General features: G+C 35.0%; 59 protein-coding genes and 3 pseudogenes (1 of these 62 running past the window's edge). 18 read left to right on the forward strand and 44 right to left on the reverse strand.

Going from position 1 to position 57671, the window contains the following annotated elements; genetic code table 11:
- Positions 1 to 164: transposase (locus EC501_RS02165; RefSeq protein WP_148037789.1), on the forward strand; the 164-nt coding region annotated here is incomplete at its 5' end.
- A 112-nt stretch (positions 165 to 276) separates the two neighbouring features.
- Here EC501_RS02165 and EC501_RS02170 read toward each other — a convergent pair.
- Entirely contained in the window at positions 277 to 1911 is a 1635-nt protein-coding gene (locus tag EC501_RS02170; protein ID WP_421930380.1) for a Na/Pi cotransporter family protein, read from the reverse strand.
- Between the two features lie 297 nt (positions 1912 to 2208).
- Here EC501_RS02170 and EC501_RS02175 point away from each other — a divergent pair, with 297 nt between their 5' ends.
- From EC501_RS02175 to EC501_RS02185, 3 genes are all read left to right on the forward strand, one after another.
- Complete coding sequence (locus EC501_RS02175) at positions 2209 to 4401, forward strand: DNA topoisomerase III (protein ID WP_122970656.1); 2193 nt, start codon at positions 2209 to 2211, stop codon at positions 4399 to 4401.
- Positions 4402 to 5211: 810 nt separating this feature from the next.
- Positions 5212 to 6141, forward strand: coding sequence for a hypothetical protein (locus tag EC501_RS02180; protein WP_122970657.1), 930 nt, complete (start codon positions 5212 to 5214; stop codon positions 6139 to 6141).
- 21 nt (positions 6142 to 6162) lie between these two features.
- Positions 6163 to 6678, forward strand: a complete 516-nt coding sequence (locus EC501_RS02185) for a hypothetical protein (protein WP_122970658.1) — start codon at positions 6163 to 6165, stop codon at positions 6676 to 6678.
- 222 nt (positions 6679 to 6900) lie between these two features.
- Here the strand turns inward: EC501_RS02185 and EC501_RS02190 are convergent, their stop codons facing one another.
- Entirely contained in the window at positions 6901 to 7236 is a 336-nt protein-coding gene (locus EC501_RS02190) for a hypothetical protein (protein WP_122970659.1), read from the reverse strand.
- 115 nt (positions 7237 to 7351) lie between these two features.
- Between EC501_RS02190 and EC501_RS02195 the strand changes: the two are divergent.
- Positions 7352 to 7983 (forward strand): annotated as a pseudogene (locus EC501_RS02195) (LysE family transporter).
- A 5-nt stretch (positions 7984 to 7988) separates the two neighbouring features.
- On the opposite strand, the gene EC501_RS02200 reads toward EC501_RS02195, so the two are convergent.
- From EC501_RS02200 to EC501_RS02265, 14 genes and pseudogenes are all read right to left on the reverse strand, one after another.
- The gene (locus EC501_RS02200; RefSeq protein ID WP_421930381.1) at positions 7989 to 9350 is read right to left on the reverse strand and encodes an amino acid permease; all 1362 of its coding nucleotides are present in this window, start codon (positions 9348 to 9350) and stop codon (positions 7989 to 7991) included.
- A 234-nt stretch (positions 9351 to 9584) separates the two neighbouring features.
- Complete coding sequence (locus EC501_RS02205) at positions 9585 to 9806, reverse strand: hypothetical protein (protein ID WP_241559255.1); 222 nt, start codon at positions 9804 to 9806, stop codon at positions 9585 to 9587.
- Between the two features lie 217 nt (positions 9807 to 10023).
- On the reverse strand, positions 10024 to 10512 hold the full coding sequence (locus EC501_RS02210; RefSeq protein WP_122970660.1) for a GNAT family N-acetyltransferase: 489 nt from the start codon (positions 10510 to 10512) through the stop codon (positions 10024 to 10026).
- 84 nt (positions 10513 to 10596) lie between these two features.
- Positions 10597 to 10812, reverse strand: coding sequence for a hypothetical protein (locus EC501_RS02215; RefSeq protein ID WP_122970661.1), 216 nt, complete (start codon positions 10810 to 10812; stop codon positions 10597 to 10599).
- A gap of 12 nt (positions 10813 to 10824) precedes the next feature.
- Positions 10825 to 12192, reverse strand: a complete 1368-nt coding sequence (locus tag EC501_RS02220; RefSeq protein WP_122970662.1) for an NAD(P)-binding domain-containing protein — start codon at positions 12190 to 12192, stop codon at positions 10825 to 10827.
- 72 nt (positions 12193 to 12264) lie between these two features.
- Positions 12265 to 12711, reverse strand: a complete 447-nt coding sequence (locus tag EC501_RS02225) for a MarR family winged helix-turn-helix transcriptional regulator (protein ID WP_122970663.1) — start codon at positions 12709 to 12711, stop codon at positions 12265 to 12267.
- 193 nt (positions 12712 to 12904) lie between these two features.
- On the reverse strand, positions 12905 to 13327 hold the full coding sequence (gene arsC / locus EC501_RS02230; RefSeq protein ID WP_122970664.1) for an arsenate reductase (thioredoxin): 423 nt from the start codon (positions 13325 to 13327) through the stop codon (positions 12905 to 12907).
- Between the two features lie 12 nt (positions 13328 to 13339).
- Positions 13340 to 14635: an arsenic transporter gene (locus tag EC501_RS02235; protein WP_122970665.1), complete on the reverse strand. Its 1296-nt coding sequence runs from the start codon at positions 14633 to 14635 to the stop codon at positions 13340 to 13342.
- A gap of 150 nt (positions 14636 to 14785) precedes the next feature.
- Positions 14786 to 15982, reverse strand: a complete 1197-nt coding sequence (locus EC501_RS02240; RefSeq protein ID WP_122970666.1) for an aminotransferase-like domain-containing protein — start codon at positions 15980 to 15982, stop codon at positions 14786 to 14788.
- Positions 15983 to 16274: 292 nt separating this feature from the next.
- Positions 16275 to 16877, reverse strand: coding sequence for a YdhK family protein (locus EC501_RS02245; RefSeq protein ID WP_122970667.1), 603 nt, complete (start codon positions 16875 to 16877; stop codon positions 16275 to 16277).
- Positions 16878 to 16997: 120 nt separating this feature from the next.
- Entirely contained in the window at positions 16998 to 19208 is a 2211-nt protein-coding gene (locus tag EC501_RS02250) for a heavy metal translocating P-type ATPase (RefSeq protein ID WP_338322879.1), read from the reverse strand.
- An 87-nt stretch (positions 19209 to 19295) separates the two neighbouring features.
- A pseudogene (copZ, locus tag EC501_RS02255) lies at positions 19296 to 19501 on the reverse strand (copper chaperone CopZ).
- Between the two features lie 52 nt (positions 19502 to 19553).
- Complete coding sequence (locus EC501_RS02260) at positions 19554 to 19853, reverse strand: metal-sensing transcriptional repressor (protein ID WP_122970787.1); 300 nt, start codon at positions 19851 to 19853, stop codon at positions 19554 to 19556.
- A 61-nt stretch (positions 19854 to 19914) separates the two neighbouring features.
- Complete coding sequence (locus EC501_RS02265) at positions 19915 to 20661, reverse strand: GTP cyclohydrolase II (RefSeq protein WP_122970668.1); 747 nt, start codon at positions 20659 to 20661, stop codon at positions 19915 to 19917.
- A gap of 366 nt (positions 20662 to 21027) precedes the next feature.
- On the opposite strand from EC501_RS02265, the gene EC501_RS02270 reads away from it, so the two are divergent.
- Positions 21028 to 21843 (forward strand): ZIP family metal transporter, encoded by an 816-nt coding sequence (locus EC501_RS02270; protein ID WP_122970669.1) that lies wholly within the window; start codon positions 21028 to 21030, stop codon positions 21841 to 21843.
- Positions 21844 to 21891: 48 nt separating this feature from the next.
- On the opposite strand, the gene EC501_RS02275 is transcribed toward EC501_RS02270, so the two are convergent.
- From EC501_RS02275 to EC501_RS02285, 3 genes are all read right to left on the reverse strand, one after another.
- On the reverse strand, positions 21892 to 26742 hold the full coding sequence (locus EC501_RS02275; RefSeq protein WP_122970670.1) for a 5'-nucleotidase C-terminal domain-containing protein: 4851 nt from the start codon (positions 26740 to 26742) through the stop codon (positions 21892 to 21894).
- Between the two features lie 474 nt (positions 26743 to 27216).
- On the reverse strand, positions 27217 to 27486 hold the full coding sequence (locus tag EC501_RS02280) for a DUF1292 domain-containing protein (protein WP_122970671.1): 270 nt from the start codon (positions 27484 to 27486) through the stop codon (positions 27217 to 27219).
- An 87-nt stretch (positions 27487 to 27573) separates the two neighbouring features.
- The gene (locus EC501_RS02285) at positions 27574 to 29028 is read right to left on the reverse strand and encodes a protein adenylyltransferase SelO (protein ID WP_122970672.1); all 1455 of its coding nucleotides are present in this window, start codon (positions 29026 to 29028) and stop codon (positions 27574 to 27576) included.
- Between the two features lie 401 nt (positions 29029 to 29429).
- Between EC501_RS02285 and EC501_RS02290 the strand changes: the two genes are divergently transcribed.
- Positions 29430 to 30821, forward strand: coding sequence for an MATE family efflux transporter (locus tag EC501_RS02290; RefSeq protein WP_122970673.1), 1392 nt, complete (start codon positions 29430 to 29432; stop codon positions 30819 to 30821).
- Positions 30822 to 30905: 84 nt separating this feature from the next.
- On the opposite strand, the gene EC501_RS02295 is transcribed toward EC501_RS02290, so the two are convergent.
- The 3 genes from EC501_RS02295 to EC501_RS02305 all read right to left on the reverse strand — a co-directional run bounded on the left by EC501_RS02295 (position 30906) and on the right by EC501_RS02305 (position 34310).
- Positions 30906 to 31460: an NADPH-dependent FMN reductase gene (locus EC501_RS02295; RefSeq protein WP_122970674.1), complete on the reverse strand. Its 555-nt coding sequence runs from the start codon at positions 31458 to 31460 to the stop codon at positions 30906 to 30908.
- Positions 31461 to 31549: 89 nt separating this feature from the next.
- Positions 31550 to 33388: a cation:proton antiporter gene (locus EC501_RS02300; protein ID WP_122970788.1), complete on the reverse strand. Its 1839-nt coding sequence runs from the start codon at positions 33386 to 33388 to the stop codon at positions 31550 to 31552.
- A gap of 88 nt (positions 33389 to 33476) precedes the next feature.
- Positions 33477 to 34310: an NAD-dependent epimerase/dehydratase family protein gene (locus EC501_RS02305; protein WP_241559256.1), complete on the reverse strand. Its 834-nt coding sequence runs from the start codon at positions 34308 to 34310 to the stop codon at positions 33477 to 33479.
- 125 nt (positions 34311 to 34435) lie between these two features.
- Here EC501_RS02305 and EC501_RS02310 point away from each other — a divergent pair, with 125 nt between their 5' ends.
- The 5 genes from EC501_RS02310 (at position 34436) to EC501_RS02330 (ending at position 38722) form a co-directional block, all read left to right on the forward strand.
- A complete protein-coding gene (locus EC501_RS02310; protein ID WP_122970675.1) occupies positions 34436 to 35485 on the forward strand; it encodes a PseG/SpsG family protein in 1050 nt (349 codons plus the stop codon).
- An 80-nt stretch (positions 35486 to 35565) separates the two neighbouring features.
- Positions 35566 to 35811: an SE1832 family protein gene (locus tag EC501_RS02315; RefSeq protein ID WP_122970676.1), complete on the forward strand. Its 246-nt coding sequence runs from the start codon at positions 35566 to 35568 to the stop codon at positions 35809 to 35811.
- A 66-nt stretch (positions 35812 to 35877) separates the two neighbouring features.
- The gene (locus EC501_RS02320; protein WP_122970677.1) at positions 35878 to 37440 is read left to right on the forward strand and encodes an ABC-F family ATP-binding cassette domain-containing protein; all 1563 of its coding nucleotides are present in this window, start codon (positions 35878 to 35880) and stop codon (positions 37438 to 37440) included.
- A 339-nt stretch (positions 37441 to 37779) separates the two neighbouring features.
- Positions 37780 to 38184 carry a transcriptional regulator Spx gene (gene spx / locus EC501_RS02325; protein ID WP_122970678.1) on the forward strand — a complete coding sequence of 135 codons (405 nt, stop codon included), beginning with the start codon at positions 37780 to 37782 and terminating at the stop codon, positions 38182 to 38184.
- Between the two features lie 79 nt (positions 38185 to 38263).
- Positions 38264 to 38722 (forward strand): MarR family winged helix-turn-helix transcriptional regulator, encoded by a 459-nt coding sequence (locus EC501_RS02330; protein ID WP_122970679.1) that lies wholly within the window; start codon positions 38264 to 38266, stop codon positions 38720 to 38722.
- Positions 38723 to 38842: 120 nt separating this feature from the next.
- Here the strand turns inward: EC501_RS02330 and EC501_RS02335 are convergent, their stop codons facing one another.
- Positions 38843 to 39388, reverse strand: a complete 546-nt coding sequence (locus EC501_RS02335) for an RNA polymerase sigma factor (RefSeq protein ID WP_122970680.1) — start codon at positions 39386 to 39388, stop codon at positions 38843 to 38845.
- A 276-nt stretch (positions 39389 to 39664) separates the two neighbouring features.
- Here EC501_RS02335 and EC501_RS02340 point away from each other — a divergent pair, with 276 nt between their 5' ends.
- Complete coding sequence (locus tag EC501_RS02340; protein WP_122970681.1) at positions 39665 to 41047, forward strand: dipeptidase; 1383 nt, start codon at positions 39665 to 39667, stop codon at positions 41045 to 41047.
- 214 nt (positions 41048 to 41261) lie between these two features.
- The gene (locus EC501_RS02345) at positions 41262 to 41513 is read left to right on the forward strand and encodes a DUF3953 domain-containing protein (protein WP_122970682.1); all 252 of its coding nucleotides are present in this window, start codon (positions 41262 to 41264) and stop codon (positions 41511 to 41513) included.
- Positions 41514 to 42175: 662 nt separating this feature from the next.
- Here EC501_RS02345 and cyoE read toward each other — a convergent pair.
- Positions 42176 to 43060, reverse strand: coding sequence for a heme o synthase (cyoE, locus tag EC501_RS02350; protein WP_122970683.1), 885 nt, complete (start codon positions 43058 to 43060; stop codon positions 42176 to 42178).
- Between the two features lie 212 nt (positions 43061 to 43272).
- Here cyoE and EC501_RS02355 point away from each other — a divergent pair, with 212 nt between their 5' ends.
- A complete protein-coding gene (locus tag EC501_RS02355) occupies positions 43273 to 43659 on the forward strand; it encodes a hypothetical protein (protein WP_122970684.1) in 387 nt (128 codons plus the stop codon).
- 16 nt (positions 43660 to 43675) lie between these two features.
- Here the strand turns inward: EC501_RS02355 and EC501_RS02360 are convergent, their stop codons facing one another.
- The 7 genes from EC501_RS02360 to EC501_RS02390 form a co-directional block, all read right to left on the reverse strand.
- A complete protein-coding gene (locus EC501_RS02360) occupies positions 43676 to 44761 on the reverse strand; it encodes an AbrB family transcriptional regulator (protein WP_241559258.1) in 1086 nt (361 codons plus the stop codon).
- 146 nt (positions 44762 to 44907) lie between these two features.
- On the reverse strand, positions 44908 to 45288 hold the full coding sequence (locus EC501_RS02365; RefSeq protein ID WP_122970685.1) for a VOC family protein: 381 nt from the start codon (positions 45286 to 45288) through the stop codon (positions 44908 to 44910).
- 114 nt (positions 45289 to 45402) lie between these two features.
- Positions 45403 to 46254: an aminoglycoside 6-adenylyltransferase gene (locus EC501_RS02370; RefSeq protein ID WP_122970686.1), complete on the reverse strand. Its 852-nt coding sequence runs from the start codon at positions 46252 to 46254 to the stop codon at positions 45403 to 45405.
- A 13-nt stretch (positions 46255 to 46267) separates the two neighbouring features.
- Positions 46268 to 46738, reverse strand: coding sequence for a GNAT family N-acetyltransferase (locus tag EC501_RS02375; RefSeq protein ID WP_122970687.1), 471 nt, complete (start codon positions 46736 to 46738; stop codon positions 46268 to 46270).
- Positions 46739 to 46804: 66 nt separating this feature from the next.
- Positions 46805 to 47299, reverse strand: a complete 495-nt coding sequence (locus tag EC501_RS02380) for a GNAT family N-acetyltransferase (RefSeq protein WP_122970688.1) — start codon at positions 47297 to 47299, stop codon at positions 46805 to 46807.
- 20 nt (positions 47300 to 47319) lie between these two features.
- Positions 47320 to 47700: a VOC family protein gene (locus EC501_RS02385; protein ID WP_174232633.1), complete on the reverse strand. Its 381-nt coding sequence runs from the start codon at positions 47698 to 47700 to the stop codon at positions 47320 to 47322.
- A 27-nt stretch (positions 47701 to 47727) separates the two neighbouring features.
- Complete coding sequence (locus tag EC501_RS02390) at positions 47728 to 48072, reverse strand: VOC family protein (protein WP_122970689.1); 345 nt, start codon at positions 48070 to 48072, stop codon at positions 47728 to 47730.
- 180 nt (positions 48073 to 48252) lie between these two features.
- Here EC501_RS02390 and EC501_RS02395 point away from each other — a divergent pair, with 180 nt between their 5' ends.
- Together EC501_RS02395 and EC501_RS18340 are read left to right on the forward strand one after the other, a co-directional pair.
- Entirely contained in the window at positions 48253 to 48468 is a 216-nt protein-coding gene (locus EC501_RS02395; RefSeq protein ID WP_241559259.1) for a hypothetical protein, read from the forward strand.
- Between the two features lie 19 nt (positions 48469 to 48487).
- A complete protein-coding gene (locus tag EC501_RS18340) occupies positions 48488 to 48625 on the forward strand; it encodes a hypothetical protein (RefSeq protein WP_158599658.1) in 138 nt (45 codons plus the stop codon).
- A gap of 99 nt (positions 48626 to 48724) precedes the next feature.
- On the opposite strand, the gene EC501_RS02400 is transcribed toward EC501_RS18340, so the two are convergent.
- The 7 genes from EC501_RS02400 to EC501_RS02430 form a co-directional block, all read right to left on the reverse strand.
- Positions 48725 to 49453, reverse strand: coding sequence for an AAA family ATPase (locus tag EC501_RS02400; RefSeq protein WP_122970690.1), 729 nt, complete (start codon positions 49451 to 49453; stop codon positions 48725 to 48727).
- 13 nt (positions 49454 to 49466) lie between these two features.
- Positions 49467 to 49808: a DUF3147 family protein gene (locus tag EC501_RS02405; RefSeq protein WP_174232637.1), complete on the reverse strand. Its 342-nt coding sequence runs from the start codon at positions 49806 to 49808 to the stop codon at positions 49467 to 49469.
- Positions 49805 to 50197, reverse strand: a complete 393-nt coding sequence (locus tag EC501_RS02410; RefSeq protein WP_122970692.1) for a MarR family winged helix-turn-helix transcriptional regulator — start codon at positions 50195 to 50197, stop codon at positions 49805 to 49807. The genes EC501_RS02405 and EC501_RS02410 overlap by 4 nt, the downstream gene beginning before the upstream one ends.
- Positions 50184 to 50444 (reverse strand): hypothetical protein, encoded by a 261-nt coding sequence (locus tag EC501_RS02415; RefSeq protein ID WP_122970693.1) that lies wholly within the window; start codon positions 50442 to 50444, stop codon positions 50184 to 50186. Before EC501_RS02415 ends, EC501_RS02410 begins: the two co-directional genes overlap by 14 nt.
- A gap of 70 nt (positions 50445 to 50514) precedes the next feature.
- On the reverse strand, positions 50515 to 51162 hold the full coding sequence (locus tag EC501_RS02420; protein WP_122970694.1) for a GNAT family N-acetyltransferase: 648 nt from the start codon (positions 51160 to 51162) through the stop codon (positions 50515 to 50517).
- Between the two features lie 7 nt (positions 51163 to 51169).
- Entirely contained in the window at positions 51170 to 51385 is a 216-nt protein-coding gene (locus EC501_RS02425) for a hypothetical protein (RefSeq protein WP_122970695.1), read from the reverse strand.
- 113 nt (positions 51386 to 51498) lie between these two features.
- Entirely contained in the window at positions 51499 to 52371 is an 873-nt protein-coding gene (locus EC501_RS02430; protein WP_122970696.1) for a YitT family protein, read from the reverse strand.
- Positions 52372 to 52704: 333 nt separating this feature from the next.
- Between EC501_RS02430 and EC501_RS02435 the strand changes: the two are divergent.
- Positions 52705 to 53717 (forward strand): annotated as a pseudogene (locus EC501_RS02435) (DUF2332 domain-containing protein).
- Between the two features lie 33 nt (positions 53718 to 53750).
- Here EC501_RS02435 and EC501_RS02440 read toward each other — a convergent pair.
- The 6 genes from EC501_RS02440 to EC501_RS02465 form a co-directional block, all read right to left on the reverse strand.
- The gene (locus EC501_RS02440; protein ID WP_122970697.1) at positions 53751 to 54080 is read right to left on the reverse strand and encodes an antibiotic biosynthesis monooxygenase family protein; all 330 of its coding nucleotides are present in this window, start codon (positions 54078 to 54080) and stop codon (positions 53751 to 53753) included.
- A 124-nt stretch (positions 54081 to 54204) separates the two neighbouring features.
- Positions 54205 to 54699 carry a DinB family protein gene (locus EC501_RS02445; RefSeq protein WP_122970698.1) on the reverse strand — a complete coding sequence of 165 codons (495 nt, stop codon included), beginning with the start codon at positions 54697 to 54699 and terminating at the stop codon, positions 54205 to 54207.
- 76 nt (positions 54700 to 54775) lie between these two features.
- Positions 54776 to 55456: an ABC transporter permease gene (locus tag EC501_RS02450; RefSeq protein ID WP_122970699.1), complete on the reverse strand. Its 681-nt coding sequence runs from the start codon at positions 55454 to 55456 to the stop codon at positions 54776 to 54778.
- Entirely contained in the window at positions 55449 to 56372 is a 924-nt protein-coding gene (locus tag EC501_RS02455; RefSeq protein ID WP_122970700.1) for an ABC transporter ATP-binding protein, read from the reverse strand. The genes EC501_RS02450 and EC501_RS02455 overlap by 8 nt, the downstream gene beginning before the upstream one ends.
- 144 nt (positions 56373 to 56516) lie before the next feature.
- Positions 56517 to 57452: a sensor histidine kinase gene (locus tag EC501_RS02460; protein ID WP_122970701.1), complete on the reverse strand. Its 936-nt coding sequence runs from the start codon at positions 57450 to 57452 to the stop codon at positions 56517 to 56519.
- 2 nt (positions 57453 to 57454) lie between these two features.
- On the reverse strand, positions 57455 to 57671 hold the final stretch of the coding sequence (locus EC501_RS02465; protein ID WP_122970702.1) for a response regulator transcription factor. 479 nt of this gene lie beyond the right edge of the window; the window shows 217 of its 696 coding nt (coding positions 480-696); its start codon lies beyond the right edge, outside the window; it ends in the stop codon at positions 57455 to 57457.

Genomic DNA, 57671 nt, shown 5'->3' on the forward strand with positions numbered 1-57671 from the left:
CCATTTATCGAAGACGCAAAATCGATGTGGAACCAGTTTTTGGATTCTTGAAGGCTAATTTGCGTTTCACTCGATTTTCTGTACGAGGAAAATCGAAGGTAGAAAACGAAATGGGCCTCGCGTTAATGGCTGTGAATTTAAGAAAATTCACGGCCATTAACTAAAGAAAAAAAGAATTTACACACCAAAATAGAGAAAGGTGAATTTGAGTTTCCTCAAATTCACCTTTCTCACTATTTGAAGCTAGTTATGTCCCAGCCTCTTTTTTATTCGAAACTACATCATATGATGATTATCTTCTAAAATCGTTTCAGCAATATTAACGGCATGATCACCAACACGTTCTAAGTTACTTACAATATCGGCGTAAATAATACCTGCTGAAGCGGAACATTCGCCTCGATTTAATCGATGGATATGGCGTTTACGTAACACCCGTTCTAATTCATCGATACGATCTTCTTTACTTATTACTTCTCTTGCAAATTCTTTACTTTGTTTATCTAAAGCTAATACCGATAAACTTACCGTATCTAATACGAGCTCAAACATTTCTTTTAACTCTTGATTTGCATCATCACTAAACTTCACACGATTCATTTCTCTAGTTTGAATAAGTTCCACAATGTTTTCAAAATGATCCCCTACTCGCTCAATATCCCGAATATTTTCAAGTAATGAATGGTGTACCTTCGAGTCATGTTCAGAAAGGGATTCTTTAGATAACTCTACGAGATAATCAGTCGTAATTCGATCTAAATTATTAATAGCCTCTTCTAGTTGAACCGTCATTCCAACATGCTTTGTATCACTTGTGAACAAGAAATCCATTGACTCTTGAAGACCTTTTACGGCAAATTCACCCATCCGCACAACCTCTTCCTTTGCTTGTCCTAAAGCAATAGATGGAGATTGTTCAATTAATGATTTATCTAAATGTTTTGGTGCATACTCTACTGTCTTGTCCTCACCAGGAACAAGTTTTGTCACAATATATGCTAGCACACCAACGAATGGAAGTTGAATGATTGTATTAATCACGTTAAATGTACCGTGAGCAAAGGCAATTTGCATTTTATCTTCAAGTTCTAAAACGCCTGAAATCCATTCAACATAATTTGTAAATAACGGTAAGATCAATAGGAATATGATTGTACCAATTAAGTTGAAAATTACATGGGAAGCTGCAGCACGTCGAGCTACAATTGAAGCACCAAGAGCAGCTAAGACAGCAGTAATCGTTGTCCCTATATTATCCCCAAACAATACTGGAAGTGCACCTTGTAAAGGAATCAACCCTTCTGCATATAATCCTTGTAAAATACCTACTGTTGCCGATGAAGATTGAACAACGACTGTAAACAATGTCCCAGCGAGTACACCTAAAATTGGGTGATCACTAAAGCTTACTGTTAAATCAATAAAAGCATCCCAGTCTCGCAACGGTTTCATACCATCGCCCATCATTTCTAAACCGATGAAAAGTCCTGCAAATCCGAATAAAATTTGGCCGATATTTTGAACTGAATTCTTTTTAAAGAAGAATAATAGTACCGCACCAAGTGCCATGATTGGGTAAGAATAAGCACCAACGTCAAACCCGATAATAAAGGCTGTTACAGTCGTACCAATGTTGGCACCCATAATAACCCCAATAGCTTGACGTAAAGTCATAAATCCAGCACTAACTAATCCAACAGTAATAACTGTTGTCCCTGAACTTGATTGGATTAAGACTGTTACAACAATCCCGACTAACACACCCATTAATGGATTCGTCGTAAATCTATCTAATATATCACGAAGACGGTCCCCTGCTGCTTTTTGGAGACCATCCCCCATATACTTAATTGCAAATAAGAATAAACCTAAACCGCCTAAAAATTGGAAAATCATTGTCTGCCAATCCATCTTTTTTGTTTCACCCTTTCGATGTTGTCGACACTATTATTCATTATTCTCACATGTGATGTAAACGTTATTACAAAACTGCAATATAAAATTTACAATAGCTTTACAATTCGTTTGTTTTTTTGACACCTGCACAACATTTAACTTTTATAATTAATAGTTTATTGAAATTTTCGAACAATTAATTTAACAATAGGTTGATGAACTTCCACATTTTCTTCCGTCCGCTTTATCAACTGAAAGTATATTAAACCTATGCTATATTTAAACTTATGGAATGTAGAAAGGATGTTTGTCATGGCAAAAAGCTTAGTGCTAGCTGAAAAACCATCTGTAGCGCGCGACATAGCTCGAGTTTTAAAATGTAATAAAAAAGGAAACGGTTATTTAGAAGGGGAAAAATATATTGTAACTTGGGCATTAGGTCATTTAGTCACTCTTGCTGACCCTGAAAGTTATGACCTGAAATATAAAACGTGGAATTTAGAAGATTTACCAATGTTACCAGAACGGTTAAAACTAACAGTTATTAAGCAATCTGGTAAACAATTTAACGCCGTCAAATCCCAATTGTTACGTGGTGACGTAACGGAAATTATTATTGCCACCGACGCAGGTCGTGAAGGTGAACTTGTTGCCCGATGGATTATTGACAAAGCAAAAGTTCGAAAACCTATTAAACGTTTATGGATTTCATCAGTAACAGATAAAGCAATTCAAGAAGGTTTTAGAAACTTAAAACCTGGGAAAGCCTACGAAAACTTATATGCTTCTGCCGTCGCTCGTTCCGAAGCAGATTGGTATATCGGGTTAAATGCAACAAGAGCTTTAACTACTCGTTTTAACGCCCAATTAAATTGTGGTCGAGTTCAAACACCGACCGTTGCGATTATTGCGAAAAGAGAAGAGGAAATTAAAAACTTCAAACCACAAACTTATTATGGAATTGAAGCACAGACAACAGAAAACTTAAAATTAACATGGCAAGATGCCCAAGGAAATACCCGAAGTTTTAATAAAGAAAAAATGGATGCTATTGTTAAGAAACTAGGTAAACAAAATGCTATCGTTACGAGCATTGATCGAAAAGCAAAAAAGACATTTGCACCTGGCCTTTATGACTTAACAGAACTTCAACGGGATGCCAATAAAATATTTGGTTATTCCGCAAAAGAAACATTAAATATTATGCAAAAATTGTATGAGCAGCATAAAGTTTTAACATATCCTCGTACAGACTCTCGTTATCTTTCCAGCGATATTGTAGCAACATTGCCCGAGAGACTGAAAGCTTGTGGTATTGGTGAATATCGTCAACTGACAAATAAAGTATTATCCAAACCAATTAAAGCGAACAAATCCTTTGTTGATGATAGTAAAGTAAGCGATCACCATGCCATCATTCCAACAGAAGGATATGTGAATTTCTCTAATTTTAATGATAAAGAACGTAAAATATACGATTTAGTTGTAAAACGTTTCTTAGCTGTCCTATTCCCTGCTTTTGAATATGAACAATTAACCTTAAGCGCTAAAATTGGGGATGAAACTTTCATTGCCCGGGGAAAAACAATTTTATCGAGCGGTTGGAAAGAAGTTTATGAAAACCGGTTCGATGATGAAGAAACAGCAGATGAAGTGAAAGAGCAAATTTTGCCACGAATAGAAAAAGGGCAAACCTTAACGACTCAATTAATTGCTCAAACTTCAGGTCAAACAAAACCGCCTGCTCGATTCACTGAAGCAACACTACTGTCCGCTATGGAAAACCCTGTGAAATATATGGACACTCAAAACAAACAATTAGCTGAAACGTTAAAATCTACAGGTGGATTAGGGACCGTTGCAACTCGAGCAGACATCATCGATAAATTATTTAATTCTTTCTTAATCGAAAAACGTGGCGGTAAAGAGATTTATATCACATCCAAAGGTCGCCAGCTTTTAGATTTAGTACCAGAAGATTTGAAGTCCCCTACTTTAACAGCTGAATGGGAACAAAAATTGGACAAAATCGCCCACGGTAAATTGAAAAAAGAAGTCTTCATTTCTGAAATGAAAAATTATACAAAAGAAATTGTTTCAGTAATTAAATCAAGCGATAAAAAATATAAACATGATAACATTTCCACAAAGTCTTGTCCTGATTGTGGAAAACCGATGTTAGAAGTAAACGGCAAAAAAGGAAAAATGCTCGTTTGCCAAGATCGGGAATGCGGCCATCGCAAAAACGTATCCCGTGTGACCAATGCTCGTTGTCCTCAATGTAAGAAAAAGTTAGAGTTACGCGGTGAAGGAGATGGCCAAATATTCGTATGTAAATGTGGCTATCGTGAAAAATTATCGACTTTTGAAGCAAGACGTAAAAAAGAAGGCGGAGGAAAAGTGGATAAACGAAGTGTACAAAAGTACTTGAAACAGCAAGAAAAAGAGGCAGAACCTTTAAATAATCCTTTTGCAGATTTATTAAAAGGAATAAAAATTGATTAAGTCTAATGATTTAAGCACCTTAATTATTGAATACTTTCAATAATTAAGGTGCTTTATTTAAATCAAATGAATTATTTTATCTTCACTAAAATTTCTTCAAATTCTTTTTGATCCATTTCTTTAAATAATCTTCCGACTTTACCACTCAGTGAAGAAATAAAATCATTCGTTGGAGGCATGTTACATGTAAAAATTGGGCTTTTAAGGAGTTAAATTGCTTACAAGATTGCTTAATAACCATTAATTTAAATGGTCAGGTAACAGGGTAAATCTTCTATATTCCACGTTTTTAGATCGTAACTTTCTGGATCTACCAGGATATCCTAGTGACCAACAATATATCGATTTCCATATAAATAGTCGTAACCTTTATTATTGTATTTTAGTACATCTAAATACCGTGAGCTACCGAAGGTTTCTCAGCTAATACCAGGCTTTTCGCCATAACTTTTAGAACATATGAATAGGAATTTTCATTTCTTTGTTGTAATAATAGAAATTCGTTTTAATTTAATTTCACGCTTTAATTGTTTATTTTGATATTTCTTTAAACTCTTAAAGAAGGTAACCTATCTTGCATAAAAAGTTAACCATTATTTTATTACTATATTTTTTATTAATATTAACTACAACACAATATCTCAACAGTGTTTCTAATACATATATAATTTATTAGAAGTTAAATAAAGAGGAGATTGCCTACAACTCATTAATTGTATATATTTGTATAAAGAGTATATATAAACCAATTATACTCTGTAAAATATAATATAAAAAGGAGTGTTATAATGTGCAACAATTATTAAAAGAATGATTTGGTTTACACTAATACTTTTGATTTTAAATGCAGTTCTAGTACCACTTAGTACAGTTGCTCAAGCCTTAGATGCAGAATCAGATAAAATAATTTTAGAAAATGAAAAATCCGAAAATTCAAGCTCATTGTCATCAGATGACCTTAATATTTTCCCATCGACTATAATAAAAGAGACTGAAAATGAAAAAATATACAGACTTTCTATCGGTCATGAAGAATATGAATATCATGAAAAGTATTCTATAGAAAATAATATAAAACTAATAAAAACAACTAGCTACTTAGTAAATACTGAAGGCGAAAAAGAATTTATAGATTACTTCGAAAGACAAGAAGAATTAGAACTACACTCTCCTATTACTTTAGAAGATAACTTTGTACCCGATGAAGCAATTAGAAAAGATGAATACCAAATAATGTGTGGCCCACCTTGTGGATATATTGCAGTAATAGCAGTAAGAGCGTTGGTAAGTGGAACATACCGTTATTATTTGAAGAGAACTGCAACCTCAGCTACCCTGGCAACAGTTACTTCACAACCCGTTAGCAGAGTAGCACCTGTAATCGCAAATTACTCTCCTCGTGTCTTTTCTGCTGGTGGTAGGTCTTATAAAATTACCAAACAAGATATGCAGCACTTCCTTCAAAGACATCATATGAATTACTGGAATGCTGGAATAAGAGCTCCACAAAATGGACAAACGTTTTTTGTAAAAAATATGAGTACTAGGACACTTGATCACATTGCAAGTCAAGCAGTTCAAAGAAATGCAACTGCTATTAGCACTGCAAGAAGTAAAGGTTGGAGTTTCACAAATCAAATAACTTACACTTATAATGGTATAACATATAGAGTAGGTGTAGATTTAGTTAATAATAGAGTTACTCAATTGTATCCATTAACTACCTATATTGCTCCTTAAATGAAGCGGAGGGTTAATTCTATGAAAGTAGAAACATTTATATTAGTCCCAAATATTGAAGTGAAAGTTCCATTAACACCTAAAGATTTTGAAAAGAAGTTTATAAACATTGAGGATAAAGATAGGTATCAGGAAATTGAACGCATTATTAAAAATAGCAAAGATGAGTATTATTACGGTTTTATTAGAATTCTTCATAATGATTTGATCATCTTTGGTGAGGAGTTTTTAGACTACCTTCCGATTTATTGGATGGTTTTTACAGACATAATCCATACTTATTTAATGGAGGAATTTGTCGAGACTATTCTACCAGGTTATGAAATAAAACTATCTTTCAAAAAAATGAATAATGATGTAATAAATATTAAATTAGGGGACGAGATGTTTAAATTGCCAAATAATGAGTTCCTAATCAACTTATTAAAGGGAGGGAAAATTTTCTTCTATAATCATATGAAAATAACTGGTAGTAACACATATAGCAATATTATAATGAAAATAAATTCTATGTTAAACTTATTACTGGGGAAATAAGAAAATTTAGGGTCTATAATACAACTTTTTATAAAGATTTTCTAACAATAAAAAATAGAAGAACATATAAATAACGCGTTGGCAGAAGCTTTAAAAGGACTAAAATTAGATTAACTATATATGAAAACCATACTTACATCTTTTTTACGCTGTAAGTATGGCTTTTTATCATTTAATAATATTCCATTACTCGAAAAATAATGGGACAATATTAAAATATTCTTATTTCTCTTCTTTACTCGAAATCTTTTTATTAATCCCCCGGAACATTTGAGTATACATCGTTCCTTGAACAACATGTTCTAAGAAAAAATCACCAATTAACTTTAAATACTCATCATCATCGTACATTTTACGATTTTGAATTTCCATTTCCCCTAACCCCTCGTATGTTGCAAGTAGTGCATACTTATAATCTTGACCAGTAATAGGAATGAACACTTCAACAGTATGATCATAATGTTCATTTCGGTATTTTTTAATGTTTTGTAAGTTTTCGATGGCCTCTTTAAATTTTCCTTGGTTAATTTCAAAGGTCTGATATACATAAACGGGCATTAGTTCTACTCCTTAAAAATATTTAGATTGTGAAGATTTAATAATCTGTCCTATTACGTTCAAAGAATGAATAGGATGGTAAAAACCATCTATCTGTTACTAAAGGAGTTATAAAATGAGTATATTTTTTGGATACGTTTTTCTAGGGATATCACTTGCTGCCCCTATCGGTCCCGTAAACGCAGCACAATTAACGAAAGGTATATATGGTGGCTTTGGACATGCATGGCTAGTCGGATTAGGTGCCATGTTAGCGGATGCTATCTATATGCTTATTGTTTATTTAGGGGTGTTTCATTTTCTTGAAACACCATTTATGCAAACATTATTATGGTCATTTGGTTGTTTTGTTCTTATTTATACAGGCGTTGATAGTATTGTGAATGCTGGAAAAGAAGTAAAAATGAAAAACGTAAAGGGAAATTCATTAAAAAAATCATTTTTTTACGGTTTTTTATTATCCATCACGAATCCATTATCTATATGCTGTTCTGGCTAGGTATTTTTGGTTCTGTTCTTGCAAAAACCGTTTCAACTTACGATATAGACCATATTATTTTATATAGCTTAGCTATTTTTGTCGGATTATTCATCTGGGATATTACGATGGCTTTTATTGCTAGTAGCTTCAGAAAAATTTTAACAACAAAATTATTAGGTGCTATTTCAATCATATCAGGACTATCACTCATTGGATTTGGCGTGTATTTTGGTGTACAAGCCTTTAAATTACTATTTCTCTCATGACAAAGTTAAACCCCTCGAGGTAATTCGTTTTTTTTCTTCTTCCCTTTTCGCATAAATAGTATGACAATCAAGACCAATGCAACGAAGAGTATACTCACGAAAAAACCCATGCGATTCGTTTTATCAAAAATAGTGCCGCTTACTGCAAGTAATATTAGTAACATCGCTGAAATTCGCTTTATATGGTCAAAGGTTGTTGCTTTGATTAGTTTAGGGAATGATACAAGAATAAAAAACCAATTATAAATGAGCATTAATCCAGCTGCTGTTGTAATATACTCATATACTTTGTCTGGTACGAGTCTAGAAATAACAATCGAAATGACTAAAATGGAAATCGTTAATGCTAATGCGAAAGGTGGCACTTTAAGTTTCCCTTTTTTTGAAAAAAGTTTCGGTGCATCTCCTTCTTCAGCCATCGTAACAAGCATACTAGTGACCGCAAATAAAGAAGCAGCCATTGTAGAAAAACCTGCAATAATAATTCCTGCATTAAATACATGAGGGAAAAAATTTAAATTGTAATCCGCTAGAGCAATAACAAAGGGACTTTCTTCGGCATTAAACTGATCAAATGCAACTAAAGTTGAAGCCAAAATGATAGAAATTATATAAATGGACAATAACATGATTAACATGACTGTCGTCGATTTGATTACTTCTTTCTTTTGTTCGAGCCTTACTGATAAAATCCCCATGATTTCAATACCACCAAAAGCATAAAAACCAAAAATTAAGGATGACCATAAACCAGTTAATCCATTGGCAAATAATTCATCTGGAGTGTTCGGAACATTAAAGTCACGAATACTACCACCGAAAAAACCAAATAGCAAAAGAATGGCGAGTATGATAAACATAAATATTGCGGCCACTTTCATGACGGCAAATAAGTTTTCGGTTCGTTCAAAGCCTTTTGTTCCAATCAATACGACAATGATTCCAAGGGCAGCATAGATCGATGCTAAAATCCATAACGGAACATTCGGAAACCAGAAGCGAGTTAAAATCGAAAGGGCTGTCAATTGACTACCGGAAATAAGCATTTCTGAAAACCAATATACCCATCCACTACTGAATCCAGCCCAACGTCCAAAAGCCTTTTTAGCATATGATCGAAACGAACCTTTTTGCGGATCCTGAACAAACATTTTTCCAAGTAACTCCGAAACAATCATTGCTGTTAGCCCAGCGAGTATAAATGAAATCACAATGGAAGGGCCAGTTTTTGATATACCAATACCTGATCCGAGAAAATAACCTGTTCCAATTGTACAACCAACGCCAATTAAGGAAAGTTGCCACCATTTCAGCTTACGTTCACTATTTTTTTCATTTTTTCCTCCTACACGTGCTGGTATTTCCACCAAAACTACCTCCCCTGAATTCCTATTTATTATTGGCGTCGGAATGAAGTTTATTCATCCAAAGAGAAGCGTAAATATCGGAAAATCTCTATTACATTCTGTTTCATCCTTATAGGAAGATACTTACAGCTTTCTGAAGAAAGAAACTTGTACTTAAAAAAACCCGAACAAGGACACTTCAATTCGTAAGTGTTCCCTATTCAGGGTTTTTCATTTTTTCACTAAAATAATTCCTTAACGATTTTCACGGTTGTTTTTATTTTGATCAAGGTCACGGTTTAAGTTTAAATCCTCTGCAAACTCTTCACGATTGTTTGCATCTTGGTTGCGATTGAAATTTAAATCTTCAGCAAACTCTTCACGGTTATTTTCGTTTTGATTACGGCTAAAATTTAAATCTTCTGCGAATTCTTCACGGTTGTTTTGGTCTTGTCGACGGTTGTTATTTTTATCCACTATTTTTTCACCTCCATCCGTACTATTTTGAGTATTATCAATCTTTTTATACATAAAAAGAATATAGGACTCTCACCTTTCCGTCGTTCTCAAAAATAAAAAGCACCCTTAATTAAGAGTGCATGAAACAGTCGTTAACATTTCAATCTATCCAAGGTAGATACCCAAGATTAGGTTACAAATAAAAATTTAGTAACATGGCTTCCTACTAACTATGTTAAATTTTATTACTTCTTCTTTCTAAAAAGACAACGTCCCTCCAAACCCCATTTAACTTCCCGATTTTTTCACGTATTCCAACAACTCGAAAACCTGCTTTTTCGTGTAAATGAAGGCTGGCCTTATTTTCGGGGAAGATTGATGTTTGCAATGTCCAATAACCTAATTTTTCACTTTCTTCTATTAGTTTATTTAGCAACATTGTACCTATTCCTTTTCCTTTCGCAGTTGGTGCTATATAAATACTGTCCTCACCAATCCCGGCGTAGCAGGAACGATTTGATACTTGACTTAAACTAACCCAACCTAAGCATTCGTTACCTTCTACCGCAACAAATCGACATGTTGGGTGATGGGTGCTATCCCATTTTTCATAACTAGGTGCAGTTACCTCAAAGGTTGCATTTCCCGTTGCAATTCCTGCTAAATAAATGTTCTTTACATCTTCCCAATCCTCTTTCACCATCGTTCTAATTTCAACAGCCATTTTCATTCCTCCTTTTTTTTAAATAACTCAACTCTAAAGCATCTGAGTTGAGTTATCCTTAAAAAATCTATTTTTTGACTCACTTTATGTCATAGTTCTTTTTACTTCTGAAAATTCCTGAACTGCTTTTACAAAGTTAGAATAAGTGTAGGTTCCAAAAGAATAGATATTCCCTTTAAAAAAATGGTCCAACATATAATCTTCCGCCTGATTTAATGAACAATTATGGGCATTCATCACAAGGTTTATATAAGCCAAGAAATACTCTTTTGGCAAGTTACCACCGTGATTAACAGTCATTTTTATTCCCCCTTAGTTACAGCAACAATTTGAAGTATCAGAAACTAAGTTAATACTACAAACTCCCGTTTCAGGCAATTCAAGCTCTACCCTTTTCGAAGCCTCTATGTCCCCCGAAAGATAAGAAACAATAGAACGGATTTGTTCATAACCTGTCGCCATTAAAAATGTAGGGGCACGTCCGTAACTTTTCATCCCAACTATATAAAAATTTTTTTCAGGTTGTCTTAATATTTCTTCACCATGCGGCCGTACTGTACCACAACTATGAAGGTTTGGATCTATTAATGGGGATAATGCCTCTACACTTTCAGTTGCTGCATCTACACTTAATCTAATTTCCCGTAGGAAGGAGAAGTCTGGACGGCTACCTGTGTTCGTAATAATTTCATCGATTCCGGATAACGTGAATTCATTCCCTTCATATTCTCCGATTAAATCAATACCATTTTCATTTGAATTTAATTGGCGGATTGTAAAAGGTGTTAACACTTTAACAAAACCCCCATCAACTAATTGGTGAATACGACTACCTAGTTCCCCTCTTCCTTTAAGTGCATCTTTTTCTTCTCCTCCGTATGCATCCTCTACTCTTTTCTTTCTCATAATCCAGGAAATTTCCACATTATCTCCAAGTAGAGAAAGCTCTAGAATTGTATTAATTGCGGAATGACCACCACCAACAACTGCCACCCTTTTTCCTTCGTATCTTTCTCTATGGCTTCCTTTAATATCAGGAATGCCATAATATATTTGTTCATTCAGTTTTCGCTCTTCCGATGTCCAAATATTATCTGCATTAACTGGGTTAGGTTGTGACCATGTTCCCGTTGCATCAATTACAGCCCTCGCTTCAATTCTTTTAGTAATCCCTTGCTGTTCGACATAGATCATAAAGGATGATTCTTCCCGTGCTAGATTTTTCATTTTATCTAGCCCCTTTTTGCTAATCGACACAACTTTTGAATGTAAGTGAAGATTTTTTTCAATTGCTGGAAGTTTTGCTAATGGTTCTAAATAATTTTCTACTAACTCCTTACCAATTGGAAGAACATCTTTAGGGGGCTCATTCCACCCACTATTCTTTAACAATTTTTTTGCAACTTTATCAATGTTATATTGCCAAGGGGAAAATAGGCGTACATGACCCCATTCCAATACATGATGACCAACTCCTGAACCCGCCTCTAGCAGTATAAAGTTTTGGCCACGATCCACTAAATGAGCAGCAGCTGCCAAACCAATCGGACCAGCACCGATAATAGCTATAGGTAATTGATCCATACGATCGTTTGAGTGTTTATCCGTTTCCGAATGAACGTATTGACTTGGTGAACTACAGCAATTCGTTATAATGCCTAAGTCTCTTTCATTTTTCATCATTAAACCTCCTAATTATTTTACTTGTATTTTGCAAGTATTAATTAAATATAAAAGCAAGATTTCTCTTGCTTAATATAATGGTTTACAGCAAACTGTGGATTTTGACATCGCTTCATTTAATAATTTTAGCGAACGTATAACAGTCTCTCTTTCAAATTCATTCATATGTGAAAATACTTCGTCTAAATAAGCATTCATTGATTGGTCAATACTTGTTGCAACGAATTTCCCTTGCACAGTTAAACTCAAAATGGATACTCGTTTATCTTGTGATGAAGGAGTTTTTTTAACTAGTTCCATATTTACTAATGTTTGGATTTGTCTACTAAATGTCGTAATATCCATTGCTAACGATTCGGCAATTTGCTGCATAGATGGTTCAACATGTTTGTCAATTTCATAAAGGATATGACTTTGAACGATTGATATATCAAAGTTGCCTACAGAACAGCAATTTTTATCCAATAAACCGAATCTTCTCGTTAGTAAATGGAAAATATCACGTTTGTTTTCCATCATCTCACCTCTTAATTTATTTATACACTAATTATTTGCAAAATACAACTATTTTTCTGAATTTTTTTATTCCATTTTAGTTTTATGTAAAACCATCTACGTATCTTGCTAATATTCGTCTAACCAATGAATAGCTTCCAAATTAAAAAAAGCTACCATAATGGTAGCTTCTTAAAACGGAAATAATCCTTCATTATTCACCTGTTTCTTTGAACTTTCTTATTCTTGCTCCAATATCATCTCGAACCCGCTCGAACACTTTCCACTTTTCCTCTTCCGTACCTTGTGCTTTCGCTGGATCATCAAAGCCCCAATGTTCACGTTTTACAGATGGTGGTGTAACAGGACATTTATCTGCTGCATCACCACATAAAGTAACTACTAAATCAGCATTATTTAATGTTTCCAAATCGATAATATCGGATGTTTGGTTTGAAATATCAATTCCAATTTCTTTCATTGCTTTAATTGCATTTGGATTTACTCCATGAGCTTCAATCCCAGCACTTTTTACTTCCCATTCATCTGATGATAAAATTTGTTTTGCCCATCCTTCAGCCATTTGACTTCGACATGAGTTTCCCGTACATAAGAAATAGAGTGTTTTTTTTGCCACAGTGATTCTCCTTTATAAAATAAGCAAAGTTAAAAATAAACCTAATAACGTAATAAATAATATTGGTATTGTAAGTATAATCCCTGTTTTTAAATAAGTTCCCCAAGAGATTTTAACTCCCTTTTGGGATAAAACGTGTAACCAAACTAACGTTGCGAGAGAACCAATTGGTGTAATTTTTGGACCTAAATCAGAACCAATTACATTCGCATAGATAAGAGCTTCTCTTATAATCCCACTAGTATTCGTTTCTGCAATGGCTAACGCATCAATCATAACAGTTGGCATATTGTTCATCACAGACGACAAAATTGCTGCGATGAAGCCCATAGCAATTGTAGCTACAAATAAACCTTGTTGTGCAAAGGTTTCAATAACACTAGCTAATGACCCTGTTAACCAAGCATTCCCTAAACCATATACAACAACATACATTCCTATGGAAAAAAAGACGATATTCCATGGTGCCCCTTTTACAACAGCAGTTGTATTCACGACTGAACTTCTTCTAGCCATTAATAAGAAAAATATTGCAATGACACCAGCAATGATTGAAACTGGCGTACCAATAAATTCACTTGTAAAGTAACCAATTAATAATAACGCAAGTACATACCATGACAAATGAAACATTTTATGGTCTTTAATTGCCTCATTTGGATTTCTTAATTTAGAAATGTCATAATTCCTTGGAATACTTTTTCTAAAGTAAATTAGTAATACTGAAATTGTTGCAACTAAAGAGAAGATGTTTGGAATAATCATTCTCGAAGCATATTCAACAAATCCGATACTAAAGAAATCGGCCGACACAATGTTAACTAAATTACTTACAATGAACGGTAGTGATGTTGTATCTGCAATAAATCCACTTGCCATAATGAATGGGAAAATCATTTTTTCTTGAAAATTTAAATTTCGAACCATCGCTAAAACAATAGGTGTTAAGATTAAAGCCGCTCCATCGTTTGCAAATAATGCTGCGACAATAGCGCCTAAAATACTAACATAAACGAACATTTTTATCCCATTACCTTTTGCAGCTCTAGCCATATGTAAAGCAGCCCATTCAAATAACCCAATTTCATCTAAAATCAATGAGATCAAAATAATCGCTACAAAAGATAAAGTGGCATTCCAAGTAATCCCTATAACTTCACTAACGTCTTCAAAATTAACTACACCTACTAATAATGCAAGTATTGCTCCGCCACAAGCGGTCCAACCGATATTTAAACTTTTCGGCTGCCAAATAACAAATATTAATGTTACTAAAAAAATAATTGTTGCCAAAACAGATGTTAACAATCCATGTTCCTCCTACACCATTGACGCTCATATATAATCGTATGATTATATAATAATTCACTTATATAACGAATACAATCCCATCAACTTTATTTACACTTATAAAAGGTAGAAAACGCCATAAACGTTTCTACCTTTTAGATTGTACCATTATACAGTTTGTTTTTCAGACGATAAAGAATATAGAATGTTCCCTAATCGTTTAATTCCCTCTTCGATTATTTCCGGAGAAGTGTTTGTATAATTTAAACGGAATGTGTTGACGTTCGATTTATTTGTATAAAATGGATCTCCTGGTACGAAGGCTACTTTTTCTTCCATCGCTTTATAAAATAAGTCCAAAGAAGATGTTCCTTCCGGAAGCGTCACCCAAATAAACATGCCCCCATCTGGTTTTGTATAGTTCACATAAGTAGGGAAATATTTTGCTATTGCATTTAACATCGTTTCGGCTTGAGTTTTGTACAGTTGAACGATTTTTTCTATATGGGATCGTAAATCATTGTTTACTAAATATTTGTGAATAATCATTTGGGAAAAAATGTTCGTGTGCAAATCCGTTGCTTGTTTAGCTGTATTCACATGATTCATAAGTTCTTTATTTTTCGTTGCCATATAGCCGATTCGCATCCCTGGTGTGACAATTTTAGAGAAGGAACCTAACAATACTGAATTCTCTAAACGTCCAGCACCAATGTAAGGTATTTTTTCACCACTCCAACGCAATTCACCATAAGGATCATCTTCAATTAAAACAACATCATATTTTTTTATCACTTCATAAATAGCTTCCCGATTATCTTTCGTATATGTAATACCTGTTGGGTTATGAAAATTTGGTACAAGATAAATAAATTTAATATGCTGATTATGCTTTAACGTATTCTCCAATTGTTCTACATTTAGCCCATCTTCTTTTAACTGAACAGAATAAAAACTTGGTTCAGCTAAAGTAAAGGCTTGAATAGCTCCTAAATAACCAGGCTCTTCCATAACAATTCCTTCTCCTTTATTTACAAGAACTTGCGAAATAAGTTGTAATGCTTGTTGAGAACCGGTTGTAATAAGAATATCTTCAGGATTGAAATTTAAGCCATAGTCCTTTTTATATTTATCAGCAATATATTGGCGTAATGGTAAATAACCTTCTGTAGTAGAATATTGGAATAATTTCGCTCCATTTTCTTCAATGGCACAATGAATCGATTTTTGTAAATCTTCAATCGGAAACGAGATAGGATTTGGTAATCCTCCTGCAAAGGAAATGACATCTGGTGCATCTGTCACCTTTAAAATATTTCGAATAAACGATGATGGCGTATTTAAAATTTTTTCGGAGTACTTCATTTTATTTCCCTCTTTTGTTTGATAGTCGCTGATTATGAATTAATCAGTGTTATCCGATTTTATCAGACTATTCTAAAAATTTCAAAGAGTAATTGTAAAAATTCATTTGAAACATGGAATTTGCACATTGCCATTAACATGAATTTGCTGGAATACTCTTATTTTATTCAATATTAAGTTAACATTATTCTAACTTTTGCTTTTATAAAACAAGTTTCAAGTTACCCTTCTTATGTTACTTTCGAAATAAAAAAAATACCCAATTAAAGAAGCACTTTAATTGGGCACCCGATTATTGCTCTGGGGCTAATTCACTTTCTTTTAACCAATAATGATCTGTTACAGTTTCTCCTAATGAGTTCGTATAATCAACCACATAAACAGTTGTCTCTTCAACAGTATCAATGACGCCTTGCGCACCTAACATACCCTCTAAATGGTCTGCGTTAATAATTACATCAGCCCCTTGATCTAACGTTCCTTCGTCAACCGGGTCCAATTCCCCTTCTACAAACCATTTATGATTTTCCTCATAAGGATCACCGTTCGTAGGTGTGTAAGAAACGGAATAAACCGTCGTATCATAGGCAGCCTTTATCGTTGCTACTGCCCCTTCCATTCCATCTGTATGACTTGCGTTTACAATGGCTGTACTACCAACTGGATACTTAGGATTTTCTGCTTCTTTTAACCCTTCTGGTACTTGCCCATTATGCTCAGTATGTTCACCATGTCCGCCATCTGCTTCTGGCTGTTTATCCATTCCTTCTTGATTATTCGTAACATTCGTACCCGTTTCCGTCGTATCTCCATTATTCGTATCATTTACTCCGCAAGCTGCCAATGAAAGGGCTGCAACAATTGTCATGATGCTAGTTAATAATTTATGACCCATTCTAATCCTCCTAATATTCTCTTTCTATATTAAGGATTGAACTTTGAACTCGTTTCTATTCATGAAAATAACTACATATTATAATGTTTAAAAAATGGAGACATTTCTTCTATGAAACGATTATTTACTTATTTCAACTTTTTGTAACAATAGTGCATTAAAAACAACGGATACAGAACTAAAGGCCATTGCAGCTCCTGCTAACCATGGAGCAAGGAAACCCGCAGCTGCAATTGGAATACCTAGAGTATTATAACCAAAAGTCCAAAATAAGTTTTGTTTTATATTTCTCATCGTTTTATGACTCATAATGATCGCATCAGCAATACTATTCAAATCACCACGAATTAACGTAATATCTGCGGTTTCCATCGCAACATCCGTACCTGTACCAATGGCCATTCCAATATTAGCAACAGCTAACGCTGGTGCATCGTTAATACCATCTCCTACCATGGCAACCTTTTTTCCCATCCCTTGTAATTTCTTTATTTGTGCAGTTTTTTCTTCAGGGAGCACTTCTGCAATAATTCGAGTGATTCCCACTTGTCTTGCAATTGCCTGAGCTGTCCGCTCATTATCCCCTGTCATCATAATGACATCCATTTTCATTTTATGAAGTCGTTCAATAGCTTTTTTAGAACTCTCTTTTACTGTATCTGCAACAGCTACTAATCCTGCAAATTGTCCATCAATACTCGCTAATATAACGGTTTTCCCCTCTGATTCAAGTCGTTCCATTAAAGAAACAACAGCAAAACTATCAATATTGTATTGCTCTATTAGTTTACGTGTACCAACAACTACTTCTTTTTGATTTACGATTCCTTTTACTCCGTATCCTGGAATAGCTTCAAATTCACGAACATCTCTCATTTCAATTCTTCGTTTACTAATTCCTTGTACAATAGCTTGGGCAAGGGGATGCTCAGATTTCCTTTCGATCGAACCGAGAAAAGAAAGAAACAATCTTTCACTCATCCCCTCTACGACAAAAACATCTGTAAGTTCTGGCTTCCCGTTTGTAATTGTCCCTGTTTTATCTATAACTATTGTGTCTATTTGATAGGTTTGTTCAAGATGTTCTCCACCTTTAAATAAAATCCCTAACTCGGCTGCACGCCCAGAACCAGCCATTATTGAAGTTGGGGTTGCAAGTCCTAAAGCACATGGACATGCAATTACAAGTACAGCTATTAAAGCTTCTAATGCTGGAGCAAATTCTCCAGGCGTTATAAAGACAAGCCAAGTTAAATAAGTAACGATCGCAATCCCAATCACGATTGGAACAAAAATTCCCGAAATCTTATCAGCTAAACGCTGTATAGGTGCTTTAGATCCTTGGGCATCTTCTACTACTTTAATAATTTGGGATAAAGCTGTATCTCTTCCTACCTTTGTTGCTTTCATTTTAATAAAACCATTTTTATTTATAGTAGAACCATATACCGTTGAACCGATTGTTTTATCGATTGGAAGACTTTCCCCTGTTAACATCGATTCATCGACCGCCGTATTCCCTTCTAGAATTTCACCATCTACTGGGATTTTTTCTCCGGGTTTAACGAGCATAATGTCCCCAATGGCAACTTCCTCTAGCGGAATCTCTTTTTCCATATCCTTTCGTAGAACAAGGGCAGTTTTTGCTTGTAACTTCATCAACTTTTTAATCGCTTCAGAGGAGCGACCTTTTGCTTTCGCTTCAAGTAATTTCCCGAGCAAAATTAAAGTAATTAGTACCGCGCTTGTTTCAAAATAAAGTTGGGAATGATAACTAGTTCCTTTTGATATCGTTTGAAAAACGCTATATAAATACGCAGCGGATGTACCCATTGCAACAAGAACATCCATATTAGCACTTTGATTTTTTAAAGCTTTAAATGCACTAACATAAAACTGCCAGCCAATAATAAATTGTACCGGTGTTGCTATTACCATTTGAACCCATGGATCATTTAAAAAGTCCGGTATATAAAGAAAAGACGTAAATGTGAAGTGACCAACCATTGTCCATAAAAGCGGAATGGAAAGAACAGTCGAAACGATGAACTTTACTTTTAGTTTTTCAATCGCCTGTTGTCGAAAATCGACTCCCCCTCGTTCATTGTCTTTTACATGGGCACCATAACCTAACTGCTCCACACGACGAATAATATCCGTAACCGACACTTCAGATGGATTAAATTGTACCGTTGCATTTTCCAAGGCTAAATTTACGTTGGCTAACGAGATTCCTTTAAATTTTTGAAGGCCCCTCTCAATTCTCGTTGCACAGGCTGCACAGGTCATGCCAGTAATGTGCAAACTTGTTTCCCTTTGTTCATTTGTCAATTTTCTTTCACCTACTTCCCAATACCTTTACAGGGTATATAATTGATATGAAAGAGAGTGCTTTAATAGAGCACTCTTGAAAAACTTCTATTCAACATCATAACCTTGATCATCAATCGTTTCTTTAATTTGAGTAAGGGTTACTTGTTGTTCATTATAAGCTACATCAACTTTTCCCTGTTCTAAATTAACTTTTCTTCATGAACACCATCTAAAGCACCAACACTTCCTTCAACGGCTTTCACGCAATGTCCACATGACATCCCTTTAACGTTTAAAGTTACGTTCTCCATTTGCATCACTCCTTATGTTTTAATAGCTCTCTTAATACTATATAGGGGTATATTATTTCCTCATTAACTTTTGAATCGTCACTAACAACTCGTCCAAAACTTCTTCATCCCCAACAGCTAAACGATCTACAACACATCCCTTTAAATGACCTTGTAATAGAACTTTCGCTACACTGTTTAACGCTGATTGTGTGGCAGCTAATTGCGTGATAATGTCGTCACAATAGACATCCCGATCAACCATCCCTTTTATTCCACGAATTTGCCCTTCAATTCGGTTAAGGCGGTTCGTTAAATCCTTTTTCACGCTTTCTGGATGATGACTTTTTCTGCAATGGGATGACTCGCTCATGTCTTCCTTCACGTTTTCCAGTTTGGTCAACTCCTCTTCTTCAATAGGTAAACTAAATCCTTTAATCGTTACAACACGCCCCATCCTCGTTTAAATGACCAGAGCGATTAATTTTCGTTTGTAAATAATTTTTATTATATTCAGAAACGTCACCCCATAATGGCCTTCTAGCATTAACGGATAAACCTGATTGTTTCAGAGCTTCTAATTTTTTCGGATTATTTGTAATAAGTGTGACAGGCTTGGAACGAAGCGCTTTTAACACTTGAATCGCATCGTCATAATTTCTTGAATCATTAACAAAGCCCAATGCATAGTTAGCATCTACTGTGTCATAGCCATTTTCTTGTAGAAGGTAAGCCATTGCTTTACTAAATAAACCAATGCCTCTTCCTTCATGATTGGCTAAATAAAATAATGCTCCTGTTCCATGATCTACAATAATTTTCATGGATTGTTTCAGTTGATAACCACAATCGCACCTTTTACTTCCAAAAATATCGCCTGTATGACAGATGGAATGCATTCTTATTATCGCATCATCCTCATCAGTAAAATTTCCATAAACGAGAACACTCGATTGCTGCATTTCAGCTAAATTAATCGAAGATAGTTTTTCAACAATTTTTTCAATATCTTGATATACTTCATCACAATTTAACCAACAATACCATTGGAAAGTAACCGTTTCATCATATAAGTTCACAGGTAATTTTATCGGACCAACTAAATATATCGCGCCCTTTTCCGTCTGAATAAGTTTAATTTTATCCTTTAAAATTGAAATAACTTGTTGATCTAAATTCATAGAACCGCCTCCTAAAGTTAGTTTGCAACTTACCAAGTTTTTTATGTTAGGAATACCATCGTAACGTTGCTCTTTTTATAACTTCTATTTTGGAGACGAAAAGAAAAAGGTTTCTTTATATCACTTTATTAACCAGCAACATAAAAAATACATCGATCATTCACTTTTCATCAAAAGCAAACTTCTATTGAAAAATCTTTTAAGTACAAAATATAAACTACTATTAGGAGTATTTTATAAAGATGATTCTCTTTTTCGAACAATGATGATGATAATCTTGGCATTCATCCATTGATTTCCTCATTTTATAAGCTTAAAATTTGCTATAAGAAGATTTTGGTAAGGGATACATAAGGGGGTGTTTCAATGATCGACTTTATCCTAACACTAAAACCAATTTATCAAGTAATACTCGCTACATTGTTTACTTGGGGAATGACAGCATTAGGTGCTGCACTCGTTTTTACAACAAAAAATTTCAATCAACGTTTTTTAGATAGTATGTTAGGCTTTGCCGGCGGTGTTATGATTGCTGCAAGCTTTTGGTCTTTACTATCCCCTGCGTTAGAAATGGCAGAGGGGGGACGTTTTCCTTCATGGCTCTCTGTAGCAATTGGTTTTTTACTTGGTGGTGCTTTTCTTTTTGCCATTGATAAACTGTTGCCCCACCTTCATCCGAATGCAGCAATTGAAACAGCTGAGGGTATACAACCAAAACGAAGAAAGCGAAGTACTTTGTTAGTCCTTGCCATCACATTGCATAACATACCGGAAGGATTAGCTATTGGTGTTTCTTTTGGAGCTGCTTCCCTTGGTTCCCCTTCCGCTTCAGTTGCTGGAGCCCTTGCTTTAGCAATCGGGATTGGTATCCAAAACATACCTGAAGGTGCTGCAGTTTCAATGCCCCTTCTACGGGACGGATTATCCAAAAAGAAAAGTTTTCTTTTTGGTCAATTTTCAGGGATGGTAGAACCTATTTCTGCCATTATTGGATTTCTGGCAGTTGCTTTTATTGAACCATTATTACCCTTCGCATTAGCCTTTGCAGCTGGTGCAATGATTTTTGTTGTCGTAGAGGAAGTTATTCCAAGCTCACAAGAAGAAGGAAACAAAGACTTAGCTGTCTTGTCATTAATGATTGGATTTACCATTATGATGATTTTAGATGTGGCATTAGGTTAAATTGAATATAGAAAAAGGAGATGCTCTTAGCTGAGCATCTCCTTTTCATTATTTAAAATCAATTTGTGTTAACACTGGATCATGGTCACTTGCACGACCTGATTCTTCAGTAAAGTCGGAATTAACGTGTAAAATATCAAGTACTGCTTTCTCAACTAGATTGCTAGATACGAAAATGTGATCTAGTGCTTGAGAATTTCCTTGGTACGTATACGTATAACGATCCGCTTCATCTAATGAATAAATCATATTCACCATTGATTCATTGTCCCCTTCTAATGTTTGAAGGGCAGGCGTCCATTGGAAATCATTAAAGTCTCCCAATGCTACAATATTTGCTTCTGGATTTTGTGATTGAATCGATTCTACAAAGTTTCGAATAATAGAAGCTATCTGAATCCGTTGTTGTTCACTGCCTAGTACAGGCGGTTGGATTGAACCAAATAAAGGTGAGTCACCTGACTTTGAATTCCAATGATTTGCAATGACAATAACTTGTTCATCATTAAATGTAAACTGTGCAGCTAAAGGTTTTCTACTATTAGAAAAGGCATCATTTGTAGGATCAATACGTCCTGGATTTAATGTTAACGCCCCATTAACATATTCCGTCCCCGTAGTTGCGTTACCAACGGCTTGTGCTTCAGTTAACGATACTCGTTCAGGATTATAAAGGAAACCGACACGAATGTTACCACCAGGTGCTCCACCATCTTGATTATACTCTGGATCAATATTGACATATTCATATTGAGGACCACCTTCAGCAGCGATGGCATTAATCAATGTTTGATAACTTTGATCCGCAGCTGAACTTCCTGAATCAGTTTGACCATCATTATCTTGCATCTCTGTAACTCCAACAATATCAGGTGAATTTAATTTGTCCGCAATGGCTACAGCAATTTTCTTCACTTTTTCTGAATCAGATTGGGCAGAGAAGTTTTCCAAATTATAAGATGCGATTGTTAACTTTTCGTCGGATGCTGTAATAGCAGTTGTATCTGGTGCCTTTCCACCATCGACTATTTTACTTTGAACATCTGTATTATCTACATAGACTTTATAGTTGGAATAACCATAGTTTACAATACCAGTGATAGGTCCATTAACTTGATCGCCTGTATTAATATCGCCACCATTTGTTACTTCCTTTTCACCGTTAAATAACTTCAGTTGAATTCGTTCAGGATTCGTATCCGTTTCACCTAATAATAGACCACCGTTCGTTGTAGTAGCTTCAATTGAGTCAAATACAGTTATAATTTCACCGTACTCTTCTGGAGAAACAACACGCAAGCTACTTTCTGTGCCTTCACCAATTTGAACGCGCATTCCTTCTAGGCTTTCCCAGAAATCAATCGCATCGCTCGTTGGGTCAAAGGATGTTAATTCATCATCATCAATCGATTCAGAAGGAATCATAGATGGTGTAATAACAACTGGATCTGGTAATTCTACATTACTTTTCACAACTGTAATCGAACCGTTTCTCGCATTAATTTCCGTTACAGTTAAATCTGTATCCGCATCATCATATCCGTCTAAACGGTATTCATCTACAGTACCAGTAACACTTACTAGATCTCCCACTTTGAATGAGTATGAAGATGAAGCATTACCTGCATAGACAACAATTCCTTCTGAAGTACTAGAATCATTATCTTCTGTCCCCTTTGCAGATTGCATATAGAAGTATTGGCTACCATCTAACTCAAACAAAGAAGTAATTACCCCTTGAACCCCGTCTACAACACTACCGTCAAAGGAAGATGTGTGATCAGCCCCTTGAATTTGGCTAATCGTTGGTGATTCATCATATACTTCATAGGATATACTAAAGATATCACTATCCGTTAAACCTTCTTTTATAGCAATCGCTTTAATAGTTGTTGGTTCATTGATGACAATTGGTTCTGAATATACAGCACTATCCTTTGTTGGTTCTGAACCGTCCAATGTGTAATGAATTGTTGCACCTTCTGTTATAGTTGAAAGCTCAATTGCAGTTCCTACAGGAATTAATGTGGAACTAATAGAAGGTTTAATTCCCTGTACTTTTGTTGCATCTTCAATCACATCCGCTAAACCACGCGGTATAATTTGATACGTGCTATTATATTGTTGAATAATCCCAGTAAGAGAATCATAGGTTTTCCCTACTTCTAATCCTAAGGAACCATTTTCATCACGTACAACAAAGTTATTCCCTTCAGAATCGTTTGCTGCATAATTTCCTGAACCATTATTAGCCGTAACCGTTACTTGTTGTACAGTTGCTAATTTGGACTCATTCTCTTCATTAATCCCCGCACCTGTTATGTCAATAGGAGAAAATTCATTTCCAGTAGAGACTCTTTCGACTAAAGAAGGACTTTGAAGTTGCAAAAGCCCTCTATAGTCCGCTAGTTCTCCAGATAATACGACTTCATCTCCAACTTCTACTGAATCTGCTAAACCATATACAGCAATAGCAGCAGTTTCATCTTGAATATGGATCGTATTTTTTAATTTCCCCGTTACAATTCCTTGTACTTGTACCTCTCCAGTCCCTTGTTCGCGAGCTTGGGCAATGGTAATTGTTTCCCCCTCTCCTGGCTCTTCAACAATGTAAGGATGTTGGCCAAGATTTTCAAAGGAGTCTTTCCCTAAATTCGTCCATTCCGTCTCAAATGTAAAAGCATCAGTCGGGATGGCATCTCCAGTCGTTACATCCGCATTTCGTACGAGAGTTACATCTTTTGCAAAATCACTACTTGATCCAATTTGTCCAATGGAATCGACTATTTCATCATTCTTTTTTAAAACTAAAGGATCATTTCCATTAAAATTAATCACCGTCGAATTTTCTATTTGACCGACTGATTTAATTTCATCCGTTGCTTGGCCATGATATAAAACAATCGCTTCTCCAGCTTCTAAAGTGCCATGTAATTCCATAGATTTAACGCTCTCAGGAGCACCATTTGTATAAATCTCTAATGTGTACTCGGAAAGATCGATGACGGAACTAGAAGCGTTATACAATTCAATCGCTTTATTATAACTACTTCCTTCAATATATTGGGAGATCATTAAATCTCCCCTAGAAACCTCCTTTGATACATCAACTATCCTTCCTTCAGTAGATGTTGGAATACTTTCTACACTTACTAAATAATCACGGAAGTTTTCCCAATCGGATAAACCTAAATCGGTCACACGTCCTTCAGCATATGCTGTTGCGAATACGTCGTAACCATCTCCACCTTTAGCAGTGAAAGCATTTGTTGCAACTGTATATGTTTCATCATCTTGAATTTCTACAAAATTACCTTCTGCATCCTTGTAATAGATGGCAACTACCCGTTCTCCAACTGGTTTTGTTGAATCAAATTCAACTTTCCCACCAGCTACATGTAAAAATCCACCGTTTTCAGCTGGGTATTCTTTAAAACTAATTTCAAAGGCAGCTTTTAACTCGGCACCTGTAACCGTCATCGTTGCCAATGTATTTCCAAAAGGTAAAACGGTAATCACTTCTCCAACGGTTACTGGTCCAGCATCAATAGCTGAACGGATACCGCCACCATTTTGAAAGGCTAATACAACATTTTCGTTATACTGTTTCGCTTTTTCAAGCATACCGTTCGTAATTAAATTACCAAGAATCGTTTCACTATTTCTGACGCTGACCCCTTCCGTATTTCCACTATCTGTGATGCGAGGATTTGTAAGGGGTTCATTTAATGTTACGCCAATTTCTTCATTCGTAATTTCAGCTATTCTATCCGAATAAGGAGCTAATAGCTCTTTTGCTTCTGGATCTTCTTCAAAAGAATTCACTTCTAGCAGTTGGCCACCATACTCTGTAATAACACCTTGTTTGTCAAAAGTAAGATTTAATTGGCCTAAAAATTCACTATACTGATAAGCTTGTACAATTACTGTTGGTTCCTTTTCTTCTCCATCTAAATCTTCAACAACTAAAGTAGGTTCATCTAATTGTGTATGACTATGACCACCTACAATAACATCAATTCCTTCAACTGCACTTGCTAAAACTAAATCATTATCGATTTCAGCATTATCGTCGTATCCAATATGAGTTAAGGCAACAATTTTGTCTACACCCATTTTTTCGAAAGCTTTTACTGCTTTTTCTGCTTCTTTAATATAGTTTTCAAAAGCGATACTGCCAGGACTTGAAATGGCAGCCGTTTCTTCCGTCGTTAAACCGAAAATCCCAACTTTTTCGCCTTTAATTTTCTTTACAATTCCTTGATAGATTTTCCCGTCCTTCGGTTTGCTTGAAACTAAATCAGAGAATAGTCCGTCAAACTTATTATCTTGTGAGAAGTCAACATTAGCACTTACAAATGGGAATTTTGCCCCTTCAATAAAATCAACTAGTGCTTGATGACCTTCCGGCGAAGAACCTAAATCAAATTCATGATTACCAAAAGTCATTGCATCATAACCCATTAAATTTAAAAACGTTAAATCGGCTTGCCCTTGAAACTCATTAAAAAATAGAGTGCCACTAAATACATCTCCAGCATTTAAAAGAAGTGTATTTTTGTTTTCTGCTCTCACTGTTTCAACAGCTGTAACTAACTTTGGAACATTGTCTAAATGGGCATGGGAATCATTCGTATGCATTATCGTTAATTCAAAATCTTTTTTCCCTTTTCCCTTATCTTTGTCTTTCCCTTTTCCGTTCCCTTTACCATTCTCTTTTTTATCCACACTTTGTTTCGCTGGGTGTTGATATTGAGCTACTTTTTCAGATTGATTACTTTTCCCTTCCGATTCCGCTGCCAACACAGTTGGTGTAACGGATCCAATTGTTGAAGCTACAAGCGTCGTTGCCAGTGTTGCTTTGAAGAAACGATCCCTACTTTTTTTAGAAAAATGCATTCATTTGCCCTCCATTATTTGTTTAATGTGCTATTGGTAAATCATGTAGTAAATTAGTAATTGTAAAATTTCATACGAATAAAGTAGACTTTATATTACCTACATTATTAGAAAAATAATTCGAAAGAAATAGATTATTTGTAAAATAATCGTAAATAATTATAAAAAAAATCGTTTCCACGTAAATTTAACGAATCATAAATATTATTTTTCAGACTTTTTTGATTTATTTAATAAATTTTTGCCCCGAATATAATTTAAACTGTTGAAACATCGCATATATAGGTATTATTAACTAAAAATAGTCTTAATAAGGATGTAAACACACTCCTATATCTTTAGTATGGTTCATGAAAAACCAACTATGTTTGTTAAGAAATTTTTCATTTCTTTCCTTAGATATCGTTCATTCTAAAAAAAATAGCAAAACGCCCCTAAATCTTAGGCGCGTTTTGCTTCTTTCCAATTTTTAAACTACTCTTCTTCTTCCATTATTTCATCAAAGGCAGATGATACTTTATCGAATTCCTCATCACTTTCAATGGCACTAAAATCTCCTTCTTCATCTACCTTTAAGAAGAAAACATCGATATCCTCTTCTGTTTCTTCTTGTAAATCTTCCACAAATCCTACCGCAACATATTCCGTTCCTTCAATATTAATCGCTGCAAGAACTTCAACTTCTAATTCCTCGTCATTTTCGTCGGTAATCGTGAAGATTTCCCCTACTTTCAATTCATCCATTCGTCCATTCTCCTTCTTAAAAAAGTCTGTTTAAACATATTATTTTATTGCCATTTCTGGTCAGATTCATACAACATTTTAGAAAAATCAAGTACCACAAAAAGTACGATACGGTAAATTCGAAGGTACAGGTAATTGGCTATATTCTTGATGTTCCGGCGAATCATCAAAAGGATTAGCAAGTACTTTTAGTAAACGTTCCATCACACTGTAATCACCATTATTTACTGCTGCATCCAACGCTTCTTCCACACGATGATTTCGAGGAATAACTGATGGATTTCGTTCTTTCATTAATTGGGTCGATTCTTCCATCGACTGTTGTTGTCTAGAACGTCGCTCTTGCCACTTTTTTTGCCATTGATCAAAATCTTCTTGATCGTGAAGAGAAGTCATTTCCAACTTGTTGACCGTTAACGCTCGGAACGTATTTGTATAATCCGCTTCATATTTCTTCATCATATCGAGTAATTCGTTTATTAATTCTTTATCTTGCTCTTCTTCATTAAATAATCCTAATTTTCCCCGCATTCCTCTAAGCCAGTTCTTCTCAAAAAGGAGCGGATATTTCGCTATTTCATTTTGGGCAATTTCGACCGCCTCATCCTCCTCATCATGTAATAATGGAATGAGTGTTTCAGCAAAACGGGCCAAATTCCAGCCACCTATTTTCGGTTGATTACCATATGCATAACGTCCTTTTGTATCAATCGAACTAAAAACTGTATCAGGATCATACGCGTCCATAAAAGCACATGGTCCATAGTCAATCGTTTCCCCACTAATGGTCATATTATCCGTATTCATAACACCGTGGATAAAACCAACCAATTGCCATTTACAGATTAACTCCGCTTGTTTTTTAATAACTTCCTGAAGTAAATAAAGGAATCGATGATCACTATTAGGGATATCTGGGTAATGGCGGACAATTGTATAATTCGCCAACACTTGTAGGTCTTCATAACTTCCCCAATTAGCGATAAATTGAAAAGTTCCGACACGGATATGACTCGATGCAACACGGGTTAGGATGGCACCGGGTAATTCCATTTCTCTAATAATTTTTTCTCCTGTTTCCACTACAGCTAAGCTTCTAGTTGTTGGTATACCTAGTCCGTGCATTGCTTCACTAATTATATATTCTCTTAGCATCGGACCAAGGGCAGCCCGTCCATCCCCTCCACGGGAAAAGGGAGTACGACCAGACCCTTTTAGTTGAATATCATATCGTTCTTCTTTTGGAGTAATTTGTTCCCCATAAAGGGTAGCTCGTCCATCTCCTAGCATCGTAAAATAACCAAATTGATGCCCTGCATAAGCTTGAGCCAAAGGGAAAGAACCTTCAGGGGCTACATTACCTGCAAGAATTTGCACCCCTTCTTCACTCTGAAGCTCCTCACTATTTAAGCCAAGTTCACTTGCTAGTTGTTTGTTCAGTATGACTAACTTCGGATTACTTACTGGATGCAGCTTTAAACTTGCATAGAAAGAATCGGAAAGTCTCGCATAACTATTATCAAAGTTCCATCCTATTCCCATATAATCCCCTTTTCTCTTTACCGAGTAGTTTACTTCATTTAAGATGAAGCCATTTCTTTAACAAAATATACTAAGTTAACCATCATTCATTAACATTGTAAGCCAAGTTCCATCATTATACACTACCTAAGAAAACAAGACATAAATTCGCATACTTTTAAACAAATAATTCCTTAAAACATCATTCTAACTGTAGGTTTGTTCATGTTTTTTTACAATTTTATTATTCTCCATAACCGTTGGATCTATGATAATTTCAAAAACTATATGGATTTTTAAAAAGTAATCTCTTTGTAAACGCTTTTTTGATTTTAATCCGGTTTATTCATAAATTTTTTACTCAACGAAAGAACTTTCTGTGGTAATATATCCTAATCAAATAAGTTAGAAAGAGGAGAAACATGAGCGAAACACTTCAAACACCTCCAAAAAAGTTAAATTTATTTCATTTAACTTGGCCGATTTTTTTAGAGGTATTTTTATTTATGTTAATGGGGCTTGCCGATACGTTTATGTTAAGTGCGGTATCAGATAATGCGGTTTCAGGGGTCGGCACAGCTAATCAATATATACACATCGCCATTTTAATTTTAGAAGTTGTCGGGAATGGGGCTGCCATCGTTGTTTCCCAATATCTCGGTTCTCGTCGGTATTTTGAAGCAGCAAAAATTTCCGCTTTAGCCGTTACATTAAATTTATGCCTCGGATTATTAATGTCGGTCCTATTTATTTTCTCTTCCAACCAATTAATGATCATGATGAACTTGCAAGGAGCAGTACTTGAACATGCACAAAGCTATTTAATCATCGTCGGAGGAGGGATATTCCTTCAAGCTGTTATTAATTCTTTAGCAGCGATTATTCGTGTACATGGTTGGACAAAGCAAACGATGTTTGTTTCATTAGGAATGAATATTATCCACGTAGTTGGAAACTATATTTTAATTTTCGGTAACTTTGGTGCTCCTGAACTAGGGGTACAAGGTGCTGCGATTTCATCGGTAGTTAGCCGATTAATTGCCGTTTTCATTTTCTTCTGGCTACTATATCGAGCATTAGAAGTCAAAATAAAGATGGCATACTATTTTTCCTTTTCTAAGGAATATGTACAGAAAATTTTATACATTGGTTTACCAAGTGCCTTTGAACAAATTATGTACCAAGTTTGTCAAATTGTATTCTTGTACTATGTAACATACCTTGGTGCAGAAGCTCTTGCCGCACGACAATATGCGAATAATATTTCGATGTTTACCTATCTATTCGCCATTGCGATAGGGATGGGTACTTCCATCATCGTTGGTCGTTTTGTTGGTTCAGGAGATAAGGACTCTGCTTATAAGCAAGTATGGTCTAGTGTAAAGGCAGCACTCGTTTTCACTGTAATTATCGCAGCGGTCGTAACTATATTCCGTGAACAATTAGTTAGCTTATTTACCGATAATCCAGAAGTAGTCAAATTTGGTGCTTCTGTATTAGCTTTAAGTTTATTGTTGGAAACTGGTAGAACGATTAACATCACAATCATTAACTCGTTACGGGCTTCTGGGGATGCTCGTTTCCCTGTCAAAATAGGATTCTTATCCATGATATGTATGAGCTTACCTTTAGGATACTTATTAGTATTTGTATTCGATTTAGGGTTAGTCGGCGTTTGGCTAGCCATTGCTGCTGATGAATGGACCCGTGCTATCATCGTATTATTTAGATGGAAAAGTCGTAAATGGGAACAGTACGCCTTAGTATCTCCAGATAGAGATGTTGAACCTACTGAAAATCCAGTTACTACTTAAAAACATATGAACCCGTCAAGAGTGCTTTCTGTAAGCACTCTTTTTTATATAAAAAATGACTTCCGCGTTGGAAGTCATTGAAAACTAATGTTTATCTACTGGTAGTTTCGGTAACGTTTCACTTAGCTTGCAATATTGAACGAAAACCCGAGCTAGTTCGCGAAGACGATCTTGAATCGTAGCATCTGTAATTTGATTATTTTCATCAAAATGAGATGAATGGGTATATACATAGTTAGGTGTTACTAAACAACGGAAGTAATCTAATATTGGTCTAAGCTGATTTTCAACTACTAAATGGTGCTGATATGTACCACCATTTGCTACCATTGAAACTGGTTTATACCGCATCGCTTTTGGGTCAATCATATCAAAAGCATTTTTTAATACGCCTGGAATCGATGCTTGATAAATTGGCGTTGCAATAATATAGCCATCAGCTTCTTCAAATTTTCGAATCATCATTTGCATATCTTCATTTAATGGGCTACCATCCAAAATTTGATGTTTTAAATCAGCGAAATATAATATTTCAAGCTCTAAGCTGCTATTATATTCTTTAATATATTGTTCAACTTGACGCAATATCGCACCTGTTTTATTACCGAATACAGTGCCATCCACGAGTAAAATTTTCATGTTGAGTATCCTCCACTTTTTATTTCCATTCGTTATTGTAACAGATGCGATAAAGCACGAGTAGGGAACAAGTTTGGATTCAATAAATTTCAGTCTTTTGGCGGAATTTCCGTTTGATTCGCCTTTTCCATTGCTTTTTCCATTCTTCGGGTTGGTGAAGTAAGACTAACGATCGTTGTTCCAACATCAAATGACCGCTTTATCCCCTTTGTAAAAAATATGAGGTGATGATCCTTATCCACTGCAAATAATGGGATTGTTTTATGTCCATCGCCATCAAGATAACGTTCAAATGTATATTGTTCCGTAAGCTGTGTTTTACGAATCATATATCCTTCATTAATAAGACGATTTAATGTGTAAATATCATAATCTTCATCAAATAATGTCTTTCCAACGATTGATTGACTGTAGTCACTTAAGTCCCCCGTAGGAATGGGTGTTTGAAAAATATGTTCCCGACCTAGTTCAGGAACGAAACGTTGGCATATAAGGGCATTATACGCATCCTCTTCTGTGGCGGCTACTAATATTTCGTAAGGAGTTAAGTCTACATGAAACTCCGTATATTCACTTAAGATGTCCCCTACTTCCGTTTTTATCCCTAATTGACGAGCTTCAGATAAGGCACTCCAAGATCGGTCGATAATAAGAACAGGTTTTTGAAAACTTTGTATCGCTTCACCTAAAACAGCTGTAAAAGGACTACCTCCGACAATCGTTACCCCCATTTCATCCGTACATTGCAAATTTAATTTCTTCGCAAGCCAGCTAATGGATAAACCATGGGCTAAAACGGTGGCAAATACTAATGCTAATGTTAAAGCTGTAATAATATCAGCATCTTCAAATCCAGATTCCGTTAAAACACTAGCAAAAAAGCCGGAAACGGTTAAGGCGATAATCCCTCTTGGTGCAATCCATCCAAGTAATAGACGTTCCCGCTTCGGTAATCCTACTCCAATAGTAGAAAGCCAAACCGATACCGGTCGGACAACAAACAACATCGCTAAAACAAATAAAAGCATACGCCAGTTTAAAATATCGAGTAACGTCTCGATTGATAAAGAAGAAGTTAACATGATAAATAGCGTAGAAATAAGAAGAACAGAAACATTTTCTTTAAAGTGCAGTAATTCTCTTAATGATGTTAAATGCATATTTGCCATGACAATTCCCATGGCAGTGACAGCGAGTATCCCTGTTTCGTGTATGATTTCTTCTGATAGTACAAATACCAAAAGTACACTGACTAAGACGACTGGAGACTTTAAAAATTCAGGAATAAAACCATGTTCCAGTAAACGGCCTAATAGAAACCCTACCCCTGCTCCAATAATGGCAGAAAAAATAGAAGCAACAAAAAATAATAAAAGGGACCCTTCCGAGATCATGCCATTCATATATAAAACCATTTCGAGTGCGAATAGGGCGACTAACGCACCGAATGGGTCCACAATAATGGCTTCCCATTTTAGGATTGTAGCCGGACGTTCTTTTAACTTAGCTTGGCGCAATAATGGCAAAATCATCGTAGGTCCAGTAACGATAAAAAGTCCACCCATCACAAAGGCAACATCTATTGATAGCCCAGCTATAAAATGAGCGGCTAAGGACCCAATAATCCATGCAATAAAGGCACCTAAAGTAGAAATACGAAAAATCGATTGGCGGAATCCTTTAATTTCTCGAAGGTCTAAGCCCAAACTCCCTTCAAATAAAACAACGGCAACAGCTAGCGCAATAGTCGGATTAAACACTTCTCCAAAACTTTTTTGCGGATTGAATAATCCTAACAAAGGACCGACTAGCAAACCGACTAGTGACATAATAACGATGGCAGGGAGTTTAAATCGCCAAGCTACCCATTGCGATAAAATTCCTAGTCCTACAATTGCAACGATTTGAATTAGTAGATTGTCGAGCATTGTAACATCCCTTTCATCCAAATATAGAAATCAAAAAAGTCCTCCATTAGTATTTACGGAGGACGTTCTTTCATTCCATTTGAAAACGCTATTTATCAAGTTCATTTTTCGTTTTGATTTTCCTTAATCTTTCTTGATTAAATACAACTTCTTCATCTATCGGTGTCGGTTCTTTCTCTTTAAATTTATCCCAATTAAATAACTGTTCCCTTGGAATAGCTTTTTCTACTTTAGCTTCAGGCATTTTCATTGTAGAAAGTTGCTGTGATTCATATATTGTTACCGGAGATTTTTTGCCAAAAAGAGCAATGACTTTCATTGCTAATGCAAGCTGAGTTGCTTCGATTGGACGATATTTTTTCAACGGTCCAATAAAAAACGGATTTAATCCTTTTAATAGCCATTCACCCGTTTTCTCACCTAAACGAAATTCCATTCTGTCTCCAACTAATAGAGAAGGTCGGACAATCGATAATTGGGGTAATTCTAAAGCCATTAATTCTCGCTCTAGCTTTCCCTTCACCTTATTATAATAAAAGGCAGATTTTTCACTGGCGCCGATAGCAGAAATGATAATAAAGTGCATAATGCCACATTTTTTTGCTAGAGATGCTATGTGCAATGGATACTCCACATCTATTTTTTCAAATTGCTCTTTAGTCTTCGCCTTTTTCATCGTTGTTCCTAAACAACAAAAAACTTCATGGGCAAAATCTATATCCTTTTCTTCTAATTGATCAAAGGAACGCACTTTAACGGTTAGTTTTGGATGCTCGAAATCCAGCTTTCTTCTAGATAGAACTGTCACCGATACATATTCTTCACTGTCACAAAGTAGTTTTACGAGGGCCGTTCCGACAAGCCCTGTCCCACCTACTACGATGGCTGAACGCATTTCCACTTTCACGCCACAACCTTTCATGTTTTTCGTCTAATCAGCATAAAATTGTTAATCTAAGTTTCTACTAATTTATAGTGTTAATTTTCACACATACTTTCTAATTTTTCACCATAATTTAATTAATAGTTGGGAAAGGATGGGATTTTATGAAAAATGAACTAAGTGTCACTTCGATAAAAAAGAAAATTGCTTTTATAGTTGAGCATAGTTCAATCAAAGGGTATTATCCCCTTGAGCGTGCCGCTACGTTAGCAAAACTATTAAATGATGAAGAAAGCGTTTATGTATTTTTAAAACAAGATGGACATGAAGCAATTGAAATTTTTACAGATTTACAACTTTCTCCTATTTTATTCGACCATTACTCAGAATTAAAAACTCAGATTCGTAGTCTTGAACCTGATTTAATCGTTCAAGATGGCAAAGATACATTAGTTGAACAAATGGAACAGCTTAGACCTTTCTGCAAAACGATTGTTCATTTTGATGATTTTGGCGATGGTGCTGAATTAGCTGATTGCAATATTATTGCCCTTTTTGAGGAAGTAAGGGAAAATACAGCACAAAACATTTTATCGGGTAGCTTTGCTTTTGCTGTAAAAGATTCCCTTAAAGCAATTGCTAAGGAACGGGTTTCAAACGAATTATCAAATCCACCTCATATTGTCGTTGCTTATGAAGATGGTGATGAAAACAATTTAACCTATCGAACTTTACGCCATTTAACCCAGCTACAAATCCCACTAAAAATTACCGTTGCAATTGATCGAGAATATCGCCATTCTGTAGAAGATTTACAAATGATGGTGTTAAGTCGCCGTAACACGAAAATTTTTAAAGATGACCAAGCTTTAGAAAAACTCCTCCATGAAGCAGATATTGTGATTTGTAATGCGAATTATACTCCTTATAAAGTAGCAACAGTCGGTATTCCTTGCATTACAGCTGCTCAAAATGAACGGGAATTAAACAATGCCTTTCCAAGGGAACATAACGGGTTTATTCATCTCGGTTTAGGACGTAAGATGAAACAATCTAACATCCAAAATGCCGTTATGGAATTATTATTGCATGAAGCACGACGAGAACGGGCAGTAAGAAAACAATTTGAATTGGAAATTTCGGATAACAATGAAGTCATTAAGTCCTTATTATTAGATTTTGCTTATGAACGTCATAATATGGTTTCTTTATAGACTAGCCATGACGTGATGGAATCTGCCAAATATTACGAGATACCCCTTCTTCGAATATTAATGAAAATAGCTCCCTTCTTATGGTACAATGTTTGTACGATTATTTTGTACGAAATTATTATGAAGGAGCTACTTTCATGTTAACTAAATCAGAACTTCAACAAAAAATTGCAGAATTAAAAATGGATTATATAAATCTTCAAGGTGATATCGAAAAGCTTGAAAGTACAGGCCATGAAGAGTCTGTTCGAAAAGCAGAAGAACGCCTTTCAAACATGGAAAAACAACTAGCAGAACTGAATAAACAGCTCGCGGCGTTGTCTTAACCCGCGAGTTTTTTTATATCCTAAAAACTTATAAAACGTTGAAATATATTATCGGAGGAACAGATTATGGCAATATTAACAGTGGAAAATTTAGGACATTCCTTTGGTGATCGCACCCTATTTAAAGATGTTTCATTCCGCCTTGTCGAAGGTGATCACATCGGATTAGTCGGAGCGAATGGTGTTGGAAAATCCACATTAATGGGGATTATTACAGGTCAAACGATTCATGACACAGGCCGCGTAGAATGGCTACCAGGTACACATTATGGCTATTTAGATCAGCATACGGTATTAACAGCAGGCCGTACTATGCGGGATGTTTTACGAGATGCCTTCCTCCCTCTTTATAAAAAAGAAGAGGAATTAAATGAAATCGCCAATAAAATGGCAGATGCTACCCCTGAGGAATTGGAAGCATTATTAGAACAAATGGCTGAAGTACAAGATGCTCTTGATGCCGGAGATTTTTATACATTGGACATTAAAATCGAAGAAGTAGCGCGCGGTCTTGGTTTGGATGCAATTGGATTAGATCGAGACGTGGCAGCCCTTTCCGGTGGTCAACGTACGAAAGTATTACTTGCTAAACTATTACTTGAAAAACCGAAAGTATTGTTGCTAGATGAGCCGACGAACTATTTGGATGAAGAACATATTACATGGCTTTCAAATTATTTGAAAGAATATCCCCATGCGTTCCTATTAATCTCCCATGATACGGAGTTTATGAACGGTGTGGTAGACGTTATTTTCCATTTGGAATTTTCAAAGCTTACTCGTTATACAGCAACTTACGAGAAATTTTTAGAGTTAGCCGAAATCAATAAACGCCAACATATCGATGCCTACGAGAAACAGCAGGAATTTATTAAAAAACAAGAAGAGTTTATTGCGAAAAACAAGGCACGATACTCTACAACTGGCCGTGCTAAATCACGTGCTAAACAACTTGATCGGTTAGAACGAATTGATCGCCCGGAAACGGCTGTTAAACCTGAGTTTAGTTTTAAGGAATCACGGGCTTCTAGCCGGTTCATAGTAGAAGCAGAAGATTTATTAATCGGTTACGATAAACCGTTACTTCCTCCCCTTACGTTTACAATTGAAAGGGGCGAAAAGATTGCTTTAATCGGGATGAATGGTGTCGGGAAATCCACATTATTAAAAACAATCCTTGGTAAAATAAATGCTCTAGGTGGAAAAGTTACAAGGGGAGATTTCCTCTTCCCTTCTTATTTTGAACAAGAAGTAAAGCCAGATAAAATAACACCTATTGATGATGTATGGAATGCCTTCCCAAGTATGGATCAACACCAAATCCGTGCTGCCTTAGCTCGGGCCGGGTTGAAAAACGAACATATCTCCCGCCCATTAAATTCCTTATCAGGGGGCGAGCAAGCAAAGGTTCGTTTATGTAAACTAATGATGGAAGAATCGAACTGGTTAATTTTTGACGAACCGACAAACCACTTAGATGTAGATGCTAAAAATGAATTAAAACGTGCTATGAAGGAATATAAAGGAACAATCGTCTTAGTATCCCATGAACCTGAGTTTTATGAAGGACTAGCAACAAAAGTTTGGAATGTCCAAGATTGGTTCACAACAGGTAAAACAAATTTATAAATGTCAAAAACGGTTTGGATTCCTTAGGAGTTCAAACCGTTTTTTCATAATCTACTATTAAACATTATTAAATTTCTCCCCCTCTCTATTATTCTTATCAGCATAGTTTTAAACATATTTTTTGATTATTTATCAAATCAACTTGTAAAAAATTGAAACTTTTCTTTTCCTAAGACGTATATATTTATAGGAAAACGGTTATATATTTATATGTAAGATGCCCACTTATAAAATATGGAAAAGCTATTGACTTATAATTATCTTACTGATAAGATATAAATATATTTAAAAATATCTTATTTGTAAGCTATTACAAACAAAAGAAGGCGAGGAGATTTTATGGCAGTTACAATTTACACACAATCTAGCTGTTCCTCTTCACGAAAAGCCATTAAATGGTTAAAAGAAAATAATATTTCTTATAATGAAAAACGTATTACTTCACAACCTTTAACATTAGCAGAATTTAAAAATATTTTAAGAATGACTGAAGACGGTACAGATGAAATTATTGCTACAAACTCCAATGATTTCAAAAATTTAAATATTGATATCGACCAATTATCAATTCAAGACCTATATAACTTAATTCAACAACACCCACGTATGTTACGTAGCCCGATCTTACTTGATGAAAAACGCATTCAAGTTGGCTATAATGAAATGGACATTCGTCGTTTCATCCCACGTAAAGTACGTGCTTATGAGTTAAGTGCCATGCAAAGATTGGCAACACAAGGTTAGTCAATAGTCTAGCGATATACATTTCGTATTGAATTAGTTTTGAAACATGCGAAACAAGACTTAAGTGGAGCTGAACATAATGGATAACCAAAGATATGAATCACTTTCCTCTCTTTTTGAAGTAGTGTCTTCATTGGAGCGAAAATGGGCAAATGAATGGAACCATCAAAATATATTAGGATTTTCAAAATCTCATATTTTACTGTTAGATTTATTAGCTAAAGAGGGACCCAAACGCCCCTCTGCTATTGCTGAGCGCTTAAAAGTGACAACTGGTGGCGTAACCGTTTTAACAACAAAGTTGATTAAAGCGGGACTTATTGAAAAGACCCAAAGTAGTGCAGATCGTCGCGCTTCTCAAATCGTCATTACACCAGAAGGTAAAAAAATATTAGAAGAGTCACAGGCTCAGGTGACAGCAATGGTGAATTCAATGTTCGGCATGCTTACAAATGACGAAATTCAAACGCTACATAACATCTTCGAAAAGTGTCTTGTAAATAGCAATGGGCTTAATAAATTAAAAGATGAAGAATAATTTAAAGTTACTTATAAAAAAACGCAAGGTGCATTCATTAATGTACCTTGCGTTTTATATTATTTCAAAATAAAAGAGACTCCCCTTCTTAATTGTGAGAGAGTCTTTTTCAAATTACTATTAAGCCATAACCACATCTTGTAAAGATGCATCTGCTAGTAAAATTTCCTTTAATCTAGCCTTTGCTCGGAATAAACGTGATTTTACTGTACCGATGGATACTTTCATTAATGTTGAAATTTCAGCCAATGAATATTGATCAACATAGAAATACCATAATGTTCTTTGATAAATTCCGTCCAATTGTTGCATTTTTTCTTGTACAATTTTTGTTACGACTTCTTTTTCCACTTGATCTTCCGTAGAAATTTCATTATTGGGAACCAAATCTAAAATCGGAACGTCTAATGTTTCAGGTTGACTCATCATATATTTACTTCTTCTTACATTTTTACGATAGCGGTCGCGAAATGTATTCATAGTAATAGTAGTAAGCCAAGCTTTTACGTGGTCAACCTTCTCTACTTGTTCTTCATTACGAACAACTTTGACCCAAACTTCTTGCATTAAATCTTCGGCTTCAGCTATATTGCGTGTTAATTTTAAACATAAATGATATATGTAACGATTATATTCTTCATAAATTCCTGTTAAACAGTTATTCATTTTTTCTTCCTCCAATTTCTAACTACCTTCTATATACATTTTCCCAAAAAATTGTATTACACTCTATCGGATTTGCTTTCAATTTCATTACATTCGTGTAAGATTAAAAGTCTTTCCTTGTAACTTTCGTAAATTCAGTTTCTCTCATATGTACTAGAAAAAGTATTAGAACTCCAAGAAATTTTCCCCTTTTTCCAAAGCCAACCAACAATACCTTCCCCTTCTATGTGGTATACTAATTCTACTATCCGAAAAATTTGAAATGAGGGATTAATAATGAATCATTTGCAAACTTTAGATGCTTATTTCTCTAAAAACCGTGAAAAACATTTAGAAGAACTATTTGAATTTCTTCGTATTCCAAGTATCAGTTCCCTATCAGAACATAAACAAGACATGCAAACTGCTGCCCAATGGTTAGCTGACAAACTTCAACAACTAAACATCGAAAATGTATCCATTGATCAAACAGCGGGACATCCAGTTGTATACGGAGAATGGCTTCATGCAGAAGGAAAACCAACGATTTTATTCTACGGTCATTACGATGTACAACCTGTCGATCCTCTTCATCTTTGGGAATCAGAACCTTTCAATCCAGTAATCCGTGATAATAAATTATTTGCTCGTGGTGCATCAGATGATAAGGGCCAAGTATTTATGCACTTAAAAATGATTGAAGCGTTATTTGCAACAGAAGGAACCCTCCCTGTAAACGTGAAATTCATCTATGAAGGGGAAGAAGAAATCGGTAGCCCTAATCTACCAGCTTATGTAGAAGCGAATAAAGAGAAGCTTTCCTCAGACTTAATTTTAATTTCTGATACTGGGCTGTACGCTCCTGGGAAACCTGCCGTTTGCTATGGTTTACGCGGACTGACTGGAGTTCAAATCGATGTACGTGGAGCTAAAGGCGACTTACATTCTGGCCTTTATGGTGGTGGCGTGCAAAATGCTATTCATGCATTGGCTGAAATTTTAGCTTCCTTCCGTGATGAACATGGTACAATCCAAGTGGAAGGTTTCTATGATAAAGTACTTCCTTTAACTGAAGAAGAACGTCAAGCATATCGAGAGCTAAACTTCGATGAAGAGGCGTTAAAAGAGGAAATCGGTGTAAAAGAATTATTCGGTGAAGAAGGTTTCTCATATTTAGAGCAAACTTGGGCTCGACCAACTTTAGAAATTAACGGAGTATTTGGTGGCTTCTCTGGTGAAGGAATTAAAACGGTTCTTCCTGCAGAAGCTGGTGCGAAAATTACTTGTCGTTTAGTTCCGGACCAAGATCCAAATGAAATTGTTGCTCTTTTAAAAGCACATATTGAAAAACATAAGCCAAAAGGTGTGGAAGTAACAGTTTCTGAATTCGATAAAGGAGCTCCTTATTTAACACCGTTTGATCACCCATTAATTCAAGCAGCAGGTCGTTCTTATGAGCGAGTTTATAACGTCCCAACTGCCTTTACTCGTGGTGGTGGCTCGATTCCAATCGTTGCTGCCTTTGATGAAATCCTTGCATTACCAGTTGTATTAATGGGATTCGGTTTAAATAGTGAAAACTTCCATGCACCAAACGAACATTTCCATTTAGAAAACTTCGATAAAGGGCTTCGTGTATTAGGCGACTATTTATATGAAGTATCTAACTTACAATCCTAGTAAAAGAAAATTTCCTATATTGACCTAAAGGTTCTTTATGAACTTTTAGGTCTTTTTTATTCCTTACAAATCAACATTTCATATTAAAGTATCTAAATAAATATTTCTTTTATGTAACAAAAAGGAATTTTCTAAATATTTGTAGAAATGAATTTATATGATATATAAACTAAAAACTTTCCAACTGGTAACTTTTAAAATAGGAGTGATTTAAATGGAAAATAAATGGAGTTTTGTTTTATTAATGCAACCTGTTGCAGGACTACTTCTCATTTTGATTGCCATTTATACCTTTACGGTAGGAAGTCCTCACCTACTTCCATGGGCATTCGTGTTAATGGGTCCACTATTTTTAGCAATGGGTATATATGAAATGAAAAGACAAAGTAAAAATCCGAGTATTTTCTATTTCTGCTTAGCAGCTCTATCATTACTATTTGCATTATTTTCATTTACCGCATTTTAATAAACAATCGATAACGGCCGATGAAGAGATTTCATCGGTTTTTTTAACGTCCTAATGAAAGGGCTCCGCCTATTTGTCTTTTTTTCATTTAAAAAGAAAAAAAGCATCGCGCTACTGGAAGCGCGATGCTTTTGGCTGACCTTTTAAAAAGCGTTATATATATAAACATAGGGGAGGTTATATATCTTGTCGAACAAGCTTTTACAAGGTTCAAATGAGCTTAACTTACCACTTTTACTAAAGAGCGATTTTTCATAAGAAGCAATTTACGTTTCTCTTCTTATGATGTTTTTATCATATCATCTATCAACTATGTGGTGGTATACCTCTTATCCACATGTCACATTTTTATCACAAACTTGTTCACAATTCCGAAATATTTTGTTATATAACAAATTTATTTTTAATGTCTTTCTGTTGAAATTATACTCAAAATTAAAATTTAAACCTTTATATAAAGCGCTTTCATAAAATTTAGTCTGTTTTTTATTATACAAGCTTGATATGTAACAGATTCTAATTTTGTAGTTTTAATGCTATTTTTATTAGCTTTACCCCTACAGCAAGCTTCAACTTAATTACTTTCCCTCTCTTTTCACTATCCACATATCCACGATTAGATAACAAAAAAAGGCGCCCCACTCTGGGACACCTTTAAGTCGTTATTGAAAAATCATGCCTACACTAGAATAAATAATGACCGTTAAAAATAGTAACATCATATAAATTAATGAGTAAGCGAACATTTTATTTGCCCACTTTTTCTCATCCATTTGACGATAGCCAACGATACTTATCCACAGCCATATTCCCCCTAAAATAAGAGAACATAATGTTAAGCCCCAACTTAGTGGAACAAATAAAAAACTCGTAAACATTAAAATGACTAAATAAATATTTGTTTGAAGATAAGTTCTTCTCATACTTGTCTTCACTGGTAACATCGGAATATTGGCAGCCGCATAATCATCCTTTTTTCGAATCGCAATGGCGTAAAAGTGTGGCATTTGCCAAATGACCATAATAATGAATAAAGCCCAAGCTGCCGGATACCAAATATCAGGTGCAACCGCTGCCCAACCGATTAACGGCGGCATCGCTCCTGAAATACTCCCAACTTCTGTATTCCAGATCGTTTTTCTTTTTGTCCACATCGTATACGGAACAACATAGAAAAACACACCTAGGAAGCCAAGAAATGCTGCTAGTGGTGTTGTTAAAGAAAGTATTGCTAATCCTACGATAAGTAAAACGATGCCAACGATTAATACTGTACGAGCACTTAGTTCACCTGTTACTGTAGGTCTTGACTTTGTTCTTTGCATTTTCGCATCAATATCGCGATCGTACAAATTATTAAATATACCTGATGCTCCGATTATGAAAGCAGAACCTACAAAGGCAAATAGTATATGTGGAATATGTTCAATAAAACTTAATTCGTACGTATATAAAGCGAGCATAAGGGCAGCAATCATGGGAATTAAATTTGATTTAATAATCCCTGTCTTGACTGTCTTAGCCCAGAGATCAATAGTATTTTTCATAGTCTTTCTTTCCCCTCATTGTTCGGCAACCTTCCGGAAGCACTATATACTATCATACCACTAATAATCTTCTTCCAACAATGAGCTTAGCTCTTTTTTATGAAAATTCATTGACGATTATTTTAAACTAGTAACTTCTTTCTGTATATTATTGTTCTTCATAGACTAAGGGAAACCCATTGGGAATAGTATGAAACGGGAGGTGAAATGGAATGAAACATTACACAATGCATACGTTTCGAATTTTACTTGGTGTGATTTTCTTAAGCGCTGGTGTGAATGGGTTTATTGTGTTTTTAGGATTTGAATCCCTTTTTCCAACGAGCAAAGAAGCAATGATTCTCTTTCAATTTGATTATTTATTAATTGGGGAAAAAGCGCTAGAAATCCTTTGTGGCACCCTTTTATTACTAAATCGATTTGTGCCATTAGCGGTCGCTGCTTTATTACCAATTATCGTGAATATCTTTTTATTACACGTTTTTGTTGAACCTTCGTTGCTTATTTTGGCTATTATTCTTATTATTTTTGAGCTTTATTTATTAATTTACTATAAAGGAAATTTCATTCTATTATTTGAGAAAAAACCTTCATCATAAACAAAGGTGTTCCAAATTATTTTGGAACACCTTTCTCATTGAGCTTCAATTTCATCCCATCATTTAATTGCCTTTTATCAATCATGGAACATGCTATTTTCAATAAAGGTAAAACTAATAAAAAGACAAATAACAAACGGAACATTTGGAACACCGTTACAGTTATAACATCCGCCCCAATTGCTGTCGCAAGAAGACTCATTTGATCCAGCCCCCCTGCTGCTGTACTGAGGAAGCTAGTCGGTAACGAATAATCAAGGAAATAAATTAATAAAAGTCCTTGTGCGAAAGTGGCTACCATTAATAATATGGCACTCCCCACCCCTAATAAGAGAACTTTTTTTCCTAGTTTAATCATATTAGGTTTTAGAAGTAATCCGATATATGCTCCCATTAACAGTTGGGCAATATGTAATAAGTATCCTGGTAACTCTGGGGTTTCCACGGAAAAAAATGATAAAACAATAATAAATAGAATCGGTGTTAAAAAAAACGGCACTGGAATTTTTAGTTTTTTGCCAAACCAAACGGTAGCTCCTGAAGCTAATAATAATAACAGAATAGGGATAATTTCATTAACGGAAAAACCCGCTCCCCCTTCTGCTTGGACAACATGACCAGAAAGAACGAAAGGAATCAACATGACAATACTAATAACACGAACAACATGAAAGTAAGTAACAACAGCTAAATCGATATCCTTTTCCTCTTCTGCAAACAAAACAATTTGTCCTAATCCACCAGGAACCGTACATGTTAAAGCGGTTTTTAACGGTACATTTCCTATTTTCTGTACACCAAAGGCCATCAAAACACTAATAATGACTAACACCACATTGAGAATCAACATAAAAAAAATTAACCATCCCATGCCAGCAAATACAGAAAACTGAAAGGTTTGACCGATAGAGACACCTACTATAATTAACCCAACATTCCTTAATTGAACTGGCCAATAAAGTTCATATTTAATAAAAAATTGACTAATTAGTACTGCAAATAAAGGACCAAGCATCCAAGGGACAGGGAAGTTTAGAAAATCAAATACAAATGCCCCTATAAGGCTTATGATTGTAACTAAACCAATGGATTTTAAATGCAAAGGGAAACCTTCTTTCAAAAGAATAGTAATATATGTATTAGAGTACCATAAATTAAAAGATGTGAAAGTCACTTTTCAAGATAACCGATATCGAGATTAAAGAAAAAAGCCGCATTCCAATCATTGCGGCTAGATTTTATACAATATTATTTTTTCTCCATAACAGCAAAATAATTATCCTCATGATCAGCAAAATTAAATACTTTCCCGGAAGGTAAATTGACCATTTCCCCTAAAGTCACTTCTTTATTTGCTAATTCACCATATAATTGCTCTACATCATTGGAATAAAACATTAGCGAAGGTGTTCCGAGATTTAATTCTGGCTCCATGTTCGCGATGAATTGTTTATCATGTAAAACGATACTCGTTTGAGCATCACTTTTTGGAGCTACCTCTATCCATCTCATTTCTTGTTCACTATCTTCTTCTACTATTACTGTAAACCCTAACTTCTCCGTCCAAAATTTCACCGCTTCATCTTGATTATTCACATATAGCATGACTTGACCTAATACATTAATCAAATGTTCCACCCACTTTTCTAAAATTTATAAACCCCTACCCCATATTAAAACCACTCAAAGAATGTAGATTAAAATTCTTTAGTATTACTTTCTAAATACAGATGAAAAACTCCTTCATCCAAAGGTAATTGTCTGAACATGTTTTAAATAGGCCTGGACCTTTTTGACTTCAGTAAACGAATAATTAAATTGAAGCTGATTTGCTACTTCCAATGTTAGCTCTTCAAACAAATTCGTCATCGTCAATAATGCATCCCAAATGTTATCGATATTTCCTTTCGGATACGTGTTAAGGAGTGTATTCCAAATATCTTTTTCCAAATACCTCTCCAAGTACTTACCGTTTTTGCCGATACTTACAGTAAAGTTCGTTTCAATTCCTACTTTCCATTCAAGCATTTTCAATAACATACTTCTTATAATTTGTAGATGATCCATTGCATAAAGAATTTCATTTCGCCATAACCCTTTTGCAACATATGTAGAAACCCACCAAAACTCATTCGTACAATCATTAAATACCTGTTGGGAAGGTTTCTTTACCCAATAGTCTTCATCAGTTGGTGAAGGTAACTTCGGAAAAATGTGATCTTTATCTAACAACACTTTGGCTAATTTGTCGTCTTGTATCCATTCGTTACTTTTTTCAACTGGCCAAAGGGTCAAGTCAATGCGGTTTCCGTCTGTAAAAAGCATTAAATAAGCATATTGATCGCGATTAGATGGATACAAAACAGAATGATCTGGCCTTTGCATAATAATAAGTTCACCGAACACTTTTATCCAATCTACACGATTTATAAATGAATCCATATCCGTGACAAAATAAACAATGTCATAATCTTGAAAGGGATCTTTAGGTACCTTTAAGTTTGTTCTAGACCCATTCATACCAACTGCCCTAATCCGCTCATCCTGCTCAGCAAACTTTTTTATTAAATCGATCATTACCTTTTCCGAGCGCATTTTTGTCCCCCTATCAAGTCCTAACCATCGTCGTAAACTGTGCTTTATCTGAACAAAACTCAGCTTTTTTCTTAAAACCCAACTTTTCGTATAAATGTACTGCTCTTTTATTAAAAGTAGCGACGGTTAAACGGATTGGAACCCCTTTATATTTCCTTTCAATCGATTGGAGAATAAAAGAACAAAAGAAAAATCCATTCCCTTGTCCAACATATTTAGGATTCATTCCTAACCCCATATCAATACAACTTTCTCGATAAGCATTCACTTGATGACCAATAGGAACTTGTGCCGATTCTCCAATACAAAAATAACCAAACAACTCTCCATCTTCATTTTCGATCGCGTAATAATATCCATCTAAAAGTTCTTTTCTATTATCTTCTGTATCAACACTATTATAAAAATCATATGGTATATGGTATTTCCAGCTTAATATTTCTTTCGCAAATAGTTCATTCATCGTATTTATTTGTAAATGCATGTTCGAACACCTCCTTTTTGCTGTTCAAAATAAAACTACCTATTTTAATAAAACGAGTAGTTTCTCCTAAACTAGAAGTTTTAATTTAAATAGTAACGATTTAATATTTAATTTCTTCGTCATAAAGACACTATTTGGATCTTCAACGTAGTTTGCAAAGGGCTCACAATATGTAAAACCAAAATTCGTATATAATCTTCGTGCTGGTTCAAAGGCATCCATTGAACCAGTTTCTAAGCTAAGACGTTGATACCCCCTCTTTATTGCTTCCTCCAAAATATGTTGTAGAATTTGTCTAGCCACCCCTTTTCTTAAATGGTCAGGGGAAGTTTTCATCGATTTAATCTCACCGTGGTCTTTAGAAAGCTCTTTTAAAGCCCCACATCCTAGTAATTCTTCCCCTTCCCATGCACTCCAAAAAGTAATATCCGGACTTTTTAATTGCTCCAAATTTAATGCATGAATGCTTTCCGGCGGAGATTTTTCCCCCATATTTTGAAGATGGTCACCTATTAATCGGGTAATTTTTGTTCCTGTTAAATCGTCTAATTTAATTTCCATAGATTACTCTCCTATCAATTTTAGCAATTACAAATCATGACTACATTGCCATCTAGGTCTTGAATGTTAAACCAAGCCATTTCTCCTACTCTTTCTATTTCTCTTACAACTTCATATCCTATTTCTTTAATATACTGGTAGGCTTCATCAATATTTGGTGTATAAAAATTGAAAATGGGACTTGGACTAACATAATGTTTAAAATGGGGATCAAAGGAGTGGTCATCTAATGTTAGAGATGTTGTACCGACAACCGGAACATTAAAAACAGGTGATATAACCTTTTCTACATCTAGTTCTATTCCTAAAAGGTCACAATACCATTTTGCCGACTGCTTTAAATTTGTAACGTGAACAAAAATTCCATTCATTTTATTTTTAATTGGTATTATTTTTATCATGTCAGAAATCGCTCCTTTCATTGATGGTTACTTCTTTTCATATAATCCAATGCCAATACCAACTGGATCAACTAAATAGGAAAGATAGAAATCGTCAAACTCCATCTTCTCCCGTACAACCTTCGCACCATTTTCTATTGCTTTCTTCACAGCTTCATCAATGGAATCGACTTCAATTTGGATCCGTGTACCATGCGGATAGTCACTAGGACCTTTGCTAATACCACCTATGATCCCCTCTCTTTGACAAGTTGAAATAGACCAGTATTCCCAATCCTGTTCTACAGTTTCCCAACCGAAAACACGACTATAAAATGTTGCAGCCTTTTCAGGTTCCTGACTACTCATTTCAAAACCGATAACTCGAGACATTTTAAATCACCTCCACAAAAGGGCTCCCCTATACTTTCTACAAAAAAGAAATGATTCCTTTATATTCTTTATTCTTTTATTGATTCATTTAAAATTAGAAATCCTTGTTTGAATATGTAAATTGTACGAGTACACCGATAGAATAAAACCTTTTTTACTGAGCAAATTAGACTCTAGGAGGTGAAATCTTTGGGGAACAAAAACAGTAAAGAAACGATGAATGTGAGAACTCATAATCCTTTTGAAACTTATAAACACCTGCATACAAATAAAACAAGCCATAATCATAATCCTGAAGATAACGTAGCAGAAATTGCTGAAGAATTTGATTCAAAAGTTAAAAATAAAAATAATGCAACGAACCATGATAAAAATCAACAATCCAATAAAAGATAAATATTTGGAGGAAAACATCGTGGCAAAGAAAAGAAAACCAAATTTTAAAGAAAAAGAAGATAAGAAAAACAATAATCAAAAAAGCAATCAAGAAATTGCTCAAGAGTTAGATGTCAATGAAGTAAAAAAGAAAGCGAATAAACAAAAAAACAAATAAAAAAATTAAATGCACCATAAGTAGTTTTACTCTTTGGTGCATTTCTATTTACATCAAATTATTTGCAGAAGCTAACGTTTTATACTTCTCGATCATCTTTTAATCCTCAAAAATATCCCTTAAAAAACGTTCGCGATTTTCTAAAAAATACTTTGTAATTTGGTAATGACTCGTTTCTTCATAATTTACTTCTTCAATAGTTCCGTCATCAAAACTATATATCGTTGCATTAGGGTATCCTAATAAAATCGGTGAATGGGTCGCAATAATAAACTGGCTTTCTCCAGATACTACTAAATCATGGATTATTCTTAAAAAAGCAAGTTGTCGTTGAGGGGATAGCGCTGCTTCCGGCTCGTCCAACAAATAAATCCCTTTTCCACTAAATCTGTTGGCGAATAAAGAAATAAAGGATTCCCCATGGGATTGCTCATGTAAAGAAGTACCACCATAGGAATCATAAATACTTTTATGACTTTCTCCAATTTCATCTATATGGGAAGCAAAATGGTAAAAAGATTCTGCTCGAAGAAAGAATCCATTTGATACTTTTGGCAACCAAGAAAGTCTTATGTATTCCCCTAATGCTGATTCCGAACGGTCAACTTTATATGTATTATTCCGACTACCTCCCGCTGTATTAAATCCACATTTATCGGCAATGGCTTCTAAAAGCGTGGATTTACCTGATCCATTTTCACCTACTAAAAACGTAACATTATTTTTTATATCTAAACTTTTTAATGATTGGATAGAAGGTATTGAAAACGGATATTGTTGATAAGAATCAATCCGATCATGTAGTAATTCAATTCTTTTAAGGAACATGGAAACACCTCTTTTAAATATTGAATTGTGCCATGAGAATTTTCTGAATGAAAAGAAATACACCCCAAGAAACAATCCCTACAATAACGGCTAGAATGAAAGAAAAGGAATTTTTTAGCATGAAATAAATGGCTAAAAGCATCACAATAGTAGCTGGCAAACCTAAAATGACACCTAATGTAAAGGATTGGATTTGTTTACTTGTTTCTCCTTGAACGGTTAACCAGAAAATACTGAGTAAACTAATGAGCGGGAGAGCCGCAATTATTCCTCCGTAAAGGGGAAATTTCCTAGCCAACTCTGTTACAGCAGCAATAATAAAAGCCGACGTGAAAAGTTTTATCCAAACCATTATTTCGCCGCCTCACTTAACAAACGAAAGGCTCTCATGACGTTATCTTGCTCTTCTTCGGATAACTTTCCTAAAGCTGCTTTCAGTAAATTTTCATCTAACTCAGTATGTTGCTTTACAACTTGTAATCCAAGTTCTGTAAGTTTTAAATAAACTTTACGTTGATCTTTATCAGAACGCTCCTTCTTAATCCATCCATTGTTCTCCAACTTTTTCACATGCTCTGAAGCTGTATTATGAGAAATAGTCAAAGCTTCTGCCAAAGATCTAACTGTTACACTTTGTTCTTTCTGTAAAATTTGCAAAATACGTACACTTTGGTGAGAAATCGCATGTTCCAATTTTGGATGTAGATAATAATAAATATCCGTAAAATAATTATTTAATTCCATAAAGCACCTCGCATTTATATCGTTTATACAGATTATATCGTATAACACGATATAAACAAAGGTCCATCATCATTTCCCTATAAATAAGGTTTCCATTTTCCACCGCTAAAATGGCAAAACGGTCTGGATTGTTTAATGAAAGCTCCGTACATTCCTTAGGTGAACCTGTAAAACGAAGTTGGTCCTCTGTAATTTGATATTCATCAACCGCCTTTTGATATGTGTCATTATAAAAGTACAATTGCATCTTTTTTCTCCTCCAGAAAGAACATTTGTTCCCGTTTTACCGAATCTGTTATAACAATTCAATAGTTTTTTCAGAAATCTTCGTCAACTCTTCGATGAAATTGATAGCTGTACAAAATATGTTTTTGTTCAAATCCTGCCTTAAAGTAGACATGATTTGCTCGGTTATTTTGATTATTTACACTTAAACGAATTTCTGTAATATGGGAGTGGGAAAACATCTCCGTCAAAACTTCTTTTAATAACAAAGTGCCTAATCCTTGATTTTGAGCTTTTGGAGAAATGGCTAAATATTCTAAGGAGGCCTCCCCTATTTCAGAGTCGATTTCATAGTAGGCGTAACCAACAACGTCATTCATTTCAGATTTCAATACTTTTAAAATACAGTGCTCACTTAATCGATTAATAATTGTTTTCGCATCGTAATAGGTATTGGGAAACATTTCAAAATGTAGCTTTTCAAATGTTGGATAATCCCTTTCTTCGTAAGGTTTACTCCGTATTTCTCCCATCTCATGAAAGTTTTCTTTTTTTATTTCTAAAATTAGATGTTCTCCTGTTTTTGCAGCACCTATTTCATTTAAAAATTGTTGTTGAGTTATGTTTTCTTTATTAACAAAAAAATAAAACTCGCTTATTGAAGAATTTCCCTTTACAACTTGCTCCCATAATTGATGCTGTAGAGGTAGAGAAACTATTTGCAGAAAAGGTCCCCACACTTCTGCACTAGTTCCAGTCTAACCCAATTGCCGTAATTATTACTCCATCTTGATTTTTAGCTATCCAAAAGGAAATTCCATCCTTTTCATGGACAAAATCTTCCTTTAACGTTTTATAAATTTCCTCTTCAACTTCTCCACAATATCCAATATGAAATTGCTTTTGGTTATTTAATTTCGCCAAAAACCGGGATAACTCAATTAAATTTTGTGCCTTCTCCATTGACCATTTTTCCCCCTTTGTCTTATAAAATATTTCGCCACCCAATTCGTAAAACCTTTCAATAGCATGAAAAAAGCGCCTCCTCATAAGGAAGCGCTTCTAGCATGATAAACTTAGTGAATATCTCTTTTTCTGAAATTACCGCCTTTTACTTCAGCAACGTCATAAACCGTTACAAAGGCATGGGGGTCAATTTCCTGAATGATTTCTTTTATTTTACTTTCTTCTAAACGGTTAATTACACATGTTATCTCTTTGAATAATTCATTCGAATAGCCACCGTATGCATCTTTATATGTAGCACTTCGACCTAAACGATCCCTGATTGTTTCCACCATTACTTCTGGATGTGAAGTAATAATTTTAAAGGTTTTTGAACCGCTTAACCCTTCCTCTACGATATGAATTACTTTAGATGCTATAAAATAGGCAATCCCTGAAAGAATGGCACCTTGTAATCCGAATACTGTAGAAACAATAATGAATACAAATAAGTTTAAAAATAAGATTAAATCACTTGTTCCAAAGGGTAACTTTTTAGAAAGTAATACTGCTAACATATCAATACCATCTAGGGCACCACCGTTACGCAAGGCAAGACCCATACCAAAGCCGAGAATGACACCACCGACAACTGTAACGAGCAATGTATCTCCTTTAATAATAGCTGGTACATGGTGCATAAGAACCGTTCCAATTGCTAATGACGCAATTCCAATTACCGAATAAATAGCGAAACTTTTCCCGATTTGTTTATAACCTAACCAAACAAAAGGAATGTTGATGATTGCAATTAAAACGCCTAATGGTATACCGAATAACTGTGAGCCAACAATACTCAGACCCGTTACCCCACCGTCAGAAACATTATTTGGGATGAGGACCGCTTCTAGTCCGTAGGCTGCGATTAGTCCACCAAGGATAATCAAAATCGATTTTGATAAAAATTTTACTATCTTAGGTTTACGTTTTTTCTCTTTATTCATTTCATTTCCCCTATCCAAATTAAAATTAAATATTGTATACAGTACTGTTTAATCTATGTAATAAGATTTTGATACTCCTACTTAATTATAGTAGTACAGAAACGATTATCAAAATCATAAGTCTTCTTATTTAAATGTAGTATGGCATTTAATACGAAAAAATACTTTATTTTATTACCAAGGATCCACACCTTTCAATCACCACCATTGATATTTGTAATATTTTAACAGTATAATAATTACAAGAAACGGTTGACTTCATGAGATTTTTACAGCTGCTTAAAATATCGTTTTGACGTTATGAATCAAATGAAGGGGAGCTAAATTATGGGGATGAAACTGAGTGAACAATTTCAACGTTTTGCAAAATACGAGTGTGAAAATTCTAGTAAATTATATGAAGTACTTTCCTATCAAATAGCTGAGGACGCTGAATTACTCGATATTGTTACCACCATTCCAACAGGTCAGCCTAAACCGAATTTACTTTTCGCCATCGTCCACTATTTATTATTTGAAAAGGATGAATCATTAAAAAATTACTATCCTACCTTTTCAGATCATCTACTTCCTGCTGAAGAAGCTTTTTTACCCTTTAAACAATTTGTATTAAAACATGAACAATCTCTAAATGAACTTTTTCAAACGAAGCTTGTACAGACGAATGAAGTTCGGAGATGTGCTTATTTATATCCAATGCTTGCAGAAATTTTGAAGAACATAAACAACCATTAGCATTAGTTGAAATTGGTACAAGCGCTGGTCTTCAGCTTGGCGTGGATCAATATAATTATTTATATAATGGGGAAATTTCCGTTACGAACTCCAAAACACCCGTTATAATCTCATCTGAAAATATCGGCACTCCATTACCAAATGCCATTTATACAACCCCGAAAGTGAAAACACGGATAGGAGTGGACTTGAACCCGATTGATTTAAAGGATGAAAACGAATTAAGATGGCTACAAGCCCTTATTTGGCCCGAACATCATGAACGGAGAGAATTATTAAAGGAAGCGGCTAATGTTGTAACACAGCTCCATCTTCAATTAGTTCGAGGAGATGGGATTGCTAAATTGGAGGATCTATGTGAGCTTATTCCTGAAGGTGAAATGATTGTCGTTTTTCATACTCACGTGGCAAATCAAATCCCAATGGAAGGACGACAACAGCTAGTTGAAAAGTTGAGTAAAATAAGTACAAAACGTCCGTTATATCATTGCTATAACAATATGTACGATCCGAATTTACATCAAGATTATATATATGATGGAGAAATCATTGAAAAAAGAATGATGGAAAATACAGATGGTCATGCAAGATGGTTTAATTGGGCAAAGTAGAATAAAGCATCCCCCATAATTTGGGGGATGTTGTCATTCCTTTTCAAATGAATAGTTTTTTTCCACTTTACAAATTTTTAAAGAATATCCTTTATACCATTCGGATTTCCCTTTTTCCTTAGCAACTTTATGGGCAGTATGCTCTCTCCACTGTTGAATTGCTTCTAAAGAATCCCAATAGGATACCATAATTCCTAATTCATCATCTCGAACACTTTCTATCCCTAAAAAGCCCTCTTGGCTAGATGCTAAAGCTGTCATTTTCTCTGCCATCGTGCCGTATCCTTTGTCTACACCCGTTCCCTTTGACGTGAAGATCACTGCATAATAAGGTGGTTCATGAATTGTCGTAGCTTCGTTCATCTCAGGTGCCCTCCTTCACTACTTTCTATAGGATATTCCTTCTTTTTCTCTAGTTATACCTAAATAACAAATAAAAAATGCGTCTTCTCATATGAAAACGCAGAAAACTAAAACTATTAAACCATTAGATTAATGATTGATTTCCTTTGTCAGCAAGACCCCGTCCGATAACATTAGCGGATATTGGCTTTTTCCCTAGCTCTCTTGACCAAATGGATAATTGGCCAATGTGGTGAATTTCATGGGCAATGATATGGCGTACAATTTCACCCCAAGTGTCTGTTACTACTCTTCCATCTGGTAAAGTTTCGGTAAATAAACGACTTTCCATACTCGCATCCCAGTTATTCACAAAGCCCTCTACTTCTTCTTTAAACCGAGCATCTAGTTGTCGCACCTTTTCTAAACTACTAAACTTTTCAAAATCCTCTTGAAAATCAGGTTTACCTTGTATTTGGCGGATCCAACTCCACTCTACGTCTACGATATGGAAAAGAGTTTTTAATATACTCTCCATCCCTCCCGTACGTTGCCGTAATAACTCCTCTTCTGGCAACTCCTCACACCATTTATACCATTCTTCTCTTACCATCCAATTATATCGAAAGAACATTTTCATCTTTTTTTCGCTCCTTTATGTCTTTACTAGAAAACAAGCAACTTATTATATATATTCATTGGAATACAATTTATGTTTATTTAATTTCTCCTAATCTTTCTGCTAATACAATGGATAAGAGAATACTTAGTCCTCCGAATATGCAAAACGCAACGATTAATGTATCTGGCTGTACATTGATAAAGGATGAAAAATTAGGCGCCTGAATTGCAATAATTGAACAAACAATCGTTGGAAATACAGCTCTTTTCCATATACCGAACAAAAATAACGGAATAAATGTAATAATCGTTGCTTTGAAAGCAGTCGTTATCATCGTAGTTATAAACGTAATGATGTCATCAATTGTTGGCTGCCCATTGATAATCGGGATAAATTGATCAACGGTGAAAATGACGATACCTGATAGAAAAAAGGAAAGGATTGTTGTAATAAAAACGGCAAAAGCTATAAACAAAATTTTCGCTATAAACAACTTTCTTCTACTAATCGGATAACCGAAAGATAAGGACATCGTTTTTGATTTATACTCTTCAATAAATACATGATTAATTAAAGATGCCCCAAATAATACCATGCCTAATTGGATAAAGGAATTCAGTTCAATGGCAAGGGCGTAACTTTCGTTAAAAAATGGAATAATAGAGTCAATAAAGAATGGAGGAAGGATCATGAGAATCCCTAAGTAAATCGCCAACTCTCCGATAACTAAAGGTCGTTTTAATTTTTTCCATTCAAGTATCATTAATTTAGCCAACTTTGCCACCTCCGTTAATTTGTGCATAATAATAATCTTCTAAAGAACTTGTATGCTTCTGAATTTCTTCAATGTCCACACCATGAACAATTAACATTTTTGTAATGTCTGATTGGGAATGATTCAGATCGTAAATTCGAATTCGATTGTTCTGGATGATTTTCATATTGGATATTTGAAGTTCACTTTCTATCAAATAAACTGCTTTCTCTACATTTGGTGTTTGAAGTTCAATGTAATCCGTTCGCTGTTTTCGAATTTCTTCAATAGAAATTTCATTTATTAACTTACCTTTATCGATTACTCCTATACGGTTAACGATTTGTTCCATCTCTCCTAAGATGTGACTCGATAATAGAAAGGTAATCCCGTAATCTTGATTGAGCATTAATATTAAATCCCGAATATCTTTAATACCAATTGGATCTAAACCATTCGTTGGTTCATCTAAAATAATCAATTCCGGTTTCGTAATGATTGCCCGCGCAATTCCTAATCGTTGTTTCATCCCAAGGGAAAAATCCTTTACTCGCCCGTTTTCGTTTCCCTTTAAATGAACCATATTTAAAGCTTGCTTAATAGCAACTTCGTCATAATAGCCTAAATAGTCACAATGGATTTTTAAGTTTTCCATCGCTGTTAAATGTTCGAAAAAGGTAGGATATTCAATAATGCTTCCGACTCTCTTTAGAGCAGCCTTTGAACGATTAGTAAGCTTATGCCCAAAAAGTTCAATTTCACCGCTTGTTGAAGAAGTGATCCCTGTGAGCATTTTCATAATCGTCGTTTTCCCAGCCCCGTTTTGACCAAGGAAACCATATATTTCTCCCTTTTTAATGTGTAAATTAATATTTGAAACTAGTTCTTTCCCTTTTACTTTTTTCGTCAGACCTGTTGTTTTTACGATATATTCCAAATCGCCTCTCCCCTTTCTGTTACCCTTATCATAAGCAACAGACTTTTTTTTTTCTTTCTAAAACCTTACAAATTTCTTAAGTTTTCTATGTATAAAAAAGAAAAGATTATAAAAGTTGATTTGACGACTTTTAAAGTCCCACTACTAGTAGGTTATCCGGTTAAAGACACACGTAAATACCGTTTTTTCGTAAGGTTTACTTTTTAAGAAGATAGAGCCTTTCATCCCTTCCACTAACCGTTTTGTAATACTTAAACCGAGTCCACTTCCTTGAAATTCGGGATTCCGCGCATCATTCAACGTATACAGCCGTTCAAATACAAGCTCTTGCTCCTTTTCTGCAATGCCCTTTCCTTGATCCCAAACATCTATAGCAATATTATCCGCTTCTTCTCGTACCGTTAAGCCAATGATACCTCCCTCACTACCATAACGAAGGGCGTTAGAAATTAAATTACTCAATACACGATTTAACGCTTCTTCATTTCCAAGAATAAAATAATCTTGTTCAGGAATGTCCAGTTCCACTTGCAATTTTTTTGACTGAAGTAAATGGTAAAATTCCAGCACATTTTTCCTGCAAATCTCGCTTACAGACACCTTTGTTAACGGAATAGAATAATCCCCAGATTCCAATTTCACTAAATCAAAAAATCGATGAATTAATTCGATTACTTGCTCTGTTTTTTTATAAAGTTGGTGCGTAACTATTGTACGTTCTTCTTTTTGCATCATTTTATCCATCATTAATTTCTCTACATATCCTAAAATGACCGTCAATGGTGTTTTCAAATCGTGGGACATGTTTGAGATCATTTTTCTTAAACTTTCTTTTGTTTTCGAATAATCCGCAATTATTTTTTGATTGAAATCGAGTAGGCGATTTATTTGAATGAGAGCAGTTTGAACCGTTTCCTCATTTGTTATGAACAACACCTTTTCAGCAGACTGTTCATGAAGGATAGAATCTAGTTGTTGACTTAATTCTCTTAAGTTTTTCTTGATTTTGAACTTGGAATAGGATTGCCAACCAATCAGGAGTAATAATAGGACGATGATTACAATCAATAGTAAAATCATGTTCACTCTCCTAATTTGTAACCAATTCCCCAAACGGTTTGAATATATTGGGGGTTGGATGGATCTTCTTCGATTTTTTCTCTTAGTCTTCGAATATGTACGTTAATTACATTTTCATTTCCAAAATAATCATCTTCCCAAATCATTTCGTAAATTTGTTCCTTTGTAAATACACGACTTTTATTCGTCATCATTAGCTTTAACATATGAAATTCCTTT

It is taken from the genome of Lysinibacillus halotolerans, from assembly GCF_003711845.1.
GTDB lineage: Bacteria > Bacillota > Bacilli > Bacillales_A > Planococcaceae > Ureibacillus > Ureibacillus halotolerans.

Bases quoted from the DNA above. Each gene is read 5' to 3' on its own strand.
- EC501_RS02170 (WP_421930380.1), bottom strand. From the start codon at position 1,911: ATGGATTGGCAGACAATGATTTTCCAATTTTTAGGCGGTTTAGGTTTA.
- EC501_RS02175 (WP_122970656.1), top strand. From the start codon at position 2,209: ATGGCAAAAAGCTTAGTGCTAGCTGAAAAACCATCTGTAGCGCGCGAC.
- EC501_RS02180 (WP_122970657.1), top strand. From the start codon at position 5,212: ATGATTTGGTTTACACTAATACTTTTGATTTTAAATGCAGTTCTAGTA.
- EC501_RS02185 (WP_122970658.1), top strand. From the start codon at position 6,163: ATGAAAGTAGAAACATTTATATTAGTCCCAAATATTGAAGTGAAAGTT.
- EC501_RS02190 (WP_122970659.1), bottom strand. From the start codon at position 7,236: ATGCCCGTTTATGTATATCAGACCTTTGAAATTAACCAAGGAAAATTT.
- EC501_RS02210 (WP_122970660.1), bottom strand. From the start codon at position 10,512: ATGGCTGTTGAAATTAGAACGATGGTGAAAGAGGATTGGGAAGATGTA.
- EC501_RS02215 (WP_122970661.1), bottom strand. From the start codon at position 10,812: ATGACTGTTAATCACGGTGGTAACTTGCCAAAAGAGTATTTCTTGGCT.
- EC501_RS02220 (WP_122970662.1), bottom strand. From the start codon at position 12,192: ATGAAAAATGAAAGAGACTTAGGCATTATAACGAATTGCTGTAGTTCA.
- EC501_RS02225 (WP_122970663.1), bottom strand. From the start codon at position 12,711: ATGGAAAACAAACGTGATATTTTCCATTTACTAACGAGAAGATTCGGT.
- EC501_RS02240 (WP_122970666.1), bottom strand. From the start codon at position 15,982: ATGAAGTACTCCGAAAAAATTTTAAATACGCCATCATCGTTTATTCGA.
- EC501_RS02245 (WP_122970667.1), bottom strand. From the start codon at position 16,877: ATGGGTCATAAATTATTAACTAGCATCATGACAATTGTTGCAGCCCTT.
- EC501_RS02260 (WP_122970787.1), bottom strand. From the start codon at position 19,853: ATGAGCGAGTCATCCCATTGCAGAAAAAGTCATCATCCAGAAAGCGTG.
- EC501_RS02265 (WP_122970668.1), bottom strand. From the start codon at position 20,661: ATGAATTTAGATCAACAAGTTATTTCAATTTTAAAGGATAAAATTAAA.
- EC501_RS02270 (WP_122970669.1), top strand. From the start codon at position 21,028: ATGATCGACTTTATCCTAACACTAAAACCAATTTATCAAGTAATACTC.
- EC501_RS02275 (WP_122970670.1), bottom strand. From the start codon at position 26,742: ATGCATTTTTCTAAAAAAAGTAGGGATCGTTTCTTCAAAGCAACACTG.
- EC501_RS02280 (WP_122970671.1), bottom strand. From the start codon at position 27,486: ATGGATGAATTGAAAGTAGGGGAAATCTTCACGATTACCGACGAAAAT.
- EC501_RS02285 (WP_122970672.1), bottom strand. From the start codon at position 29,028: ATGGGAATAGGATGGAACTTTGATAATAGTTATGCGAGACTTTCCGAT.
- EC501_RS02290 (WP_122970673.1), top strand. From the start codon at position 29,430: ATGAGCGAAACACTTCAAACACCTCCAAAAAAGTTAAATTTATTTCAT.
- EC501_RS02295 (WP_122970674.1), bottom strand. From the start codon at position 31,460: ATGAAAATTTTACTCGTGGATGGCACTGTATTCGGTAATAAAACAGGT.
- EC501_RS02300 (WP_122970788.1), bottom strand. From the start codon at position 33,388: ATGCTCGACAATCTACTAATTCAAATCGTTGCAATTGTAGGACTAGGA.
- EC501_RS02305 (WP_241559256.1), bottom strand. From the start codon at position 34,310: ATGAAAGGTTGTGGCGTGAAAGTGGAAATGCGTTCAGCCATCGTAGTA.
- EC501_RS02310 (WP_122970675.1), top strand. From the start codon at position 34,436: ATGAAAAATGAACTAAGTGTCACTTCGATAAAAAAGAAAATTGCTTTT.
- EC501_RS02315 (WP_122970676.1), top strand. From the start codon at position 35,566: ATGGTACAATGTTTGTACGATTATTTTGTACGAAATTATTATGAAGGA.
- EC501_RS02320 (WP_122970677.1), top strand. From the start codon at position 35,878: ATGGCAATATTAACAGTGGAAAATTTAGGACATTCCTTTGGTGATCGC.
- spx (WP_122970678.1), top strand. From the start codon at position 37,780: ATGGCAGTTACAATTTACACACAATCTAGCTGTTCCTCTTCACGAAAA.
- EC501_RS02330 (WP_122970679.1), top strand. From the start codon at position 38,264: ATGGATAACCAAAGATATGAATCACTTTCCTCTCTTTTTGAAGTAGTG.
- EC501_RS02335 (WP_122970680.1), bottom strand. From the start codon at position 39,388: ATGAATAACTGTTTAACAGGAATTTATGAAGAATATAATCGTTACATA.
- EC501_RS02340 (WP_122970681.1), top strand. From the start codon at position 39,665: ATGAATCATTTGCAAACTTTAGATGCTTATTTCTCTAAAAACCGTGAA.
- EC501_RS02345 (WP_122970682.1), top strand. From the start codon at position 41,262: ATGGAAAATAAATGGAGTTTTGTTTTATTAATGCAACCTGTTGCAGGA.
- cyoE (WP_122970683.1), bottom strand. From the start codon at position 43,060: ATGAAAAATACTATTGATCTCTGGGCTAAGACAGTCAAGACAGGGATT.
- EC501_RS02355 (WP_122970684.1), top strand. From the start codon at position 43,273: ATGAAACATTACACAATGCATACGTTTCGAATTTTACTTGGTGTGATT.
- EC501_RS02370 (WP_122970686.1), bottom strand. From the start codon at position 46,254: ATGCGCTCGGAAAAGGTAATGATCGATTTAATAAAAAAGTTTGCTGAG.
- EC501_RS02375 (WP_122970687.1), bottom strand. From the start codon at position 46,738: ATGCATTTACAAATAAATACGATGAATGAACTATTTGCGAAAGAAATA.
- EC501_RS02380 (WP_122970688.1), bottom strand. From the start codon at position 47,299: ATGGAAATTAAATTAGACGATTTAACAGGAACAAAAATTACCCGATTA.
- EC501_RS02385 (WP_174232633.1), bottom strand. From the start codon at position 47,700: ATGATAAAAATAATACCAATTAAAAATAAAATGAATGGAATTTTTGTT.
- EC501_RS02390 (WP_122970689.1), bottom strand. From the start codon at position 48,072: ATGTCTCGAGTTATCGGTTTTGAAATGAGTAGTCAGGAACCTGAAAAG.
- EC501_RS02400 (WP_122970690.1), bottom strand. From the start codon at position 49,453: ATGTTCCTTAAAAGAATTGAATTACTACATGATCGGATTGATTCTTAT.
- EC501_RS02410 (WP_122970692.1), bottom strand. From the start codon at position 50,197: ATGGAATTAAATAATTATTTTACGGATATTTATTATTATCTACATCCA.
- EC501_RS02415 (WP_122970693.1), bottom strand. From the start codon at position 50,444: ATGCAATTGTACTTTTATAATGACACATATCAAAAGGCGGTTGATGAA.
- EC501_RS02425 (WP_122970695.1), bottom strand. From the start codon at position 51,385: ATGGAGAAGGCACAAAATTTAATTGAGTTATCCCGGTTTTTGGCGAAA.
- EC501_RS02430 (WP_122970696.1), bottom strand. From the start codon at position 52,371: ATGAATAAAGAGAAAAAACGTAAACCTAAGATAGTAAAATTTTTATCA.
- EC501_RS02440 (WP_122970697.1), bottom strand. From the start codon at position 54,080: ATGAACGAAGCTACGACAATTCATGAACCACCTTATTATGCAGTGATC.
- EC501_RS02445 (WP_122970698.1), bottom strand. From the start codon at position 54,699: ATGAAAATGTTCTTTCGATATAATTGGATGGTAAGAGAAGAATGGTAT.
- EC501_RS02460 (WP_122970701.1), bottom strand. From the start codon at position 57,452: ATGATTTTACTATTGATTGTAATCATCGTCCTATTATTACTCCTGATT.